This window comes from bacterium (assembly GCA_023228325.1).
Lineage (GTDB): Bacteria > Auribacterota > UBA6266 > UBA6266 > UBA6266 > UBA6266.
Genome location: JALOBK010000001.1, coordinates 1,487,822 through 1,545,492 on the forward strand (window position 1 = coordinate 1,487,822; position 57,671 = coordinate 1,545,492).

58 protein-coding genes, 2 tRNA genes and 1 other RNA gene (2 of these 61 running past the window's edge) are annotated in these 57,671 nt (G+C 42.2%); 52 read left to right on the forward strand and 9 right to left on the reverse strand.

Annotated elements, in window-relative coordinates:
- The 37 genes from thrS to M0R36_07275 all read left to right on the forward strand — a co-directional run.
- On the forward strand, nt 1–205 hold the final stretch of the coding sequence (thrS, locus tag M0R36_07095) for a threonine--tRNA ligase (GenBank protein MCK9555565.1). The gene continues 1,505 nt to the left of window position 1, outside the view; only the last 205 of its 1,710 coding nucleotides appear in the window; the start codon falls outside the window, past its left edge; it ends in the stop codon at nt 203–205.
- Nucleotides 206–398: 193 nt separating this feature from the next.
- Complete coding sequence (gene infC / locus M0R36_07100) at nt 399–917, forward strand: translation initiation factor IF-3 (GenBank protein MCK9555566.1); 519 nt, start codon at nt 399–401, stop codon at nt 915–917.
- A gap of 120 nt (nt 918–1,037) precedes the next feature.
- The gene (gene rpmI / locus M0R36_07105; protein MCK9555567.1) at nt 1,038–1,226 is read left to right on the forward strand and encodes a 50S ribosomal protein L35; all 189 of its coding nucleotides are present in this window, start codon (nt 1,038–1,040) and stop codon (nt 1,224–1,226) included.
- Nucleotides 1,227–1,242: 16 nt separating this feature from the next.
- Nucleotides 1,243–1,599, forward strand: a complete 357-nt coding sequence (rplT, locus tag M0R36_07110) for a 50S ribosomal protein L20 (protein ID MCK9555568.1) — start codon at nt 1,243–1,245, stop codon at nt 1,597–1,599.
- Between the two features lie 170 nt (nt 1,600–1,769).
- The gene (gene pheS / locus M0R36_07115) at nt 1,770–2,789 is read left to right on the forward strand and encodes a phenylalanine--tRNA ligase subunit alpha (GenBank protein ID MCK9555569.1); all 1,020 of its coding nucleotides are present in this window, start codon (nt 1,770–1,772) and stop codon (nt 2,787–2,789) included.
- Nucleotides 2,786–5,179 carry a phenylalanine--tRNA ligase subunit beta gene (gene pheT, locus M0R36_07120; GenBank protein ID MCK9555570.1) on the forward strand — a complete coding sequence of 798 codons (2,394 nt, stop codon included), beginning with the start codon at nt 2,786–2,788 and terminating at the stop codon, nt 5,177–5,179. The genes pheS and pheT overlap by 4 nt, the downstream gene beginning before the upstream one ends.
- 37 nt (nt 5,180–5,216) lie before the next feature.
- Nucleotides 5,217–5,495, forward strand: coding sequence for a cell division protein ZapA (locus M0R36_07125; protein ID MCK9555571.1), 279 nt, complete (start codon nt 5,217–5,219; stop codon nt 5,493–5,495).
- A 50-nt stretch (nt 5,496–5,545) separates the two neighbouring features.
- A non-coding RNA gene (ssrS, locus tag M0R36_07130) (6S RNA) lies at nt 5,546–5,724 on the forward strand.
- Between the two features lie 24 nt (nt 5,725–5,748).
- Nucleotides 5,749–7,068 (forward strand): replication-associated recombination protein A, encoded by a 1,320-nt coding sequence (locus M0R36_07135; GenBank protein ID MCK9555572.1) that lies wholly within the window; start codon nt 5,749–5,751, stop codon nt 7,066–7,068.
- On the forward strand, nt 7,044–7,616 hold the full coding sequence (locus M0R36_07140; protein ID MCK9555573.1) for a 5-formyltetrahydrofolate cyclo-ligase: 573 nt from the start codon (nt 7,044–7,046) through the stop codon (nt 7,614–7,616). The genes M0R36_07135 and M0R36_07140 overlap by 25 nt, the downstream gene beginning before the upstream one ends.
- A 39-nt stretch (nt 7,617–7,655) precedes the next feature.
- The gene (gene rny, locus M0R36_07145) at nt 7,656–9,224 is read left to right on the forward strand and encodes a ribonuclease Y (GenBank protein ID MCK9555574.1); all 1,569 of its coding nucleotides are present in this window, start codon (nt 7,656–7,658) and stop codon (nt 9,222–9,224) included.
- A 61-nt stretch (nt 9,225–9,285) separates the two neighbouring features.
- On the forward strand, nt 9,286–10,071 hold the full coding sequence (locus tag M0R36_07150) for a TIGR00282 family metallophosphoesterase (protein ID MCK9555575.1): 786 nt from the start codon (nt 9,286–9,288) through the stop codon (nt 10,069–10,071).
- Complete coding sequence (locus tag M0R36_07155; protein MCK9555576.1) at nt 10,072–12,537, forward strand: tetratricopeptide repeat protein; 2,466 nt, start codon at nt 10,072–10,074, stop codon at nt 12,535–12,537.
- Nucleotides 12,538–12,612: 75 nt separating this feature from the next.
- Complete coding sequence (locus tag M0R36_07160) at nt 12,613–13,245, forward strand: MotA/TolQ/ExbB proton channel family protein (GenBank protein ID MCK9555577.1); 633 nt, start codon at nt 12,613–12,615, stop codon at nt 13,243–13,245.
- Nucleotides 13,235–13,645 (forward strand): biopolymer transporter ExbD, encoded by a 411-nt coding sequence (locus M0R36_07165; GenBank protein MCK9555578.1) that lies wholly within the window; start codon nt 13,235–13,237, stop codon nt 13,643–13,645. Before M0R36_07160 ends, M0R36_07165 begins: the two co-directional genes overlap by 11 nt.
- A 42-nt stretch (nt 13,646–13,687) precedes the next feature.
- Nucleotides 13,688–14,437 (forward strand): hypothetical protein, encoded by a 750-nt coding sequence (locus M0R36_07170; GenBank protein ID MCK9555579.1) that lies wholly within the window; start codon nt 13,688–13,690, stop codon nt 14,435–14,437.
- An 8-nt stretch (nt 14,438–14,445) separates the two neighbouring features.
- Nucleotides 14,446–14,694 (forward strand): hypothetical protein, encoded by a 249-nt coding sequence (locus tag M0R36_07175; protein MCK9555580.1) that lies wholly within the window; start codon nt 14,446–14,448, stop codon nt 14,692–14,694.
- Nucleotides 14,687–18,121: a DNA polymerase III subunit alpha gene (locus tag M0R36_07180; protein ID MCK9555581.1), complete on the forward strand. Its 3,435-nt coding sequence runs from the start codon at nt 14,687–14,689 to the stop codon at nt 18,119–18,121. The genes M0R36_07175 and M0R36_07180 overlap by 8 nt, the downstream gene beginning before the upstream one ends.
- A 124-nt stretch (nt 18,122–18,245) precedes the next feature.
- On the forward strand, nt 18,246–18,488 hold the full coding sequence (locus M0R36_07185; protein ID MCK9555582.1) for a hypothetical protein: 243 nt from the start codon (nt 18,246–18,248) through the stop codon (nt 18,486–18,488).
- Nucleotides 18,489–18,583: 95 nt separating this feature from the next.
- Nucleotides 18,584–18,877: an integration host factor subunit beta gene (locus tag M0R36_07190; protein ID MCK9555583.1), complete on the forward strand. Its 294-nt coding sequence runs from the start codon at nt 18,584–18,586 to the stop codon at nt 18,875–18,877.
- 242 nt (nt 18,878–19,119) lie between these two features.
- Entirely contained in the window at nt 19,120–20,397 is a 1,278-nt protein-coding gene (hisS, locus tag M0R36_07195) for a histidine--tRNA ligase (GenBank protein ID MCK9555584.1), read from the forward strand.
- Nucleotides 20,387–22,168 (forward strand): aspartate--tRNA ligase, encoded by a 1,782-nt coding sequence (gene aspS / locus M0R36_07200; protein MCK9555585.1) that lies wholly within the window; start codon nt 20,387–20,389, stop codon nt 22,166–22,168. The genes hisS and aspS overlap by 11 nt, the downstream gene beginning before the upstream one ends.
- A 94-nt stretch (nt 22,169–22,262) precedes the next feature.
- Nucleotides 22,263–22,715 (forward strand): LysM peptidoglycan-binding domain-containing protein, encoded by a 453-nt coding sequence (locus tag M0R36_07205; protein ID MCK9555586.1) that lies wholly within the window; start codon nt 22,263–22,265, stop codon nt 22,713–22,715.
- An 83-nt stretch (nt 22,716–22,798) separates the two neighbouring features.
- A complete protein-coding gene (locus M0R36_07210; protein MCK9555587.1) occupies nt 22,799–23,764 on the forward strand; it encodes a PhoH family protein in 966 nt (321 codons plus the stop codon).
- 6 nt (nt 23,765–23,770) lie between these two features.
- The gene (locus tag M0R36_07215) at nt 23,771–25,978 is read left to right on the forward strand and encodes an HDIG domain-containing protein (GenBank protein ID MCK9555588.1); all 2,208 of its coding nucleotides are present in this window, start codon (nt 23,771–23,773) and stop codon (nt 25,976–25,978) included.
- Nucleotides 25,938–26,402 (forward strand): rRNA maturation RNase YbeY, encoded by a 465-nt coding sequence (gene ybeY / locus M0R36_07220; GenBank protein ID MCK9555589.1) that lies wholly within the window; start codon nt 25,938–25,940, stop codon nt 26,400–26,402. The genes M0R36_07215 and ybeY overlap by 41 nt, the downstream gene beginning before the upstream one ends.
- Entirely contained in the window at nt 26,378–27,079 is a 702-nt protein-coding gene (locus M0R36_07225; GenBank protein ID MCK9555590.1) for a diacylglycerol kinase, read from the forward strand. Before ybeY ends, M0R36_07225 begins: the two co-directional genes overlap by 25 nt.
- Before the next feature lie 23 nt (nt 27,080–27,102).
- Nucleotides 27,103–28,389: a hemolysin family protein gene (locus M0R36_07230; GenBank protein ID MCK9555591.1), complete on the forward strand. Its 1,287-nt coding sequence runs from the start codon at nt 27,103–27,105 to the stop codon at nt 28,387–28,389.
- Nucleotides 28,390–28,392: 3 nt separating this feature from the next.
- Nucleotides 28,393–29,007, forward strand: a complete 615-nt coding sequence (locus M0R36_07235) for a DUF502 domain-containing protein (GenBank protein ID MCK9555592.1) — start codon at nt 28,393–28,395, stop codon at nt 29,005–29,007.
- Between the two features lie 37 nt (nt 29,008–29,044).
- A complete protein-coding gene (gene recO / locus M0R36_07240; protein MCK9555593.1) occupies nt 29,045–29,806 on the forward strand; it encodes a DNA repair protein RecO in 762 nt (253 codons plus the stop codon).
- 19 nt (nt 29,807–29,825) lie between these two features.
- Nucleotides 29,826–31,127: a glycine--tRNA ligase gene (locus M0R36_07245; GenBank protein MCK9555594.1), complete on the forward strand. Its 1,302-nt coding sequence runs from the start codon at nt 29,826–29,828 to the stop codon at nt 31,125–31,127.
- Nucleotides 31,128–31,153: 26 nt separating this feature from the next.
- The gene (gene ppdK, locus M0R36_07250; GenBank protein MCK9555595.1) at nt 31,154–33,793 is read left to right on the forward strand and encodes a pyruvate, phosphate dikinase; all 2,640 of its coding nucleotides are present in this window, start codon (nt 31,154–31,156) and stop codon (nt 33,791–33,793) included.
- A 19-nt stretch (nt 33,794–33,812) separates the two neighbouring features.
- Nucleotides 33,813–34,646 (forward strand): sigma-70 family RNA polymerase sigma factor, encoded by an 834-nt coding sequence (locus M0R36_07255; GenBank protein MCK9555596.1) that lies wholly within the window; start codon nt 33,813–33,815, stop codon nt 34,644–34,646.
- 11 nt (nt 34,647–34,657) lie between these two features.
- Nucleotides 34,658–35,179, forward strand: coding sequence for an adenine phosphoribosyltransferase (locus M0R36_07260; GenBank protein MCK9555597.1), 522 nt, complete (start codon nt 34,658–34,660; stop codon nt 35,177–35,179).
- Nucleotides 35,180–35,381: 202 nt separating this feature from the next.
- Nucleotides 35,382–35,457: transfer RNA gene (locus tag M0R36_07265), tRNA-Arg, on the forward strand.
- Between the two features lie 84 nt (nt 35,458–35,541).
- Nucleotides 35,542–35,970 carry a pyrimidine dimer DNA glycosylase/endonuclease V gene (locus tag M0R36_07270; GenBank protein ID MCK9555598.1) on the forward strand — a complete coding sequence of 143 codons (429 nt, stop codon included), beginning with the start codon at nt 35,542–35,544 and terminating at the stop codon, nt 35,968–35,970.
- 62 nt (nt 35,971–36,032) lie between these two features.
- Nucleotides 36,033–36,653 (forward strand): DUF2238 domain-containing protein, encoded by a 621-nt coding sequence (locus M0R36_07275; GenBank protein MCK9555599.1) that lies wholly within the window; start codon nt 36,033–36,035, stop codon nt 36,651–36,653.
- 82 nt (nt 36,654–36,735) lie between these two features.
- Here the strand turns inward: M0R36_07275 and M0R36_07280 are convergent, their stop codons facing one another.
- Nucleotides 36,736–37,341, reverse strand: a complete 606-nt coding sequence (locus M0R36_07280; GenBank protein MCK9555600.1) for a hypothetical protein — start codon at nt 37,339–37,341, stop codon at nt 36,736–36,738.
- A 93-nt stretch (nt 37,342–37,434) separates the two neighbouring features.
- On the opposite strand from M0R36_07280, the gene M0R36_07285 reads away from it, so the two are divergent.
- On the forward strand, nt 37,435–37,932 hold the full coding sequence (locus M0R36_07285; GenBank protein MCK9555601.1) for a hypothetical protein: 498 nt from the start codon (nt 37,435–37,437) through the stop codon (nt 37,930–37,932).
- Nucleotides 37,933–37,934: 2 nt separating this feature from the next.
- Here M0R36_07285 and M0R36_07290 read toward each other — a convergent pair whose 3' ends face one another.
- Both M0R36_07290 and M0R36_07295 read right to left on the reverse strand, forming a co-directional pair.
- On the reverse strand, nt 37,935–38,573 hold the full coding sequence (locus M0R36_07290) for an RNA pseudouridine synthase (protein ID MCK9555602.1): 639 nt from the start codon (nt 38,571–38,573) through the stop codon (nt 37,935–37,937).
- 6 nt (nt 38,574–38,579) lie between these two features.
- Nucleotides 38,580–41,144, reverse strand: a complete 2,565-nt coding sequence (locus M0R36_07295; GenBank protein ID MCK9555603.1) for a RecQ family ATP-dependent DNA helicase — start codon at nt 41,142–41,144, stop codon at nt 38,580–38,582.
- 197 nt (nt 41,145–41,341) lie between these two features.
- Between M0R36_07295 and M0R36_07300 the strand changes: the two genes are divergently transcribed.
- Nucleotides 41,342–42,265 carry a response regulator gene (locus tag M0R36_07300; GenBank protein ID MCK9555604.1) on the forward strand — a complete coding sequence of 308 codons (924 nt, stop codon included), beginning with the start codon at nt 41,342–41,344 and terminating at the stop codon, nt 42,263–42,265.
- On the opposite strand, the gene M0R36_07305 is transcribed toward M0R36_07300, so the two are convergent.
- Together M0R36_07305 and M0R36_07310 are read right to left on the reverse strand one after the other, a co-directional pair.
- Nucleotides 42,246–42,929, reverse strand: a complete 684-nt coding sequence (locus tag M0R36_07305) for a glycosyltransferase family 2 protein (protein MCK9555605.1) — start codon at nt 42,927–42,929, stop codon at nt 42,246–42,248. The two genes, M0R36_07300 and M0R36_07305, sit on opposite strands and share 20 nt — an antisense overlap.
- Before the next feature lies 1 nt (nt 42,930).
- Nucleotides 42,931–43,818 (reverse strand): polyprenyl synthetase family protein, encoded by an 888-nt coding sequence (locus M0R36_07310; GenBank protein ID MCK9555606.1) that lies wholly within the window; start codon nt 43,816–43,818, stop codon nt 42,931–42,933.
- A gap of 119 nt (nt 43,819–43,937) precedes the next feature.
- Between M0R36_07310 and M0R36_07315 the strand changes: the two genes are divergently transcribed.
- From M0R36_07315 to M0R36_07325, 3 genes are read left to right on the forward strand one after another with little or no spacing between them, the layout of a single operon-like run.
- Nucleotides 43,938–44,375: a DUF2752 domain-containing protein gene (locus M0R36_07315; protein ID MCK9555607.1), complete on the forward strand. Its 438-nt coding sequence runs from the start codon at nt 43,938–43,940 to the stop codon at nt 44,373–44,375.
- Nucleotides 44,376–44,396: 21 nt separating this feature from the next.
- Nucleotides 44,397–44,717: a DUF4190 domain-containing protein gene (locus M0R36_07320; GenBank protein MCK9555608.1), complete on the forward strand. Its 321-nt coding sequence runs from the start codon at nt 44,397–44,399 to the stop codon at nt 44,715–44,717.
- Nucleotides 44,718–44,743: 26 nt separating this feature from the next.
- Nucleotides 44,744–45,367: a DUF4013 domain-containing protein gene (locus M0R36_07325; protein ID MCK9555609.1), complete on the forward strand. Its 624-nt coding sequence runs from the start codon at nt 44,744–44,746 to the stop codon at nt 45,365–45,367.
- 37 nt (nt 45,368–45,404) lie between these two features.
- Here the strand turns inward: M0R36_07325 and M0R36_07330 are convergent, their stop codons facing one another.
- Together M0R36_07330 and M0R36_07335 are read right to left on the reverse strand one after the other, a co-directional pair.
- Complete coding sequence (locus tag M0R36_07330; GenBank protein ID MCK9555610.1) at nt 45,405–45,599, reverse strand: DNA gyrase inhibitor YacG; 195 nt, start codon at nt 45,597–45,599, stop codon at nt 45,405–45,407.
- The gene (locus tag M0R36_07335) at nt 45,599–45,859 is read right to left on the reverse strand and encodes a zinc ribbon domain-containing protein (protein ID MCK9555611.1); all 261 of its coding nucleotides are present in this window, start codon (nt 45,857–45,859) and stop codon (nt 45,599–45,601) included. Before M0R36_07335 ends, M0R36_07330 begins: the two co-directional genes overlap by 1 nt.
- Before the next feature lie 134 nt (nt 45,860–45,993).
- Here M0R36_07335 and M0R36_07340 point away from each other — a divergent pair, with 134 nt between their 5' ends.
- The 9 genes from M0R36_07340 to M0R36_07380 all read left to right on the forward strand — a co-directional run bounded on the left by M0R36_07340 (nt 45,994) and on the right by M0R36_07380 (nt 55,215).
- On the forward strand, nt 45,994–47,061 hold the full coding sequence (locus M0R36_07340; GenBank protein MCK9555612.1) for a GntR family transcriptional regulator: 1,068 nt from the start codon (nt 45,994–45,996) through the stop codon (nt 47,059–47,061).
- A gap of 18 nt (nt 47,062–47,079) precedes the next feature.
- Nucleotides 47,080–49,434: a glycosyl transferase gene (locus M0R36_07345; GenBank protein ID MCK9555613.1), complete on the forward strand. Its 2,355-nt coding sequence runs from the start codon at nt 47,080–47,082 to the stop codon at nt 49,432–49,434.
- A gap of 87 nt (nt 49,435–49,521) precedes the next feature.
- On the forward strand, nt 49,522–50,442 hold the full coding sequence (locus M0R36_07350) for a hypothetical protein (GenBank protein MCK9555614.1): 921 nt from the start codon (nt 49,522–49,524) through the stop codon (nt 50,440–50,442).
- Nucleotides 50,443–50,452: 10 nt separating this feature from the next.
- Nucleotides 50,453–50,896: a D-aminoacyl-tRNA deacylase gene (gene dtd, locus M0R36_07355; GenBank protein ID MCK9555615.1), complete on the forward strand. Its 444-nt coding sequence runs from the start codon at nt 50,453–50,455 to the stop codon at nt 50,894–50,896.
- Nucleotides 50,893–52,044, forward strand: coding sequence for a hypothetical protein (locus M0R36_07360; GenBank protein MCK9555616.1), 1,152 nt, complete (start codon nt 50,893–50,895; stop codon nt 52,042–52,044). Before dtd ends, M0R36_07360 begins: the two co-directional genes overlap by 4 nt.
- 2 nt (nt 52,045–52,046) lie before the next feature.
- Complete coding sequence (locus tag M0R36_07365) at nt 52,047–52,844, forward strand: polysaccharide deacetylase family protein (GenBank protein MCK9555617.1); 798 nt, start codon at nt 52,047–52,049, stop codon at nt 52,842–52,844.
- A gap of 79 nt (nt 52,845–52,923) precedes the next feature.
- Entirely contained in the window at nt 52,924–53,694 is a 771-nt protein-coding gene (locus M0R36_07370; protein MCK9555618.1) for a glycosyltransferase family 2 protein, read from the forward strand.
- Nucleotides 53,695–53,712: 18 nt separating this feature from the next.
- Nucleotides 53,713–54,672, forward strand: a complete 960-nt coding sequence (locus M0R36_07375; protein ID MCK9555619.1) for a radical SAM protein — start codon at nt 53,713–53,715, stop codon at nt 54,670–54,672.
- Between the two features lie 57 nt (nt 54,673–54,729).
- A complete protein-coding gene (locus M0R36_07380; GenBank protein MCK9555620.1) occupies nt 54,730–55,215 on the forward strand; it encodes a hypothetical protein in 486 nt (161 codons plus the stop codon).
- Between the two features lie 122 nt (nt 55,216–55,337).
- Here M0R36_07380 and M0R36_07385 read toward each other — a convergent pair.
- A tRNA-Leu gene (locus tag M0R36_07385) sits at nt 55,338–55,423 on the reverse strand.
- Nucleotides 55,424–55,571: 148 nt separating this feature from the next.
- Between M0R36_07385 and glgP the strand changes: the two genes are divergently transcribed.
- Nucleotides 55,572–57,299: an alpha-glucan family phosphorylase gene (gene glgP / locus M0R36_07390; protein MCK9555621.1), complete on the forward strand. Its 1,728-nt coding sequence runs from the start codon at nt 55,572–55,574 to the stop codon at nt 57,297–57,299.
- Between the two features lie 21 nt (nt 57,300–57,320).
- Here the strand turns inward: glgP and metF are convergent, their stop codons facing one another.
- Nucleotides 57,321–57,671: the 3' portion of a methylenetetrahydrofolate reductase [NAD(P)H] gene (metF, locus tag M0R36_07395; GenBank protein ID MCK9555622.1), read on the reverse strand. It continues 516 nt past the right edge of the window; only the last 351 of its 867 coding nucleotides appear in the window; the start codon falls outside the window, past its right edge; its stop codon occupies nt 57,321–57,323.

The following is a 57,671-nucleotide window of genomic DNA, read 5'->3' on the forward strand; positions in this document are numbered from 1 at the left end:
TAATTTGAATCCGAAAAATGAAAAAATGGGCGCTAAAATCAGGGCAGCTCAACTGCAGAAAATACCTTATATGGTTATAGTGGGCGATAACGAAGTTGAAAAAAAACTTATTTCCTTCAGGGCGAGAAACGGGGAAAAGCAAAATGATATAGGTTTGGACGATTTTATCGGTAAGCTTAAGGAAGAAATAAACAGTAAAAAGTAAAAATAATTGAGAGGCTGAAAGATATTGGAACCACAGATTACTCAGATATTCACAGGTAAGAGAACATAAATATGGAGTTAATTTAAGATTTATCTGTGTTCATCTGTGCTATCTGCGGTTGGAAGTTTTAAATTTATAGGAAATTTTACTAAATAACTAAATAACTAAATAACTAAAAACAGGGAGGTGTCCTATAAACAGAGATTTTATCAGGGTAAATGAAAAAATTCGGGTTCCCGAAGTCCGTTTGATAGATTATGACGGCAAACAGGTTGGTATTGTGAAAACTGACGAAGCGAGGCAGATTGCCATGTCAAGAAAGTTGGATTTGGTTGAAGTTGCCTCGGAAGCAAAGCCTCCGGTATGCCGGATAATGGATTTTGGGAAATACCGCTACGAACAGACTAAAAGGGAAAAACAGGCAAAGAAAAAACAGCAATCCATAAAAATTAAGGAAATTAAGATAAGGCCGGGTATAGACAACCATGATTATATGGTTAAAATCAACCACCTGACGGAATTTCTTGAAAAAGGATGCAAGGTTAAGATAACGCTGATGTACAGGGGCAGAGAAATGTCCCATAAGGAAATGGGAAGAAGTTTGATTGACAGGCTGGTTGAGGATGTCAAGGGTCGCGGCGCCGTTGAAATGAAACCCAAAGAGATGGGAAGATTTGTAACAATGGTCATCGGACCCACTAAAACTTCGTAAAACTATTTTTAAAAAAATACTTGCCTTTTTTCAAAAAACATATTATTCTGTAGTGCTTTGACGTGGTTTATAAGTAGTTTTGTTATAAGATGTTGGATTTATTGTATCGGAGGGGACTAAATGCCAAAGGTAAAATCAAAGAAATCTGCTGTTAAACGTTTTAAAAAGACAGCTACGGGCAAAATTTTGTATGCCAGGGCTAATGCCGGGCATTTAATGAGGAAAAAAAACAGCGGTAAAAGAAGAAAGTTAAGAAGGTCGGATACCTTAGTTTCAAAAGAACAGAGAAAGATATCAAAGATGTTATAAACCGGAGGAGATAGAAATGCCAAGAACGACAAATGCGCCAGTTACGCGAAGACGGCATAAAAAAGTTTTAAAGCGCGCTAAAGGTTTTGTAGGAGGCAGAAGCAGGCTCTTCAGAACCGCAAATGAAACAGTGAAGAGAGCTCAGAGGTTTGCTTTTAGAGATAGAAAAGCCAAAAAGAGGGTTTTCCGTTCGCTTTGGATAACCAGGATTAATGCGGCGCTTGAGGGCGCCGGCCTCTCTTACAGTAAGTTTATATCAGGCCTCAAGAAAGCGAAAGTTGAGCTCGACCGGAAAATCATGGCCGAGATTGCGGCCAGTGACAGCAAAGCGTTTAAAGAGATAGTAAAATTGGCTAAAAGTGGTTTAAAATAAGTTATACAGGATGGTTTGAAAAACAATGGCTCAGGCAATTTGTTTAATAATATATACACTGTTAAATCATCAAAAGGAGATAGTTTTTCAGTTTTTACACCCTTGATTTAATATAACAGATTGCTGCTTAAACTGTTGTTTTTCTATCCTTTCCTGTTTTCGGTGTGGCGATGGATAAAAATCTTGAAGCGATAAAACAGGTATCATTAGAGGATATAAAAAAATCCGAAGATTTAAAGGATCTTGATTCGGTAAGAATTAAATATCTGGGCAAAAAAGGCCGGATTGCCGCCCTGATGGAACTGTTTAAAAGCCTTCCTCCGAGTGAAAAGCCTCTTTTCGGCAAAAAAATAAATTCCATTAAAAATGATATTCAGTCAGCGATGGAGCTGAAGAAAAAATCCCTTGAAGACAAAGAGCAAAAAAGTTCATCTTCGGGATTTCTGGATGTCACCATGCCCGGAATTGCCAGGAAAACAGGCGCCGCGCATCCGATAACCCAGACTATCAATGAAGTCATAACTATTTTCAGGAGAATGGGTTTTTCCATAGCTGACGGGCCTGATGTTGAAACAGAATTTAATAATTTCGATGCGCTGAATACGCCTGAAAACCATCCTTCGCGAGATATACAGGATACTTTTTATCTTGAGAACGGTAATCTGCTCAGGACCCAGACTTCTCCCGTGCAGATAAGGATAATGAAAAAGGTCAAGCCTCCCGTCAGAATCATCGCTCCGGGCAGAGTTTATAGAAATGACACACCGGATGCAACACACGGACATACTTTTCACCAGATAGAAGGGCTTTATGTGGATAAAAATGTATCATTTGCGGACCTTAAGGGAGTATTGCATAATTCCGCGAGACAGCTTCTTGGGAATGATGTGAAAATAAGGTTCAGGCCTCACTTCTTCCCGTTTACCGAGCCCAGCGTTGAATATGATTTTTCATGTGTTATATGTAAGGGAAAGGGCTGCAAAGTGTGTAAAAATTCCGGTTGGCTTGAAATTTCCGGAGCGGGTATGGTGGACCCGAGAGTGTATAAAAATGTAGGCTATAACCCGGATGAATATACCGGATATGCTTTCGGTATGGGCATAGAAAGAATTGCTATGATTAAGTTTGGGATAGACGATTTAAGGCTGTTATACGAGAATGATATAAGGTTTTTAAGGAATTTAAAATGAAATTTCCATATAGTTGGCTTAAAAGACATATAAATATCGATATGGAGGCATCAGAGCTTTCCGATATGCTTACTATGTCAGGCACAAAAGTAGAGCAGGTATCCGAGCCGCCGGTATTAAAAGGTCTGATTGTTGCCGAAATACTTGAAGTCAGCAGGCATCCGAATGCCGATAAGCTTTCTTTATGCCGGATAAATACAGGGAGCAGGGAAATTACTGTTGTATGCGGCGCAAAAAACATGAAAAAAGGGGATAAGGCTGTATTTGCTTCAGCCGGTACGGTTTTACCCGACGGGACAAAACTCAAGAAGGCGGTTATCAGAGGTGTCGAATCCGATGGTATGTTATGTTCCGAAAATGAGATTGGGTTGGGCAAAGACCATTCCGGCATTATTATTCTTGAAGATTCCGCCGAGACCGGGTCTGATGCGTCGAAGTATTTGAATGTTGACACGGTTTTTGAATTGGAAATCACACCTAACAGGCCCGATTGCCTCAGTGTTATGGGGGTTGCGAGAGAAATCGCCGCGGTTAAGAACATGGAACTTCTGAAGCAGGACTTTAAGCTTGCCGAATCCGATGAGAAAGCCCCGGATGCGTTTACAGTTATGATAGAAGACAAAAACAAGTGTCCTTTTTATTCGGCAAGGGTTATAAAGGGTGTTGGGATTGGAGAATCTCCCGCCTGGCTTAAAAACTATTTAAAAAATTCAGGCATAAGGCCTATCAACAATGTGGTCGATGTTACAAATTTTATCCTCCTGGATATGGGGCATCCCCTGCATGCCTTCGATATGGATCTGCTTGAAGGGAAAAATATAATTGTAAGGGCAGCGAAGAAAAACGAAAAAATCACAACGATAGACGGAGTTGAAAGAAATCTGGATGGGAAAGTGCTTGTAATAGCCGATAAAAAAAGACCGGTTGCTTTAGCGGGTGTTATGGGCGGACAGAATTCCGAGATAAGCGCGGATACAAAGGATATTTTGCTTGAAAGCGCGTATTTTGATCCCGCAGAGATAAGGAATACGTCTAAAAAGTTTATCCTGACATCCGAGTCTTCATACAGGTTTGAACGGGGCGCCGATATCGGTATTGTAGTGAAGGCTCTTGACAGGGCCGCTGCCATGATAGCGGAACTTGCGGGGGGGACGGTCCTAAAGGGGATTCTTAAAGACGGTACCCAGGAAAGAGAAAATCCGGTAATTCCCTGCAGGGTCGAGAAGGCCAACAAATTGCTCGGAATGCAGCTTTCGGCGAACGAAATATCTGATATTTTCAGAAGGCTGGAAATTGAGGTGCTGAGCGAGGACCGGAACAGCATTAAAATAAAAACTCCGACATTCAGGACTGATATTACTGAAGAGGCCGACCTTTTCGAAGAAATAGCCAGGATATACGGATATGACGCTATAGATGAAAATCTGCCGAAGTCCAGAATAGTTGTCGACGGGAATTATCTTGAAACGGATATTCTTGCGAAAATAGGGGAAAGCCTGAGAGCTTCAGGCTGCTCTGAAACGATGGCGTTTAGTTTTGTCGGCGCCAGGGATCTGGAAAATTGCGGTTTTTCGAAGGAGAAATCTTTAAAGATAAAGAATCCGCAGAATGAGGAACTTATGTATTTAAGGACATCCATTCTGCCGGGCATGATGAAAACGCTCAATTATAATCTTAACAGGGACGCGAAAAATCTGAAACTGTATGAGTTCGGGAAGATTTATTTCCCTTCCGCTGAAACTGATTCGGGTTCCAGGGAAATTTTGACATTGGGTATTGCTATAACAGGTTTCAGATATGACAGCCGCTGGATTGAAGGCAGCCAGAACGTCAATTTCTTCGATATTAAAGGTATTGTTGAAAATGTTCTGGATTCTCTGAGGATAAAAAACGCCGAATATGATTTGCATAATTCAGTTACTTTCAGAAAGGGCAATGCGGCTTTCATAAAGATCAGTGATGCGCCTGTCGCTTCTCTGGGAGAATTAGATAAGGATTTCTGCCATAAGTACGGAATCGAGCAAACAGTTTTTTATTGCGAGCTGGATGTTTCGGAAATAATAAAATATTACAGCCGGTTTAAAAAATATATTCCTTTTTCCAGGTTTCCGGCCGTTAAAAGGGATATAGCTCTTATTTTGGATGAAAACCTGACTTACAGTAACGTGCTGGAAGCGGTAGCTAAGGAAAAAACAGGGTTAATCGAGAATATTGAGGTTTTTGATTTATATAAGGGGAAGCAGATACCGGACAATAAAAAGAGTCTGGGTATTTCAGTAACTTACAGATCGGAAAATTCTACACTTACGGATAAGGAGGTAGATGAATTACACAATAAATTGGTGAACAGGTGGATAAAAGAGTTAAAATGCAGTATAAGGGATTTTTAATTCTTCCACGGGTTTCCATTGTCATGAGGAGAGTAATTTGAGCACAGGTAATATGGTAAAAGTTAAAATTTACGGGACAGAATATCCCATAGTAGGGGATGTTGACAGGGATCGCATTGTTAAGGTTGCAGCGGTTGTTGACAAGAAGATGAATGAACTTGCGAAAGATAGTCCTGGTATGCCGATTGCGAAACTTGCAATTCTTTCATGCCTGAACTTTGTTGATGAAATTATGAAGAATAGCATTAAAATTGAACAGGCTGAACAGAAAGTTAACAGGATTATCTCTATTCTTGATTCAAAATCAGTAAAGTAAACCGTTGCAAATAAGCTTAACTTGTGGTAAATTAATTACTGGAAGAGTAAAGAACCCTGCGTTGTTCGATCTGTAGCATATTACTCTTTGAGCCAACAAATTGTTAATGGGAACTCGGACTTCGAAACCGGATTGTATGTTTAAAAAGTGAACATGAAGGCTAGAGAGAGTACCCACCTGTTGAGGCAATGACCAAAGAGATGCTGCGAACGGCAAATGCGGGGTTTTTTTTGTGTAATTCCATTATTTTGTTATGGAATTATTTGAATCTCAGAAAAAAGAAAAATTAGAAAAAGCGCGTCCACTAGCGGATAGACTCAGGCCGAAAAGTCTCAGTGAGATAGTCGGCCAAAGCCATTTAGTATCTGAAGGAAAAATACTGTGGCGCGCTATCCAATCCGATAATTTTTCCTCTATAATATTTTTTGGGCCTCCCGGCTGCGGGAAAACGGCGCTCGGTTACCTGATTGCAAACCTTACACGGCGACACTATTACAGTCTTAACGCTGTAATGGCCAATGTGAATGATATCCGCAGGATTACATCCGAAGCAAAAAACAGGATAGAAAGAGAAGGAAAAAAGACCATACTTTTTGTTGATGAAATACACAGGTTCAATAAGGTGCAGCAGGATGCCCTGCTTCCTGATGTTGAGAAGGGAATAATATCTATTGTGGGCGCAACGGTCATGAACCCGTTTTTTTCCGTTATACCTCCGCTGCTGTCGAGATCGCTTGTGTTCGAACTTAAAAAACTGGATAAACCGGATATAAACAGGATTATTCGAAATGCGCTTTCCGATAAAGAAAAGGGATTCGGCAATATTGAGGTTGATTTGGATGAAGATGCTCTTGATTTTTTATCCGGCTCTACTGACGGGGACGCGAGAAAAGCCCTTAATGCCCTTGAGATTGCGGTTTTAACTACAGAACCCGAAAAAGGAAAGATAAAAATAACAAGGGGGATAATAGAGGATTCCCTGCAGAAAAAGCATGTTTTATACGACAGCACCGGGGACGGACACTACGATACTGTATCGGCGTTTATAAAAAGCATGAGGGGAAGCGACCCTGATGCCGCCGTGTACTGGCTGGCAAAATTGCTTTACTCGGGGGAAGACCCGATGTTCGTTGCCAGAAGAATAGTGATCTGCGCAAGCGAGGATATCGGCAATGCCGATCCTCTGGCCCTCGTGGTTGCCCAGTCGGCCGCGGATGCGGTTAACTTTATAGGTATGCCTGAAGCAAAAATTATCTTGGCCCAGGCCGTTATTTATGTCGCTTCGGCGCAGAAAAGCAACGCTTCCTGCATGGCTGTGTCGAATGCATGGAAAGACATTGAAGAAAACGGGGAAATATTCGAAGTGCCGGCGCATTTGAAAGATTCAAGCTATAAATCCTCATCAAAGCTGGGGCGCGGAAAAGGGTATAAATATCCGCATTCATTCCCGGGCCATTATGTAAAGCAGGAGTATTTACCCGGGAGAAAAAATTATTATCAGCCGTCTGAAAACGGATATGAGAAAAAAATATCGGAGCGGTTAAAAAAGTGGAAAACAGAATCAAAAGGCTGAGGGTTTGGATAACCTCTTTAAAAGGCAGAATATCTGTAGACAGGGAAAATGCATCGCGGGAAATTTGCGGCAAACTGGAACAGGACAGTCATTATAAGAACGCGTCTAATGTTCTGCTGTTCAGTTCGTTGAAAGATGAAGTGAATACGGAAATGCTTGTTAAGAACGCATTGTCTTCGGGAAAAAATGTTTTTTTGCCGTGTTGTGACAAAAAAAGCGGGAATATGATGATAGGAAAAATCGGCCCGGACGATAAGCTTTTGTTGGGCGCATATGGTATTTATGAGCCTAAAACAGAAAACTGTTCTCACGGCTCTTCCGCTGGTATCGAAGTCGTGGTTTTGCCGGGGACAGCGTTTGATTTGAAAGGGAACAGGATAGGGAGAGGGAAAGGTTATTACGACAGGTTTCTGAAAAAAATCGATAAACGCGCTTTCAGGATAGGAGTGGCGTTTGATTTTCAGTTATTAAATGATATAGGCGGAAGAGAGCATGATGAACCTGTGAATTTAATACTTACGGAGAAGAGAACCATAAAAATCGTTTAAAAAAGGATAAATAATAATGAAGTATATGGAGGTGTTGTGATGTTTGAAATGATAAAGGAACAGATAATAGCGGTATCACTGATATTTATTGTAGCTTTATTTTTCGGATATCTGCTGAGAATATTGATCTCAAAATTACAGAAGAACAGTTATGAACAGCAGGCCCGGAAGATAGTTGATAACGCTGAGAAAGAAGCCAATACCAAGAAAAAAGAAGCGAGAATAGAAGCCAAAGAAGAGATGCACAGGGCCATGTCTGAATTTGAAAAAGAGGCAAAGGAAAGAAAACAGGAGCTTCTGACACTTGAAAAAAGAGTCATACAGAAAGAAGAAAACCTGGACAGAAAGGTTGATTTCATTGACAAGAAGGACGCGGAGTTAAAAAGGAAGGAACAATCGATAAATGACAGGGATGTACACCTGAAAGAACAGGTAAAAAAGATGGAAACCCTGATGGAAGAACAAAAAACCAAATTGCAGCAGATCTCGGGTTTAAGCAAAGAAGAGGCGAAAAAAATATTGCTTTCAAGCCTGGAGGACGAAATCAGGCATGAAGCGGCGGCTCTGATAAGGAGAGTTGAAACCGAAACAAAGGATAAATCAGAGAAGGAAGCAAAAAAAATAATCAGCCTTGCGATACAGCGATGCGCGGCAGACCATGTTTCGGAAACGACGATATCTACAGTTTCTCTTCCCAACGATGAAATGAAAGGCAGGATTATAGGAAGGGAAGGAAGAAACATAAGGGCGCTTGAAGCCGCGACGGGTGTCGATGTTATTATTGATGACACTCCCGAAGCGGTAATTCTTTCGGGTTTTGATAATATAAGGAAGGAAATTGCCAGAATATCCCTTGAGAGGTTAATTGTTGACGGCAGGATCCATCCGGCAAGAATTGAAGAAATGGTTGAGAAGGTTAAAAAGGAAATAGACGAACAGATACGCGAAGCCGGAGAACAAATCGCGTTTGATATAGGAATACACGGTCTCCATCAGGAAGAGATACGTTTGTTGGGACGATTAAAGTACAGGACAAGCTACGGACAGAACGTTTACGACCACTCTAAAGAAGTAGCTTCAATTATGGGAGTTATGGCTTCCGAGCTCGGCATAGATGTGCAGCTTGCGAAAAGAGCGGGATTACTGCATGATCTCGGCAAAGCTGTTGACCATGAAGTAGAAGGTTCTCATGCCCAGATAGGCGCGGACCTTGCTAAGAAATTCAATGAAAAGGAAGTTGTAATAAATGCTATCGCGGCTCACCATGGCGATGAAGATCCTAAATCCGTGATTGCGATACTTGTACAGGCCGCAGACGCTATTTCAGCCGCAAGACCGGGCGCAAGATCGGAAACGCTTGAAGTGTATATCAAGAGGCTGGAAAAACTTGAAGAGATTGCGAATTCATTCAGAGGCGTTGAGAAATCGTATGCGATACAGGCCGGAAGGGAAATCAGGGTTATGGTAGAACCGGATAAAGTCGATGATTCCGAAGCCGTCCTGCTTGCCAGAAATATTACCAAAAAGATTCAGGATGAACTTGAATATCCCGGACAGGTTAAAGTAACGGTTATCAGGGAAACGAGAGCAGTTGAATACGCGAAATAGAAAGTATATATTGGTTGAATATACGGGATAGACGGTTTATCCTTTTTGTTTAGGAGCTGAGATGATAAATATTTTAGCGGTCGGAGATGTTGTCGGCAGGCCGGGACGGGAATCTTTTGCGCGCGTTTTTCCTGAGTTGAGGAAGGAATTTGCCGTTGATTTCTGTATAGTTAACGGCGAAAACGCGGCGGCGGGAAGCGGGCTTACGCCCAAGGTAACAGCTTTTCTACTTGATGCCGGCGCGGATGTTATTACGACGGGAGACCATATCTGGAAAAACAAGGCGGTTTATGAAATAATCGACAAGGAAGAAAGGTTGTTGAGACCCGCAAACTATCCTGATTCAGCACCCGGAAAAGGATTCGGGGTTTATGACATAGGACGGGGGATAAAGATAGGTGTTATAAATCTTATCGGCAGGGTTTTTATGAATACCGTCGAATGTCCTTTTAAAATAGCTTCGAATATAACCGAAGAAATCTCAAAACAGACGCCTGTTATAATGGTTGATATCCACGCGGAAGCCACTTCGGAAAAAATAGCGTTGGCATGGCATCTGGACGGAAAAGTAACCGGAATTTTCGGGACTCATACACATGTGCAGACCGCTGACGAGAATGTTTTCCCCAAAGGCACGGGATATATTACGGATGTGGGGATGACCGGACCTTTTGAATCCGTGCTGGGGCGCGATATACAGGCGGTATTGAAAAGATTTATCACGCAGACACCTTCGGTATTTGCCGTTGCCGAGAAAAATCTTAAGGTTTGCGGGGCGGTTTTCCGGATAGATGAAAAGACAGGTAAAACCGTGAACATAAAAAGGATTCAAAAGGAAGTGTTTTAAATGGTTTTCAGGAAAATTCTGTTGATATGCGCTATGGCTCTGGTCCTGCAGCCCGCATGTCCTGTTTTTTCTTCCGAGAATTCGAGGGCGAAAGAACTTTTTGAAGTGTCGAAAGCCGCATATGCGGATGGGTTATATTCGGCTGCCGCCATGCAGCTGCAAAGGTATATTGCCACTTATCCGACAGCGGAAAACAGGAGAGAGGCCGTAGCTCTTTTAGGGGAATGTTATTACTACAACGGGGAATATGATAATGCCATCAACCTGTTGCAGAGGTTTATTAAACATCACGACAGGGAATTCAGGGATTCCATGCTATACTGGCTTGGCGAGTCATACCTTAAACAGGAAGAATATGAAGCGGCTATTTCGTCATACAGGACATTCCTCAGCGAATATGCTGAAAGTTCCTATCTTGCTTATTCTTATTACTCTCTCGGTTGGTGCTATTATCAGTTAGGGGAATATGATAAGGGGATAAATTTTTTAAAAACCCTTATAGAAAAATTTCCTGATAGTGAACTGCTGTCCAAAAGCCTGCTTGACATAGGCGCGATGCAGTATAACCTGAAGAATTATTCCATAGCTGAGGAAAACTTTAAGAATGTCATCTCAAAATTTCCGGATTCGCCTGAAGCCGTCGAATCGCTGTTGTGGATGGGTAAGGTCAGCCTGGCTTCGGAGAAGTATTCCAAAGCTGTCGATTATCTCGAGAAGGCGTATGAAAAGGAAAAAAATGAAGAGTGGTCTGCGGATTGCCTGTATCTGATAGCTACTTCCTATTGGGAATTAAAAGAATACGATAAATCTATTGAAAGGTTTTCTCTTATCGCCAAGAATTATCCTAACTCAAAGTATTTGAAAGATGCGGTTTTAAGAATAGGGGAAGGCAGTTATGTCCTTTCGGATTATAAAGTAGCCATAGAGCAGCTGGAAACGTTTGTAAAGAATTTTAAGAATGATGAAGATCTTGAAAAAGCGAAATACTGGCTGGCTGAATCTTATCTGGAAACCGGCGAGTATGAAAAAGCAGAGGCTCTTTTTAAAGAACTGACTAATAAATATACCGGCAGCCCCAAAATCCCGGATTTTTATAATGGGCTTGGCTGGTCGTATTTCAGGCAAAGCAATTACCTGAGCGCTATAGATAATTTTAAGAGGTCGGGAGAAAGCAGTAATGACCCCGAATTCAAGGGAAGCTGCCAGCTCAAGATAGGGGATGCGTATTATTTCCTTGGTGATTATGAAGAGGCGATAAAAAGCTATAAAAAAGTTTTAAGTGATTATCCCAACAGCGGTAAATCCGACCAGGCCTTGTTTCAGATAGGCTGGTGTTATTATAAGCTCGAGGATTTTGATAAGGCCAAAGGCGCTTTCGAAGCTCTTATCACACAATACCCCCAAAGCCCATTTTCGGATAATGCCCAGTACAGGATAGGGATGTCGAATTTTAGCGGCGGCAAATTTGAAGAAGCGCTGAGTGCTTATTTTAAACTGCTTGAAGTGTTTTCCGATTCCGACCTGAAAGATATGGCTATGTTCCGGATAGCGGCTACTTATTATGCTATGGGTGATTACCAGAATTCGCTTAATTACTATTCAGAGATGGTCGCAAAATTTCCGGACAGCGCCCTTACCGCCCGGGCGGAATATGAGCGCGCATGGTGTTACAGCCAGATGGGCAATGTCGAACAGGCGAGCAAAATATTTGAAGAGTATGTGGTTAAATATCCGGATTCCCCCATTACCGCCGAGGTTATGTTCTGGCTGGGAGAAAAACGGTACAATATGGACGAATTCAAGTCATCGGGGGAAATATATACTAAGCTGTTTGAACAGTTTCCCGATTCCAGCCTTGCCGACGACGCTATGTTCTGGGCGGCGAAAAGCGCGTTTAGAAACGGGGAGTATATAGATGCGGAAAGAATTTTGAAGGCGCTTCTGGAAAAATATCCGGAAGGGGATTTTGTGGTAGAAGGAAAATTCCTGATGGGAGACAGTCTAGCGGCCCAGATTAAATTCAACGAGGCGCTGGATGTCTTTTACAGCCTTTTGGACGAAAAGGACAATTACCTGGTTAATGAAACGAAAGGAAGAATCGCGGATTGCCTTTTCAGCCTGAGCAAGTTTGAGGAGGCAGTGGAAGTGTATAGTTCGGTTCTTGACTGTAATAACGCCGAGTTAGTAGCCCAGTCGTATTATAAAATAGGGCGCTGCTATGAAAAACTCGGCCGCAACGAAGAAGCTGTTGACCGTTACATTATGGTGGTCTATGGTTATTCCCAGATCGCTCAGTGGTTTGTCAAAGCCGCTTATTCCGCTGCCGAAAAATATGAAGAAATGGGGAAATATAAGGAAGCCGTTAAAATTTACCAGAAAGTGATAGATGAAAATAATGCCATGAGCGGCGATGCGGCAAACAGGATCGCCGAGTTAAAAAGGAAAAGCGGGTTTTTCGGATTTTAATCAGGGGTTATTATGATGCTTTATGTGAAATGCAAAAATGATATAATCATATTTTGGAATCGGAAGGAGGAATAAATGTTAGAAATAGTGATGAAAGGCGGGCCATTGATGGTCCTGATAGGCCTTTGTTCGGTCCTGGCGCTGACAATTTTCATTGAAAGGCTTTTCCATTTTCACAGAGCCCAAATCGATACCGAAAAGTTTATGACGGGCATCAGAAATATAATTAAAAAAGGAAAAATTACCGAAGCGATTTCCATATGTGATGAAACACCCGGCCCGGTTGCCCATATAGTAAGAGCCGGACTGCTTAAGCATTCGGAAACGAAAGAAGAAATAAAGGAAGCGATTGAAGATGCGGGGCTTCATGAAGTGCCGCGTTTTGAAAAAAATCTTGTTGTGCTGGCTACAATCGCGCATGTTACCCCTCTCCTTGGGCTCCTCGGCACGGTTACCGGGATGATAAGGGCTTTTATGAAGATTCAGGAAATACATATGGCTTCAGGTATTGTAAATCCGGCCGACCTTGCCAAGGGTATCTGGGAAGCTCTGGTAACGACCGCGGGCGGGTTGACAGTGGCTATCCCCACATATGTCGCTTATAATTATCTGGTGAGCCGTGTTGACAGCCTTGTCCTGGACATGGAAAAGAGCGCAACCGAGTTAGTCAATATTCTGTCGGAACGGGGAGAAGAGTATGAAGTTTAAGAGGACTACAGATCTTGAAAAGGGGAAGCTGGACATAACCCCGCTTATAGATGTGGTTTTTCTGCTTATAATATTTTTTATGCTTTCTTCAACATTTATTCTCCAGCCGGGCATAAAAGTTAACCTTCCAGATTCCAAGGTCAGTGACGCTCAGCCTGAAGAGAATATAATTGTTACCATAACATCGGAAAAGACAATTCTTCTTAATGATGAGAAAGTGGATGAGGAGAGCCTTGCCATAAAACTCAGGCCGATAGCCAAAAGGACTCCCGAAAGAATTGTAATAATTAAAGCCGATGAGAGAGTCAATCACGGTTTGGTTGTCAAGATTATGGGCGAAATCAAAGATGCCGGTATAAAGCGGCTTGCCATCGCGACAAAGCCAAAGAAAGACAAATAATAATTACCGGGCAGAATCATTCTCTCCCTTATTTATATGAGTATGGGTTTTAAAGATAAAATTTTTATTCAGGCGCTTATACTTTCATTGATCTGGCATCTTGCCGGTTTTCTCGTGATTAGTATCAGAAAAGATCCTTTTTACCTGAAGCAGAGGATACCCATGGAAGTTTCTCTTACAGGCATACCTCTGACGATGGATAAACCGGAAATAACGGATATTCTGAGTGAAAGCGATTATAATCTTTTTTCAATGCCGACAAGATCCGGTTTTTCAAAAAAAGTGCTGGATTCCGAAATTCAATTCGGGCATCAAGTGGTCATTTGGGATAACGAACCTCAAAGCCTGAAAAACAGAGGGAAAAAACTTCCATCCGCTGTCACGGAGGTTTTACCCAAACCGGAGTTTAATATAAAACTCGGGATGGAGGCAAAAGATGTTTTTGCGCCTTCCATAGTAGATGAAAAATCCGTAAAGGACTTTATTACTGCGACTAAAAAAAGAAATTCACTGATATCAGGTCCCATCAAAGAGAGAGAAATTATCAGAATCAAATATCCGGAATTTCCCGCTGATTTTAAAGATTACTCTGATCTCAATATGATACGGCTGAAATTCTGGGTAACTCCTGCGGGAGAAGTAAAATATGTTATTGTGGAAAAGTCCTGCGGAAACAGGGATATTGACCAGTTATGGGTAAATTCAATTCAAGACTGGCTTTTTAAAGAAGACAGGACGACCGATTCACTTCAATGGGGAAGTATTGACACTCATCCCGCAACTGTTAAGTGAGTATCTGAATGATTAAGGTAGATATTTCAACGGCTTTTATAATTTATCTGTGCCTGACGCTCGGATTGGTGCTTTTTGCCTGGATTTTTTTTGAATACAGGTTTAAGGTAAAAAGAGTTAATCCTCAGATCAAGAGGACCTGCAGATGCCCGATCTGCGCATTTGTTTATATTTATGATGTTGAAGAGGATTATTCCAGATGCCCTCGTTGCGGCTCTATTAATGAAAACAGGAAAATAAAACGGGAAAATGAGTAAAAAATCAAATTTTGTCCATCTTCATGTGCATTCGGAATACAGCCTTCTTGACGGCGCATGCAGCATTGAAAAAATGGTGAAAAAAGCCGCGATTTTGAAGATGCCGGCCCTTGCTGTTACGGACCATGGGAATATGCATGGTGTAATAAAATTCTACAAGCAGGCATTATCCGAAAGCGTCAAGCCGATTATCGGAAGCGAAATGTATCTTGCTCCCGGGTCGATGCTTGAGAAGAAACTGGATAAACGTAAAAACAGTTCTTATCATTTAACAATACTTGTAAAAGATGAGACAGGTTACCGCAATCTCCTTATTTTAAGTTCTGAATCCTATCTGACAGGTTATTATTACAAGCCCAGGGTGGATAAAGAGCTTCTGAGGAAGCATAGCCAGGGGCTTATAGCGTTAAGCGGCTGTCTGAAAGGCGAGATAGCGGGCGAAATAATGGACGGGAATATGGACAGGGCCGCGGAAATTGCGAAAGAATATTCGGATATTTTCGGCGCTGAAAATTTTTACCTGGAGATGATGAATCATCATATTGAAGAACAGCAGAGAGTCAACAGGGCCCTGAAGGCAATTTCCGGACAGACGGGCATCCCTTTGGTAGCGACTAACGATGTCCATTATATCGACAGGGAAGATGCGAAGGCCCATGAAATATTATTAGGCATACAGACGGGAATGACGCTGGACGATGAAAAAAGGATGAGAATGTCCACGGAGGAGTTTTACCTGAAAAGTGCCGGGGAGATTGAAAAACTTTTTGAAGAATACCCCGATGCCGTCGAAAATACAATGGTTATCTCGGAACGTTGCAATCTCGAGCTTTCTCTTGAAAAAACATATCATTACCCGGCTTTTTCTCCGCCCCCGGGAAAAAATGAAAGCCGTTACCTCCGGGAGTTATGCGAAAGCGGCCTGAAAAAAAGGTACAAAGAAATAACTTCTGAAATACGGGCCAGGCTGGAACACGAGCTCAGTATTATTGAAAGATTAGGGTTTATCAGTTATTTTCTTATAGTATGGGACTTTATCCATTATGCTAAAACGCATGATATTCCGATAGGTCCGGGGAGAGGTTCTGCCGCCGGAAGCATAGTCGCGTACGTGCTCGGGATAACCAATGTGGACCCTATAAAGTTCAAACTTCTTTTCGAACGGTTTCTCAACCCTGACAGGATATCTCCTCCGGATATCGATATAGATATTGCGGATGAAGACAGGTCAAGATTAATAGATTATGTCTCTAATAAGTACGGCAAGGACAGCGTTGCGCAAATAATAACTTTCGGGACTATGAAAGCAAGGGCTGTTGTAAGAGATGTCGGAAGGGTTATGAATATGCCTTATGCAGATGTCGATAAACTGGCGAAACTTGTTCCCGAGGGACCCAATGTCAAACTTGAAAATGCCCTGAAGAGCGAACCGCGGCTTAAAGAAGTTGTAAACAATGATAAAAAGGTAAAAGATCTTATTGAAATGGCTTTGAGGCTTGAAGGATTAAACAGACATGCGTCAACCCATGCCGCGGGCGTTGTGATTTCTGACAGGCCCCTTGTAAACTACGTGCCGTTGTGCAAAGGGAAAGAAGACGAAGTCATGACGCAGTTTGACATGAATGATGTAGGCAGCAACGGGCTTTTGAAGATGGATTTCCTGGGGTTGAGGACATTGACGGTTATAAAGAACTGCATCAGGATTGTCGAAAGGACAAGGTCCGAAAAGGTTAATATAGATGAAATCCCGCTTGACGACAAAAAAACTTTCGAACTCTTGAACAATGCCGATACCATAGGCGTGTTCCAGCTTGAAAGCGCGGGGATGCAGGACCTTGCAAGAAGAATAGGCATATCGAATCTGGAAGATATTAATGCCCTGGTTGCTCTTTTCAGGCCGGGCGCTATGAATATGCTTGATGATTATGTCCAGAGAAAACACGGAAAAGTCCCGATAAAATATGACCATCCTCTGCTTGAACCGATCCTCATGGATACGTACGGGATAATGCTTTATCAGGAACAGGTTATGCAGGCGGCGAATGTTGTTGCGGGTTATACGCTTGCCGAAGCGGATATTCTCAGGCGTATTATGGGAAAGAAAAAAGTTGATGAGATGGAAGCCCAGAAAGAGAAATTTGTCAGCGGCGCCGTTAAGAATAACATCAAAAAACGATTAGCCGAAAAAATATTCGATAACATAGAAAAATTCGCTGGTTACGGTTTTAACAAGTCGCATAGCCAGGCATACGCAATGATAGCCTACCAGACCGCTTATCTGAAGGCAAATTATCCGGTGGAATATATGGCATCCGTGCTTACCAGTGAACTTAATGATATGGATAAAATAGTTAAATATATAGATGAGTGCTCGAATATGGGAATTGAAATACTGCCACCTGATATAAATGAGAGTTTCAAAGGTTTTACGGTTGTTGGCGGTAATGTCCGTTTTGGCCTTGCGGCTATTAAAAATGTCGGAGAAACTGCCGTCGAGTCGATAATAAAAGCCAGGAAGAAACAGGAAAGGTTTATATCCCTGACTCATTTCTTAAACAGTGTGGATTCCAAGGCCACAAACAGGAAAGTTGTTGAAAGCCTGATAAAATGCGGGGCTTTTGACAGCATGGGATACACGCGCTCACAGCTCCTGAAAGCGCTCGAGATGAAATTAAATGAGGCATCTGTAGCGCAAAGAGAAAAGATGAACGGACAAAGGGCCCTTTTCAGCGAAGAAACTGTCACCGTTGAAACTGAAATGCTTCCGCAAGTCAACGAATTCCATGAAAGCGAATTGCTGACATTTGAAAAGGAATTACTGGGTTTCTATATATCAGGCCATCCGATAGTGCAGTATAAGGATATAATAAAAATATATTCTACGGCAGACACGCAGACCTTGAGAGAAGCCGCATCCAACGGAAAAGTGATGATAGGCGGAATCATATCCAATATGAAGAAGATGATGACAAAGAAACAGGAGAGAATGGCTGTATTAAAGCTTGAAGACCTTAAGGGATATGCCGAAGTCATCGTCTTCCCTTCGGCTTATGACAGGAGTTTTGACCTTATACAGAAGAACCTGCCCGTTATGGTGATAGGGAAAGTCAGTTTTAAAGAAGATGTCCCGAAGATTATAGCCGATGAATTAATCCATCTTGATGATATAAGGGAAAGGTTTACAGAGGCTGTCGTTATAGAGGTGTTTTCCGGTAATCTTAAAGAAGGCGAAATAGGATTGTTAAGGGATATAATCAATAAACATAAAGGCAGGATCCCTTTGCAGATAACGCTGAACATGTCTTCCGGCGGCAAGGTGAACATGCTTTCCGGGAAGGGATTTTATGTCAAGCCTTCGGATCAATTCATAAAAGATATTACAAACCTGCTTGGGGAGAATACCGTATGGTTCAAAAGGAAAAATTAAATAAGGCTTTATGAACTCCGGGTCACTGTTATGGAGATATTAATTATGGTTGTCCATATGATTTCGCCTGCTGTTATTCTGCAGGAAAATAAGTCAGATTTTTTAACGATATGCGGGGTGTAAGATGAATGAGGAAATTTTAGCGAGCGGCATGGGATTGATGATTTACTCTATGATAATCCTTTTGCTGGGGATGGCTGCCCTTGTAGTTATAATATGGTGGCGCATAGTCTCCAAGACAGGTTACCCTGGGGTGTTAAGCCTTCTGATGTTTGTTCCCGTAGCCAATATAGTGCTTATTGTTATACTGGCCTTCACTGAATGGCCTATTGAGCGGGAAAACCGGTCATTAAAGACAAAAAGATGAGGGTAAATACTTAAAAAACCTTGACGGTTTCAGTTGCTGCGTGTTATATTTCTGTCTTATTCAGATAAACCCTGATATATCTTAGGAGGAGTTTTATGTCAAACACAACGAAAAGAGAATTGGTTGTAAGGATTTCAAAAGAAACCGGTGTGTCGCAGATAGCCGTAAAAGATGTGATACAGAAAACATTGGATTATGTTATAGAGAGCCTGCAGAAAGGTGAGAATGTAGAACTCCGCAATTTCGGTGTTTTTACGGTGAAACACAGGAAATCAAGGACAGGAAGAAATCCTAATAAGCCCCAGGAAGTTGTTACCATCCCGGCTAAAAAAGTTGCTTATTTTAAGCCCGGCAGGATAATGAAAAAACTGGTTGAAAAGCCTATGTGATATACCGGGTAATAAATTATTTTAAATGTTAAAAACCCTCCGGATGTCCGGGGGGTTTTTTATTACGCGCGGCGCAGGCGGGTTTTTGCGGAAAATTACTTTTCTTTTGACTTATTCGGCGCCGTAGTTTAACATTACCGTCTATAAGAGAGGATAGTTAAATAGTCCAACAGTTGAATAGTTGAGTGGTCTTGATTTTTAATTTTATACTTATTAAACTGCTAAGCTGTTAAATTAAAAAAATGAAAATTAATATACTGAAAGGTATGTACGATGTATTACCGGATGATGCTGCGGCCTGGCAGCTTGTGGAGAAAACTGTCAGGGATGTATGTAATTTATACGGATTCGGAGAGATACGCACACCCGTTCTCGAAAAGACCGAACTTTTTGAAAGAGGAGTGGGGAAGCAGACGGATATTGTAAAAAAGGAAATGTATACTTTTAACGATAAAGGCGACAGGTCGGTTACTTTAAGGCCGGAAGGCACGGCATCTGTTGTCAGAGCTTATCTGGAGAGCGGTTTAGGCGCTCAGGGTGAGCCTGTTAAATTTTTCTATATAGCGCCGATGTTCAGGTATGAACGTCCCCAGGCGGGCAGGTTTCGCCAGCATGTTCAGTTCGGCGCGGAGTATTTTGGCATAAAAGACCCTGCCGCCGATGTTGAGATGATTCTGCTTCTTTTGAGCATATATGACCGTCTTGACATTAAATATGAGTTGAATATAAATAATGTAGGCTGCGGCAAAGAGGGATGCAGGGACTCGATAAGGGACGGTGTTAAAAAATATTTTGAGCGCAACCTGCCGAAAATGTGTGATGATTGCCGTTTGAGATATGAATCGAATCCCTTGAGGATACTTGATTGCAAGAAGGAATCCTGTATGGAAATTACAAAAGGTTTTTCGGGGACGGGAGAAATTTCCTGCCCTGACTGCAAACAGTATTACGGGGAGATAAAGAAATTACTGGACGGCAATGCTGTCAAATATTCAGAAAACTCGAAATTAGTGAGAGGCCTTGATTATTATACAACTTTTGTCTTTGAGGTGTCGGCAAGCGGATTGGGCGCCCAAAGTTCCGTGGGCGGCGGGGGAAGATATGATTCCATGGTAAAAGACCTTGGAGGCCCCGATGTGCCTGCGGTTGGTTTCGGTTCGGGAATAGAAAGGGTCATTTTGGCCATGAAGAGCCGGAATCCCGGTAAACAGTACGGAACAAAGCCGAAAATATTTGTTGTTTTTCAGGGAGAAAAAGCCTATAAGGAAATGCTTCCCATGCTGTCTTATTTGAGGAACAGCCTTAATATAAGCGCGGGCGCCGTTTTCGGAAAGAGCCTTAAAGCCCAGATGAGAGCTGCCAACAAGTCGGGCGCGGCTTATGCTCTTATTATAGGCGACAGAGAAATAGAGGAAGGCAAGTACAGGCTGAAAGATATGGAAACAGGAGATGAAAAAGAAATTAAATCAGGAGATATTGAGAATTTGAAGAAAATATTTGTGTGTGAATATGAAAAATAAGTATAGAAGCGAATATTGCGGCGGACTTAACAAAAAACATTTCGGTGAAAAGGTCAGGCTGGCGGGCTGGATACACAGAAAACGTGACCACGGCGGGCTTATCTTTGTTGATCTGAGAGACCATACAGGTATCTGCCAGCTGGTTTTTAATCCGGAGAAATACAAAGACCCGTACGGTATCGTAAATGAATTGAGAGTTGAGAGCGTCATATCGGTTAACGGGAACGTTGTCGAAAGGTCTCCCGAAACGGTAAATCCCAAACTTGCCACAGGGGAGATTGAAGTCGCAGTGACCGGTATTGAGGTTGAATCTTCAGCCGAAATCCTGCCGTTCCAGATAGCCGATGAGGAAAATGTCGGTGAGGAACTGCGCTTAAAATACAGGTTCCTGGATTTGAGAAGAGAAGCTCTTCATAAGAACATAATCTACCGCTCGAAAATCATTAATTTTATCAGACAGCATCTTTCGGAACGCGAATTCATTGAAATAAGCACCCCTATTCTCACGTGCAGTTCTCCCGAAGGAGCCCGTGATTATCTTGTTCCGAGCAGAATACATAAAGGAAAATTTTATGCATTGCCGCAGGCCCCGCAGCAGTTCAAACAGCTTTTGATGATATCCTGTTTTCACAGGTATTTTCAGATAGCCCCGTGTTTTAGGGACGAAGATTCGAGGGCAGACAGGTCTCCCGGGGAATTTTACCAGCTTGATCTGGAAATGTCATTCTGTACTCAGGAAGATATTTTCGAGGTGGTTGAAACTCTCTTTGTCGAGATGACAAAAAAGCTTTCCGACAAAAAAATAATGTTTGACCCTTTTCCCGTGTTTTCCTACAAAGAGGCAATGGATAAGTTCGGGACGGACAAACCCGATATAAGATTCGAATTGGAAATGAAGGAAGTGACGCAGATTTTCAGAAATTCCGAATTCAAAGCGTTTCAAAGCAATACCTCAAATGGGAAAACGGTTAAGGCGCTTGTTGTTCCCGGACTGGCTGACAGCCCGAGGTCGTTTTTTGATAAGGCCGAAGCTTATGCGAAAGAATTAGGCGCGGGAGGATTGGCGTATATCACAATGAAAGACGGAAATTTAAAGAGCCCGATATTGAAATTCTTCGGGGAAGAGGAAAAAAAACAGCTTTTATCCGCTCTGGAGTTAAAAGACGGGGACGTTGCTTTTTTCGGCGCGGGAAAATGGGATAAAACCTGCAATATAATGGGACTTATGAGGACATATTTTGCGAAAGCTGTCAATTGCATACCGCAAAATGTCATGGCCTTCTGCTGGGTTGTGGATTTTCCGATGTATGAGTATAACGAAGACCTGAAAAAGATTGAATTTTCACATAATCCTTTTTCGATGCCTCAGGGCGGGATGGACGACCTGTTGAATAAGGACCCTCTTGATATCAAGGCTTTTCAATATGACATTGTCTGTAACGGGGTCGAACTTTCAAGCGGCGCCATAAGAAACCATAAGCCCGAAATAATGTATAAAGCTTTTGAAATAGCCGGATATAAGCGTGATGAAGTTAACACAAATTTCGGCCATATGATAAAAGCCTTTAAATACGGGGCTCCGCCCCACGGCGGTATAGCGCCCGGGATAGACCGTATCGTAATGTTGTTCACTGATTCCCCCAATATCAGGGAAGTTATAGCCTTCCCGATGAACCAGAAAGCGCAGGACCTGATGGTAGGGGCCCCTTCCGAGGTTAAAGAAGACCAGCTTAAAGAACTCGGTATCAGGATAGTCGAAAAAGAGGAATAGGAATAAATAAAATATTGTAGAATATTTGTTTTTTTGATGATACAATTCAGCAGGTGGAAAAACAGTTACATTAAAGTTTAAGGAGGTTGACAAGGTGAAAAGGGGTCTTATTAATTCTCTTCTGGTTCTTTTTGTGCTTGTTGTCGGGGGATGCGCTTCATATGAGTGGGGACAGCAGTCGTCTGCTGAAACCGATGTTACGTATGTCGGTGGCAGCAAAGGAGGGAAAAGAACGGTAGGGCATAAGAGAGATGAAAGTTATTATCAGACGACTACCGTTAAGGAAATTATACATGAAGAAGCCGCGGAAGATTTTGTTGATGTGTCCGAAAGCATATATATTGAAGAAGATATAGGCACAGTCCCTTCCTCTGCTCAGGATACCTATGTAGTGAAAAAAGGCGATACCCTTTGGAAAATATCGGGCAGGAGCGAGATTTACAGCGACCCGACAAAATGGCAGAGAATCTTCAATGCTAACAGAGATAAGCTTAACGATCCTAAAGATTTAAAACCAGGGATGGTTCTTGTTATCCCCAGAGATTAGTGAAGAGAAATACACGAAGCTCTTAGCAACTGTTTTTTTCGGCTAAGGGCTTTGTGTTTTTTTAATATTGGAATACCTCAGATATGACAGAGCAGAAAATTGATTTTGAGAGCCCCGCTTTACTCAGGGCAATATACGCTCACGACGAGAACAACCTGCTTCTTGTCGAGAAAGCTTTTAACGTGAAGATTGTCGCAAGGGATAATTTTCTTAAAATATCCGGCAATCCGGAAAATATAGAAAAAACAAAGAAACTGATTGAAAATCTCGAAAATGCGGTAAGTGACGGCGAATTAATCAAAAAAGAAGATATAAATTATCTTATAAATATTGTCGGGTCCGGGAATGACAGACTCAAGGAAGTTTACTCCGCGAAAATAGAAGTCCCGTCGAGAAGAAGATATATAAGGCCGAAAACGAGTGTCCAGAAGCAATATATTGATTCCATAGCCGGAAACGATATTGTTTTCGGTATCGGCCCCGCGGGAACGGGAAAAACATATCTTGCAATGGCCATGGCAGTTTCCGCCCTGACCAAAAACGAGGTGAGCAGGATTATTTTGACCAGGCCGGCTGTTGAAGCAGGGGAAAACCTGGGGTTCCTTCCGGGCGACCTTTACGAAAAGGTCTCCCCGTACCTCAGACCGCTTTACGATGCCTTGTATGATATGATGGAAATCGACAGGATACAGAAATGCCTTGAGAGGGGTATAATCGAAGTCGCTCCTCTTGCTTTTATGAGAGGCAGGACCCTTAACGATTCTTTTGTGATACTGGACGAAGCCCAGAACAGCACGAGGGAACAGATGAAAATGTTCCTGACGAGGTTGGGCTTTGATTCAAAAACAGTTATTACCGGTGATATAACCCAGATAGACCTGCCTACCGATAAAATGTCGGGACTTATACATGTCCAGGGGATATTGAAGGATATTGAAGGGATTTCGTTCGTATATTTCTCAGATACAGATGTTGTCCGCCATGAACTTGTGCAGAAGATAATCAAAGCTTATCTTAACGGCGGGCAGAGGGATAACGGCGCCACATAATATAAAATGAATGACAACAAAAATCACAGGACATCGGCTCCTCATTCCTTTAACAGAGGATTACTCCTCAAAGTTTTGATAGGTTTAAGCTCTCTGGTGTTGCTGTCTATGATTATACTCTGGGATGACTTCTTTGTAAGGATCCCCCTGAAAGAGGGGCAGGTAAGCAACAGGAGCATTGTCTCCAGATACGCTTTTGAATATGCCGATAAACAGAAAACTGCGGAAAAAATAAAAGAGACAATGAAATCGGTTCCGCCGGTGTGCGTCAGGGATGTTAATGTCGAGCAGTCAAATATCAGTAAAATAAATTCTTTTTTCGAGACACTCGCCGCAGTATCACTTGACGGCTCCATTTCCATCGAAGAAAAACTTGCCGCGATAAAATCAAAAGATATTTTCGACTTATCCGACGACGAGATAATCCTTCTCCTGAAAAAAGACAATCCTTCTTCGCTGAAAGACGGCATTAACTCCGCTGTTAAGGATATTTATCAGACAGGAGTTATAAGCATGGATGACAGGTTGAAAATAGAAAAGACAGGTGATTTTCAGAAAATACGCGTTAAATCGGGAAATACGTTCGAAGACAGGAATATCGCGGATGTATATGTGCGCGCGAAACTCATTTCGGATATAAAAAAGGTAGCGGATAAATATTTTCCCGATGACAGGAGAATTATAGATCCCGTGGTTAAAATATTTTCAGGATGCGTTGTTTCCAACCTTTCTTACAGTCCGGAGATTACAGAGAAAGAAAGAGAAAAAGCGGTCCTGTCCGTCCGGCAGGTTGTCCAAAAAGTGCCGGAAAACACCGTACTGGTGAAAAAAGGCACTACAGTTACGGAAACACAGATGGGAATGCTTAAAGCATATTACAAACTGGCTTTTACAAAAGAATTTTTAAAAGGGAAATATATTGTCCTTCTGGGGAAAATCGCCATTATCCTGATGCTGATATCCGTCGCCGGAATTTACCTCAGGGAATTTCAGCCAGACATATTCGGCAATAACAAAGTTCTTTTTATGATAGAGATTCTTTCCGTTCTTACGGGCGGTATATACAAGGCTGTCATTTATCTCGGTTTCTCGGATTTTATAATGCCGACCGCTGTGATATCCATAACACTTGCAATGCTTGTGAATCCCAGGATAGCTCTTTTTACGACTTTTCTCGCAAGTATTTTTTGTTCTCTGGTATCAAGTAACATAACCGTTGCGTTTGCGGGTATTATCGGCGGCATGGTGGCAATTACATCTGTGGCGGAAGTCAGATACCGTTCCCAACTTATAAGAGCCGGTTTTCTCACGGCTGTTTCTATGTTTGTCACGGTTCTCGCCATGGAAATAGTGAAAGGATCAAGCATCGAGGAGTCTTTGAGCATGGCGGGGATAGGTTTCTCTTCGGGAATCGCGGCGCCTTTTATCGTTATGGGAATACTCCCTTTCCTGGAAACGGGATTCGGCCTTATAACCAACATCCATCTTCTTGAAATGGTAGACCTTAATCATCCTATACTGAGAAAGATGATGATAGAGGCGCCTGGCACATATCATCATAGCCTGATAGTGGGAAATCTTTCGGAAGCCGCCGCGGGCGGAATAGGAGCCAATTCTCTTCTCGCTAAAGTCGGTTCTTATTTCCATGATATAGGGAAGACCATAAAACCCGAATATTTTTCGGAAAACGAGGGCGGGATAAAAAGCAAACACGATGAACTTATTCCGAGCATGAGCCATCTTATTATAACAGCGCATGTGAAAGACGGTATAGAATTGGCAAAGAAATATAAAATAAGCCGCGCGATATTCGATATAATACGCCAGCATCACGGAACAAGCCTTGTATATTTCTTTTATAAAAGGGCAAAGGAGCAGAGCGGCTCCGCCGGCGAAGTGGATGCAGAAGCATTCAGATATCCGGGACCTAGGCCTTCATCCAAGGAAGCGGCGATAGTCCTGCTGGCGGATGCTGTTGAGGCTGCGTCAAGAACGCTCGACAAGCCTACTCCCGCGAGAATCAAAAATTTTGTTAATGAGATAATCGATGAAAAGATTCTGGACGGCCAGCTGGATGAATGTCCGCTGACGATGAAAGACATTGAAGACATCAGAGACATATTCAATATGGTCCTGAACGGCATGTTCCATACGAGGGTTAAGTATCCTAAGAATGAAGATAGAAATAATAAATCTCCAAAAAAAGAAAATTAGCGCGCCGGTTGCTCGGAAAATAATAAAATATGTGCTGGATGCCGAGGGCTGCAGGACGGATGTGAAACTCTCGGTATCTTTCGTGGACAACAAAACGATACAAAGATACAATGAAAAATATATGTATAAGAACAGGCCTACGGATGTGCTGTCCTTCCCGATGGGGGAAGGAGAGAGGGTGGAAGGCGATGAAGCTTACCTGGGCGATGTGATGGTTTCGGTTGAGATGGCATATATTAGAGCCTGTGAATTTTTACATGAACCCGGCAAGGAACTTATGATATATCTTATACACGGTGTTTTGCATCTTTTGGGTTATAATGATACCCAGCCCTGTTCAAGAATCCTCATGGATGAGAAACAGGTAAAAATGAGCAGTTTATTATGGAACAGGAGAAAATGGAAACTACTAACAAAATCTTAAAGAGCTTCAATCATGCGATAGAAGGGCTTTACTATATATTGCGGACACAGCAGAATTTCCGTATTCATTTCCTGATAGCCGTTCTTATTGTTCTGATGGGCATGTATTTCGGCATCGACAAGAGCGAATTTATGATTCTTTCCGTCCTGATATTTTTTGTCCTTATAACAGAGGTTTTTAATACCTGCATCGAACTTCTTACGGATATGATAAGCGAAACTTACCATCCTATCGCAAAAATAGTTAAGGATGTTTCCGCGGGAGCGGTCCTGCTTGCTTCTTTAGTGGCCATGGTAATAGGGTATATTATTTTTTATAACCATCTGGATACGCGTATTGAAGTGGGGATTAACTATATTATGGGTATTCCGAGCCATATAACATTTATTGTTTTTCTTCTTGCGGTGACTCTGTCAATAATGATTAAACTGCTTTTGCACAGGGGCAGGCCTCTTCTGGGAGGCATGCCCAGTGTCCACAGCGCGGTGGCTTTTGCGATGTGGGGAGCAATAATATTTATCTCCAAATCCCGGCTGCTTGTTGCTATCGGTTTTCTTCTGGCGTTAATGGTTGCCCAGAGCAGGGTAGCGGCAAAAATTCATTCCATATATGAAGTGGTTTCGGGAGCTATACTGGGAATCCTGCTCTCGATTTTACTGTTTAAATTATATTTGTGAAAATTATTTTTAGGTGATATCGGATGACGACAAGCGTAATTATCGAAATAATTGTACTGGTTGTGCTGATTTTCCTTTCAGCTTTTTTTTCGGGTGTCGAGACAGCGTTGACTTCGATGACAAAACTCAGGATAAAGCAGCTGCTCGGCAAAGAGAATAAAAAAGCCGAAGTGATAAACATCTGGATAAAAAAATCCGATAAACTTCTGATTACCTTACTGGTAGGCAATAACATAGCGAATATCGGAGCCGCTTCAATGGGAGCTCTTGTGGTGAACAATTTATTCAGCCACTCTTCCATGGGCAGGGCAATCGCCATTTCATGGTTTACCGTAACCTTCCTTATACTGACTTTCGGAGAAATTATCCCGAAATCAGTTGCGAGAAAACATGCCGAAGGAATTTCGATATTCTGCCTGCCCTACCTTCATGCGATATCTATAATGCTGACGCCCGTGAATAAGATATTCATGTTTATAGTAAGGATATTCATGAGGATAATAGGTTCTGATTATCAGGTCGTTGCTTCAAAAATTACTGAAGAGGAGATAAAGACATTTGTTGATGTCGGGGAAAAGGAAGGTGTCATTCTCCGCGACGAAAAAGAGCTGATACATTCGATTTTCGAATTCGGGGATAAGATAGTCAGGGAAATTATGACGCCCCGTGTTGATATAATCGCCGTTTCCGAAGATGATTCCATAGAAACCGCAAAAAATATTGTTAAAAAGACGCTGTTTTCCAAAATTCCGGTTTACGGGAAAGATATGGACGATATGAAAGGAATTTTTTACGCTAAAGATCTGATAGCCGCGAAACCATCGGAAAATTTTCAGGGAGACCTGAGACTTACGGATATTATGCGGGACGTTTTATTTGTTCCCGAAACCAAGAGAATTTCGGCGTTAATGAAGGAAATGCAGAAAAAGAAAGTTCATATTGCCATAGTGCTGGACGAATATGGCGGAACGGCAGGGCTTATAACGCTTGAAGACGTTATCGAAGAGATAGTGGGAGAGATACAGGATGAATATGATACGGATGAGAATTATTATACAGAAATAAATGAGAATGAGTATATTTTCGATGCGAAAATGTCCATAGACGAAGTAAATGAATATTTGTCCAACGGCGTTAAGCTGCCTGAAAGTGAAAACTACGATACCATAGGCGGTTTTATAATAACCCATCTGGGAAAAATTCCCAGGAAAGGCGAAAAGATAACTATGGTAAACTTTTCCATGGAAATCGTCGATGCCGATGACAAATCTGTAAAGAAGGTTAAAGTTACGGGCAAGAAGGAAGAATAAACTATGTTAAAAAGAGTTAGAGGGTATTTTTTTACCGGGCTTCTGGTTCTTTTTCCTGTTTTGGGCACGGCCGGAGTTATTTACTGGCTGTTTATCTTTATAACCAATTTTCTTGTAAAGCCGCTGAGCCATTATATCCCTTCTGATAAACAGATATTTGTCAGGTCGGCCAGCCTTATTGTAGCTTTCATTCTTGTGGTTTTTATCGGTTTTCTGGCCAAGATGGTATTTGTGCGAAAAATTTCAAAGCCGTTTGAAAACCTGCTTATACGGATTCCGCTTATAAATAAAATATACAAAACATTTAAACAGATATCACTGGCCCTGTGGGAGAGCCAGGCCACTATCCTCAGGCAGGTGGTTTTGATTGAGTATCCGCGCAAAGGCATCTGGTCGGTAGGTTTTACCACATCTTGCGTCAAAAGCAGGGCAAGCGAAATACTTAAAGGTGATTATATCGGATTATTTGTGCCGACCACACCCAATCCGACTTCAGGTTTGTTTATCATTGTGGCAAGAAAAGATGTTATATTCACTTCAATCAGCATTGAAGACGGCTTAAAGCTTGTTGTGTCGGCGGGTACGATTGAGCCCTACGAAATGAAGAAAATTGGATAGTAAAAATGTTTTTCCCCTCATTCACTCCGGTTGTCTTATGAACCAGAAAACACAGGCTATTTTATTGAGGTCTTATAAATATGGGGAATCCAGCAGGGTCGCTGTGTTTATTACCCCCTGCCTGGGCAAGATAAAAGCCGTATTGAAAGGAGTTGAAAAATTAAAAAGCAGATATTCGAAACTCCAGGTTTTCGGTTTATATGATGTTGAGTTAAAAAGGGTGAAAGACCGGGAATTGGACACGGTATCTTCTCTTGAGGTGATAAATAATTTTTCCGGTATAATGAAAAGATCCGAGACCTATGCTGTGGCGACGACTGTTATTGAGATAACGGCCATGATAACAAGTTTTGAGAATGACGAAACATCTATATTCAGGGAACTGTGTTTTGTGCTGGACAGGTTGTCTCAGAATAAAGAGGGAGAGAGCCCTGTAAGGTATCTGGTCATATATGCATTAAGGTCAATGTATCTGGCAGGTTTTGTCGGGTTATTTTCGGAGTGCGGCGCCTGCGGGGATAAAACGGGGCCTTTTTTCATAACGCCTTCGGGTGATATAAGATGTAATAAGTGCGCGCCAACCGGCAAAAAAGTGTTTATCAGCCGCAGCCTTGCCATGGCGATGGATGAAATAGTGCGCGGGGGCATAGGTGAAAATGCGTACTTATCCGCGAAAAATGCCGAACTTCGCAAAATTTCTCCCGTTGTACGGTTATTGCTTGACTTTGTTCTGCCCAAACCGTTAAAATCTCTTGATTTTTTAGCCTCCATTTTAAAAAAAAGAAAAAAATTCGGATAAAGGTTGAGTTTTTATCATTATGAAAAAAAATACCAATGACAAAATGTCTAAACTTGTCTCCTTATGCAAAAGGAGAGGATATGTATTCCAGTCATCGGAAATTTACGGCGGTTTGAACAGCTGCTGGGATTACGGTCCTCTGGGAAGCGAATTGAAAAGGAATATAAAAGATTTCTGGTGGAAGTCGATGGTATATGAGCGCGATGATATCGAGGGGATAGATTCAAGCATACTTATGCATCCCAGGATATGGGAGGCTTCCGGACATGTAGAACATTTCACAGATCCTCTTGTAGACTGTAAAAAATGTAAGATGCGTTTCAGGGCTGATGAGATGAATTCTGAAAAATGCCCTTCCTGCGGCGGAGAACTTACCCGGCCGAGAAGTTTTAATCTTATGTTTAAAACGTTTATGGGGCCCGTGGAAGACAGCGCAAATGTTATTTATATGCGGCCTGAAACTGCGCAGGGTATTTATGTAAATTTTCTTAACGTTTTAAACTCTTCGCGAAAAAAAATACCTTTCGGCATTGCGCAGATAGGAAAGGCTTTCAGGAACGAGATAACACCCGGCAATTTTATTTTCAGGACCAGAGAATTCGAACAGATGGAAATGCAGTATTTTGTTGAACCCGGGGGTTCGATGCAGATTATGGAACAATGGAAGGAAATCAGGTATCAGTGGTATCTGCGCCTCGGCATTAACCCCGAAAAACTCAGGTTCCACGAGCATGATGAAAAAGAACTGGCTCATTATGCGAAAAAGGCGTTTGATATCCAGTATGAATTTCCGTTCGGATGGTCGGAACTTGAAGGGATACATCACCGCGCAGATTACGACCTCAAAAAGCATACGGAATTTTCCGGAAAAGATCTTACATATTATGACGATGAAAAGAAAATAAGGTATATACCGAACATTATTGAGACTTCGGCGGGCTGTGACAGGACACTCTTGACATGCCTTATAGACGCTTTCCATGAAGAGGAAGAGAGAATAGTTCTGAAATTATCGCCGAGGATAGCTCCTATCAAGGCCGCTATACTGCCTCTTGTTAACAGGGACGGAATGGATGAATTTGCCGGTAAGATATACGACAGGCTTAAGAGCAAGTTGAAAGTTTTTTATGATGACGGAGGTTCAATAGGGAGACGTTACAGGAGAATGGATGAAGCCGGCACCCCTTTCTGTTTTACCGTGGATTCCCAGACCCTTAAAGATAATACCGTTACGCTCCGCGAGAGAGATTCTATGCAGCAGACAAGGATACCGGAAAGCGATATCGAAGTTGAATTGAGAAAAAGAATAGAAAATATCTAAAAGATAATTGGAAGGAGAATCAGAAAATGTCGAAGAAATTTGTATACAGTTTTGGAAGCGGAAAGGCGGAAGGACAAGCAAAAATGAAATCCCTACTCGGGGGTAAAGGGGCTAATCTCGCCGAAATGACCAATCTTGGCCTTCCTGTCCCTCCGGGTTTTACTATTACTGCCGAAGCCTGTGATATGTTCTATAAGAGCGGGAAAAAATGGCCTTCAGGGCTTAAAGAACAGGTTCTTGCGGGGGTTAAAAAGCTTGAGAAAGATATGGGCGCTTCATTCGGCGACCCGAAAAATCCTCTTCTTGTATCGGTAAGGTCAGGCGCGGCCGTATCAATGCCGGGAATGATGGATACGGTTCTTAACCTCGGTATCAACCCGGTTGTTGTCGAAGGCCTGATAAAAAAATCAGGCAACGAAAGGTTCGCATGGGATTCTTTCAGGAGGTTTATTCAGATGTTCGGTGATGTGGTTATGGAAGTCGAACACGAAGCTTTCGAACATGAACTTCAGGCGGTAAAAGATAAGTACGGGGCAAAACAGGATACTGATCTTGACGCCGCGATGCTTAAAGAGGTTGTCGAAAAGTATGAATCCGTATTCAAAAAATATACCAGCAAAAGATTTCCTGAAGACCCGATAGAACAGCTTGAATACTCCATAAATGCGGTGTTTAATTCATGGAATAATGACAGAGCTATCAAATACCGCCGGATAAACGATATTAAAGGACTGTTGGGCACGGCGGTGAACGTCCAGGCTATGGTGTTCGGGAATATGGGTAATACTTCCGGGACGGGTGTCGCGTTTACAAGAGATCCCAGCACGGGTGAAAACAAGTTTTACGGTGAGTACCTTATGAATGCCCAGGGAGAGGATGTTGTTGCCGGAATAAGGACGCCCAACCCTATAGAAACATTACAGAAAGTGAACAAAAGCGCTTATAAACAGCTCCTTGATATAAGGAAGAAACTTGAACACCATTACAAAGATATGCAGGATATTGAATTTACCATACAGGAAGGCAAGCTTTATATGCTTCAGACAAGAAGCGGGAAGAGGACAGCCGCTTCCGCGGTTAGAGTTGCCGCCGATATGGTAAAAGAAAAACTTATAACCGAGAAAGAAGCGATTTTAAGAATTGACCCGGCCCAGCTTGACCAGCTTTTACATCCGATGTTCGATCCTAAAGCCGAAAAAGAAACAAAAGTCATTTCAAAAGGTCTTCCTGCTTCCCCGGGAGCCGCTTCCGGCCAGGTTGTGTTTACCGCGGATGATGCCGAAGAGTGGGCTAAAAAAGGATTAAGTGTCATTCTCTGCAGGACAGAAACTTCTCCCGAAGATATCGGAGGTATGAATGTCGCGAAAGGAATACTTACATCAAGAGGTGGAATGACCAGCCATGCCGCGGTAGTCGCGAGAGGCATGGGAAAATGCTGTGTCGCCGGTGCGGGAGAAATAAGGATTGATTATAAGAAAAAAGAGATGACTGCCGGAGTAGTTAAGGTTAAGGAAGGCGACTGGATATCATTGAACGGTTCAAGCGGGAATGTTTATCTGGATAAAATCGCTACTGTCGAGCCGTCGCTTGCCGGTAATTTTGCGAAAATTATGCAGTGGTCGGATAAATACAGGACCATTGGCGTGAGGACAAATGCCGATACTCCGCACGATGCGGAAGTAGCGGTGAAATTCGGCGCGGAAGGCATTGGGCTCTGCAGAACCGAACATATGTTTTTCGAAGGCGACAGGATTATCACTTTCAGGGAAATGATTCTTGCTGATGGCATTGAAGGCAGGAAAAAAGCCCTTGAAAAACTACTGCCCATGCAGAGAAAAGATTTCGAAGGCATATTCAAGGCGCTTAAAGGTTATCCATGCACGATAAGACTCCTTGACCCGCCGCTTCACGAATTTCTTCCTCATGATGAAGCGGGCCAGAAGGAAATGTCGGAAGTCATGAAAGTTTCTGTCGAGAAGATTAAAGATAAAGTCGATTCCCTTCATGAATTCAATCCTATGCTCGGTCACAGAGGCTGCAGGCTCGGGCTTATTTACCCTGAAATTTCCGATATGCAGGTCAGAGCTATAATAGAAGCCGCTTTGAACGTCAAAGCAAAAGGCATAAAAGTAAAACCCGAGATAATGATTCCTTTGGTAGGAAACTATAAAGAGCTTAAGATAGCCAGGGAATCCGCCGAAAAGGAGATTCAGGCTATCTTTAAAGAGAGAAAGACAAAAGTGGAATATAAGATAGGAACAATGATAGAAGTTCCGAGAGCGGCGATTACAGCGGATGAAATTGCCGGATATGCGGATTTTTTCTCGTTCGGAACGAATGACCTGACGCAGATGGGCTGCGGATTTTCCAGGGATGACGCCGGGAAATTTCTTCCCGACTATGTGGCCATGGGGATATATGAATATGACCCGTTCCAGGTGCTTGACACAGATGGTGTTGGAAAATTGGTTGAGATAGCGGTAAAATTAGGGAGAAAAGTAAATAAAGACATCAAACTCGGAATCTGCGGTGAACATGGCGGAGAACCGAAAAGCATCGAGTTCTGTTATAAAACAGGCCTTAGCTATGTAAGTTGTTCTCCTTACAGGGTTCCGATTGCAAGGCTGGCGGCGGCACAGGCTGCATTGAGAAACAACAGGAAATAAAAAATGTTAACGGAGTAAAATGAGCTCGATTAGCGACCCTATTCGCTTATATTTGAGAGATATCGGTTCGATACCTCTTCTTTCTCCTGAAGAAGAGAAAGATTTGGCCAGAAAAGCGAAAAAGGGCGACACGGAAGCCCATAAATGTTTGATAAGGTCCAATCTGAGGCTCGTTGTTTCAATCGCAAAGCGTTATGAAAATATAGGGTTGCCTTTTCTTGACCTTGTTGAGGAAGGCAACCTTGGTCTTATTAAAGCAGTGGAAAAGTATGATATAAGAAAAGGCTGTAAACTCAGTACCTATGCTTCATGGTGGATAAAGCAATCTATTATGCGCGCGCTTGCAAACCAGGGCAAAACTATCCGCGTGCCGGTGTATATGATAGAGAAACTTTCCACTGTAAGAAAAGTTATCCGTGAGCTTACCCAGAAAAATCACAAGGACCCTTCGGCACAGGATATTGCGCAGGAACTTGATATATCTGTATCCAAAGTCCTTGAAATCCAGAATGCTTCAACATCTCCCAGTTCCCTTTACAGTATTATGGGCGGTGAAAACGGTACGGATGAACTTATTGAGATTATAGAGAATAAACAGGCGCCCGACCCCACAAAAGAAGTCGGCGCTATACTGCTTAAGGAAGAAATCGAGATTCTTCTTGAAGAACTTGCTCCCCGCGAAGCGGAAATATTACGCCTGAGGTTCGGCATAGAGGGCGGGGAAAACCTTACGCTTGAGGAAATCGGCAAAAAATATAAGATTACGAGAGAAAGAGTGCGTCAGATAGAACAGACAGCCATGAAAAAGCTCAGGAAACTGATTAGTAAGACAAAAGAGAACTGGGCGATATAAGCGGGGGGTGGATAATGTCGGAGATTTTAAAAAAAGCTATCAGAGATATTCCTGATTTTCCCAAAGCTGGAATAATTTTTAAGGATATAACACCCCTTTTGGCAGACGGGCAACTTTTCAGCCGAACAATAGATATTATGTATAAAAAATTCAGGAATAAAGAAATAGATAAGATTGCCGCCATTGAATCCCGCGGTTTTATTTTCGGTGCGGCTCTTGCGTATAAGCTGGGCGCCGGTTTTGTGCCTATCAGAAAAAAAGGAAAACTCCCTCACACGACCCTTAACGCGGATTATACCCTTGAATATGGCATAAGCAGTGTTGAAATACACAGTGACGCAATCAATAAAGGGGAAAGGGTCCTTCTGGTGGATGACCTGCTTGCTACAGGAGGCACAATGAAGGCTTCGACCGAACTTGTCGAGAAACTCGAAGGGGAAATTGTCGCTATATGCTTTTTGATCAACCTTACGTTCCTGAAAGGGCTTGATAAGCTTAAAAAGTATAATACGTATTCCTTGATGGAATTTTAAACCCTGCCAAAGTATTTTCACTTGCAATTTTTATCCATATCGTATATTTTTCTAATCTGATTATTACGCCCCCGTAGCCCGCCACACAGCATTGGCGGGCAAGCTCAGGGGATATTCGGCGGGGGTGTTGGAGAGATGTTTAATAAATGTATTGGGATTTATTTTTAGTGGGAAGACATAGAAAGTAGATTTGGATAACAGCGCCCCCGTAGCTCAGGGGATAGAGCACCGGTTTCCTAAACCGGGTGTCGGACGTTCGATTCGTCTCGGGGGTGCCAGTTCCGCCATCGGCGGGGTAATCTCTCTCTCTCTCTCCGGAATTGACACAGCTCTTCGCGCAAAGTATACTTTAAGGCTAATATATGAGATTATGGTCAATTCACCCGAAATATCTGGATACCAGGGGGCTTGTTGCCTTATGGAGAGAAGCGCTTCTGGCGAAATCCGTCCTGCAGAATAAAACCAGGGGTTATAAATATCATCCCCAACTGCTGAGATTTAAAAGGCAGTCCTCACCCATGAATGCCGTCAATAATTATTTAAAAGGCGTATGGGAAGAATCAAATAAGAGAAATTTTAAATTCAATGCGCAAAAAATAGGGTCGGTAAGATCGTCAGGCAAAATAAGTGTTTCTACAGGCCAGGTGCAATTTGAGGTTATTCATTTATTGAAAAAATTAAAAGAAAGAGATAAGGTTAAATATAATATATTGAGAAACCGGGCAAAAATAGAAACCCATCCTTTATTCAGAAAAACTGCCGGTAGGATAGAGGATTGGGAGAAGATATAGGATAAAAATAAAATAGGCTCATATACCTGTCTTCTGAAATAGCAAGAAGCGGAAGAACTGACATGAAAAAACTGATACCCGTTATTTTATTATGCATATATATCGCGGTATTTATTATCTGTGCGGTTTCCCCGTACGACCGTTCTGTATGGTGGGCTGAAAATATTCCGATTATGATGCTTGTTACCGCTATTGTAATTGCCTACAAGTTCTTCAAATTTTCGACGTTAAGCTGTGTGCTTATGTCATTTCTGGTAATACTCCACACAATAGGGGGTTATTATACTTTCAGCAGGGTGCCGTTTGATTTTATTAATAATATTTTCGGATGCGCGCGCAATAATTACGACCGTGTCTCTCATTTTACGGTAGGTTTTTTCGCTTATCCCGTCGCGGAAGTCATTTTTTTCAGGAAACTTACCCATAATAAGTTTATCCTGATTCTATTCCCGATATTCGCCATTTTTGCTGTGGCGTCCATTTACGAAATATTCGAATGGCTGTATGCTGTCTGCGCAGATGAATCTGCGGGCCTTGCCGTGCTGGGTTCACAGGGTGACGTATGGGACGCTCAAAAAGATATGCTTTCCGACGCCCTGGGCGCCGTTTTTGCCATGAGTATTTTCTGTTTTGTCCATTGGAAGAATCTATCTTGCCGCGGGATGACGGAAATGAAAAGCTAAAATGTTTGAACTATGCCTGCCCATGGCTCTCAGAAATAAAGAAAAATCCTGCAAATAAATGTTTGATGTAGGCAATCATTAATTAATCGGTTTCTTGTATGACAGATGTAATCTTATCATGCATATTTTCGATTTTCCATTTGTTAAACATCGCGCCCATCTCAGTTTTATCTGTCGGCGAATCGATAAACTTGCCCTCCTCGGAATATATGAACGTCAGCCATGGATTATTGTCCTCGAATAATTTCTGCGGGTTTTTTATATCATACAGGAAGTGATGGATTCCGCCCCTGTCGAAAACAAGGTATTTACCCCCGACAACTTTGATGGTGGGATTGTAAACATCGAAATTTGCGGAAGATACATTCCATGTGAGCAGATTGTCCTTGAAATGCATATGTTTCCGGTCTTTTGCTTCAAGAAATCCGGCAGGTATTTCAATCGGCGTGTTTTCTGACTGTCCTTCAAAACGGAATACATACCATATGAGCCGTTTTGTGTCGGAATAGTCTCCGAAAAGAGCGAATGAACAATTATTTTCGGGGGAATCAACGTTATGTATGAATGTCAGCAGGTTGTCCGGATTTGAGAACCGTTCTTTTATCACAAACCTGAGGTAAAGCGTGTAAAACGCAACTGCTGTTGCAAGCAGGGCGAAAAATATGAATAAGATTTTTTTGTAATTCATAAATTAATTCCCATAAGAATAGTATTATTGCTTATTTAAAAAAAGATGTAAATATGATAATAATATAAAAAATCAATATATACGGCGGTAACTATGGATATAGGGAAGGTGCTGGACGCCAGCGAAGACAGGGTGATTATATCTGCCGCTTCGCTGAATTATATAATTTATTCTTTTATAGTTTTGATGGCGGTCAACGTCGCTTATATATACTTTGCCAGTTTCTCGAGTTTTATAAATTATATATTTATAATACTGCTTATAAACATGCTTCTGATATTTATACCCGCTCTTTTCAGGAAGAAAGTTTATTTTGATAACCGCGCGGAAAAACTGTTTTTGAAAAGGTATTTTGGATTTTTGTGCATTCAGGATAGGGCTATCCCTTATAAGGACATAGGTTATCTCGCCACCGATTTCATAGATATGGACCTGTCGGATAAAAGTACGACCGGGGATGTAAATGTCCTTTATCTTGCCCTTAAAAACGGGAAAATGATATCTCTGGTGTCATGCGGAGACCCCGTCTATTTCAGTCAGGCGGTGTCATCGGTTAAAAAATACACAAAGTTCGAACTGAAAAGAAACTGATTTTACCTCAGGCGAAGAAGAGCGTTATTTTTTTCCAGGAAAGCCTTCATGTCATCCGGCAAGGCGTTTCTCAGACATATAAGTTTTCCGGTATAAGGATGGATGAATTCTATTTTGTAGGCATGAAGGGCGCAGCGCCTGAATTTAAGTTCATAATCCTTTCCGAATGAAAATTTCCGCTCTCCTACTATGGGATGCCCGATTGATTTCATATGTATGCGTATCTGGTTCCTGCGGCCGGTAACAGGTTCAGCTTCTATAACCGAGAAATGCCTGTACGTGTTTAAAACGGTGTATTTTGTGACAGCTTTTCTGCCGTCTATAAAAGAACTGACGGCGCCTGTTATTTTGCCCGGTCTGCCCTGGATAAACGCGAGGTATCTTTTCTTGACTGTGCGCTGTTTGAAAAGGGCGAACATTTTATCTCTTGCTTCAGTGCCTTTTGCAAAGATAATTAATCCGGATGTTTCTTTATCAAGCCTGTGACAGGGGAAGAGATGTTTCTCATTCAGCTGTCCCGGAAGAATAACAGATAAAGAGGCGGCTTCTTTTTTTCCGGGGGCGGGAACCGAAAGTATCCCGGCGGGTTTTGAAACGACAATGAAGTAAGAGTCTAAAAATATTATAGGTATGGTTTTCATTAAAACCTAATATTTTACCGTGCCCCTGCAATAGGGATATTCCGAACATCCCCAGAATCTTCCGAATTCACCTTCTCTCAGCACCATTTTTGACCCGCATCTCGGACAGCTCGGGATATTATTTACAATAGGGCTGAAATCAATTTCTTTATGAGACAGGTTTTCGTATCCCTGCCGGAATACCATAGAGGCTTTTTTTGAGGCTCCAGAAGCGGGAAATTCCTCAATGACTCTCTGCAGGAACATGCTGCCTTTTTCGGAGTATTGTATAGCTTTCCTGGATTCCCCGTTTTTTATGAGTTTTTTTGCCTGTCCCAGGTAGAAATTTCCGGCTTCATAAAGGATTTCGGGATTATCCGGGTTTTCTTCGATTTTTCTGACAATACTTTCCTCGATAGAATCCACCTGCCGCTCGGCGGTCTTGACAACTAGGAGTTCGGCAATCTTCAAGTCTTTTCTTCCGAGGATGATGTCTTTGCCTTTTTTATTAAGCAGTATAACAGGGTGTTCGGCCCCGCTTACCCTGAGAAACCCGTCCATGACAAGTTTATTTATAATTTCCATAACGGATTCAAGCTGTTCCTGGACCGAGTTGTAGCTGTTCAGTTTGTCGTATCCGTTTTGTTTGATTACAATCGCCTTGGAACCGGTCAATATCTGCGCCACGCGTATTTTTATGAGAGGTTCTTCGATTTCATCAACGCACTTTAATATATTTTTTGCCGCCGCGGCTTCTTTTGAAGTATATGCCGTTTCCTCGATTTTCGGTTCTTCCTTGAGGATTTCACGGCCTATGCATACATCGCATCCCGGGCATGTGTCATGAGCGTATTTTTCCCCGAAATATTCTAAAAGCATTTTTCTGCGACACTCGTTTAATGTGGCATATTGAACTATCTGGTAGAGCTTTTTGATTTCCCTGTCTCTCATTTCATTGAGTTTTTCCCAGTCTATATTCAGTTTTTCAAAAGGAGTGACGCGGTCTTTTATCAGTATGGTCTTCCCTCTGAACGGAGGAATATATTCTATTATGTTCTGTTTGCCCATGTTGTTGAGCCCGCGGATGATCTGGTCCGGAGTAAGGTCAAGGGATTGGATTAATTTTGACATCGGGAAAGAGAATCTCAGTTCATCTTCAGGGTCTTTTTGCGAGTTTTTTATGATTGCGGAAGTGATGAATTTCTGGATTTTACTTTTCCGTTCCTCCGTGATTATTTCGGGTTTCATGCTGAATTTGACGGATGCGATGTTATCCGAACGCGACAATATGTCAACGGCTCCGGCTTTTTTTAATATGCGCAAAGCGCTTGAAATTCCCTGTTCGCTCATTTCCACATGGAGTTGTTTTCTGATTTCTTCCCTTGTTTTTGATATAAGGTTTTCTTCCTGGTCAATAAGGAAATTGTGCACCGCGAATATCTGTTCTTTTGAGGGATAACTCTGGTCAATGAAGTATTCCTGCAGTTTTATGTCCGAAGGCGAGTAGAGAAGTATGCACCATGATTTTTTGCCGTCCCGCCCGGCTCTTCCTGCTTCCTGATAATAACTTTCTATGTTTCCGGGTATATCATAATGTATGAGGTATCTTATATCGTCTTTGTCTATTCCCATTCCGAACGCGTTTGTGGCCACAAGCACGGGAGTCTTTCCGTTCATAAAATTGTTCTGGACCTCTTCACGCTCTTTGTCATCCATCCCCGCATGGTAAGCCATGGCTTTTACGCTTATTGATTTCAGAAATTCAGAAGTTGATTCAGCTTTTTTTCTCGTTCCCACATATACTATCGCAGAACCGTGGTTGCGTTTTAAGGCGTCTTTAAGGACCGCATGTTTGTCTTTTTTTGTAGGGGTGTGTATAACGCTGAAGATCAGGTTTTCCCTGTCAAAACCTGTGACTATTACCTCGGTTTTGCCGATATCAAGCTGTTTTATTATGTCCTGCTGGACTTCCGGTGTTGCTGTCGCCGTCAGCGCTATGACGGCGGGATTATCCATAAGTTTTATGAAATGCCGGAGCCTTAAATAGTCAGGCCTGAAATCATGGCCCCAAGTGGATATACAATGGGCCTCATCTATGGCGAGCAATTCCACCTTTATTGTTTTAAGAAGGTCTACGAATTTTTTACTTCTGAACCTTTCGGGCGCTATGTAAAGAAGCTTATACATGCCTTTTCGGGCTTTATTTATGCGGTTTTCCTGTTCTTTTGCGGATATCGAACTGTTGATAAAAGTCGCTTCTATAAAAAGTTCATTCAGGTCATCTATCTGGTCCTTCATAAGTGATATGAGCGGAGAAATGACTATTGTGATTCCCTTGAAAATGAGCGCCGGCAGCTGGTAACACAGGGATTTCCCGCCCCCCGTAGGCATTACCGCAAGTATGTTTTTCTTTTCAATGACCTTTTCGATGACGGCTTTTTGACCGGCTTTAAATGTTTCAAAGCCGAAATACCTGCTGAGGTAAGACAGGGAATCGGGTGTGATGCCCTTATCAATCAATACTTGCTGTAATTGGTCTTTGTTTTCCATAATATTTTCATATATATATATAATAAAAACCAAGTTTATCATTATATTGGAATAGCAGCCGGTAAGTCAAATAAAAATGAAGACAGATTATTTAATTGTTATTCTTTCCGGCAGAATATGTTAAAAATTATGGACAATAAAATCTTCTGAGGTTATAATTAATTTTTACCCGCCTTTACAGGATAGGAGACTGCCAGCTTAAAGTTATGAATTTGTTTTGTTAAAAGAGGTGAAGAGAGATGTTTTGCAACCGTATTCTAATTGTAGATGATGAACCCGGCATAAGAGATGTCCTGAAAGAGCTGCTTGAAAGAAGAGGTTATCAGGTCTCAACCTCTGCGAACGGCGAGGATGCTATTGAGGTGATAAGGAATATCCTGCCTCAGGTTGTTATTCTTGATTATCTTATGCCCGGTATGGATGGGCTTGAAGTGCTTTCGAAGATAAAAAAAGAGTATCCTGAAGTCCTTGTCGCCATACTTACGGGCGCCGGTTCGGAATATATCGCGGTCAAAGCCATGAAACTCGGGGCGGATGATTATATATGCAAACCCATAGAGAAGGAGCGCCTCTACACGATTATAGATGAACTTATCGAAAAGTTTAAACAGAGCCTTGTCTGGAGAAATTATGAGTATAAGTATCCTATTGAAGATGACATAATACGGAAATATGAGTTTTTACGGATAGTCTACTCTGCCAGTAAACCCAATATACATAAGATCTGCAAATTTTTTAACTTTTTCAGGCAGGACTTTTACATATTGAATAAGAAATTCAGACAAAATGGGATTATCGGGATTATCGACAAGAGTATAAGCCAGCTTGAGGAAGAACTCGGGACAGGCGAAGAGCTTGGCGTTAACCCATCCAGGTTAAATAAGATTTCGGATGAGGGAAACGGCGAAAATGAGGAATCGAACAAAAGAAGAATGTATAAACTCTCAGATTTCATAAATAAAAGCGATCCTATCCAGATGAGGCTTGAGATGATACGTGAGGCGGCTACGATACCTAATCCCAATATAACTATGATATGCAAAAAATACCATGTAACGAGAGAAGCTTTTTACCAGAATTACAGGAGATTTGAAAAATTCGGCGTCCTGGGGTTGATAGACAGAAAAAGAGGAAGGCCTTCCCTTAACGGTCAAAAAGATTGAATCTCAATATGTGCCCGATTGCGGCTATCCCGTCTTTCCATGTTATTTTTTTGCCTTCCTTATAATCTCTTCCGCTGTAAGATATGGATGTTTCATATATCCTGTAGCCTTTTCTTGCCATTTTAGCGGTGAATTCCGGCTCAAAGCCAAAGCGCTGTGATTTGAATTTTACTTCGCTCAGGATGGAAGACTTAAAGGCCTTATAACAGGTTTCCATATCCGTGAGGTTTATGTTTGTAAGCGCGTTGGAAAGAAGAGTGAGAAATCTGTTCCCTATATAATGCCAGAAGAAAAGGACCCTGTGGGGAACGCCGATAAATCTTGAGCCGAAAACAACATCAGCTTTGCCGTCTATGATGGGAGCGACCAGTTTTTCATATTCCGCCGGGTTATATTCAAGATCGGCATCCTGGATAATGACCACATCGCCGGTGACTTTTTCAAAACCTTTTCTCAGGGAATGGCCTTTACCGTAGTTTTTATCCGAGAAAAGTTTGATAACCTTAGGATTGTTTATTCTTTCAAGGGTTTCCGTTGTCCCGTCATTGGAACCGTCGTCCACTACGATCAGCTCATGGATATTTTTCACGGAAAGCACACTCTCCATTATTTTCTTTATAGTTTCTTTTTCATTATAGGCGGCCATTACAACTGATATTTTCATGTTACGCGCTCCTTTTTGTAAGAAATGTCGTAATATCCTTTAAGATCCTGCCTTTTGCCTTGAGAGATTCCGCGATTTTGGCTGCCGCGGCAGAGTATTCAAGAAAATGCCGCCGGGCGGTCCCTATTCCAAAGATGGAAGGATAAGTGTTTTTGCCTGCGGATGAATCTTTTCTCAGTTTTTTTCCCACTTCTTTTTCGTTCCCTGTGATATCCAGCAGGTCATCCGATATTTGAAAGGACATACCTATATTATATCCGAGTTCTTTCATCTTTTTTGTGTTGCGCAGTCCGGCTGAGGCTGCTATTGCCCCGAGTTCACAGGCGCAGGAGAACAACGCCGCGGTTTTATTCCTGTGTATGAAAAGGAGTTCCCTGCGTGATACTTTTTTGTTTTCCGAAATGATATCAGCGCACTGCCCGGCTACCATACCATGGAGCCCCGCATTCAGAGACAGCGATTTCATCGCAGCTTCCTTTTTAGGTGATTTGGAAAATATGACGGTCTCAAACGCCAGGTTCAGGAGCGCATCTCCGGCAAGAATGGCAATAGCTTCCCCGAATATCCTGTGGCATGTAGGTTTCCCTCTCCTGAAATCGTCATTGTCCATCGAAGGAAGGTCATCATGTATCAGGGAATAACAGTGTACCATTTCGATTGCGGACGCGAAGTCGATAACATCTTTTTCTTTTCCCCCGAGGGCTTCACAAACGGCAATGGCTGTTATGGGCCTGATTCTTTTGCCTCCGGACATGACACTGTAGCGCATAGCTTTAAAGAGAGGAGACGGATGACTGCCGGCATCAGGCAGCAGCCTGTCAAGACGCCTGTTTATCAGGGATGCTTTCTCTTTGAAATATTTTTCAATACCCTTTTTCACGATAAACATAATATTGGAAATCACTTTTAAATGCAAAAATTATAATGTTTAATTGATACGGTATAAATATTTCTTGAAGCCTGAAGTCATAACATATTATAATCTCTAAGTTTATGATAACAAATAGTTTGAACGCAGTAAAAAAATATTTTTTTGATAAGAGAGCCGCTTTTAATTTGTCGTTGCTGATTTTTCTTTTGTTCGTCTATGCGGTTTCTTTTTCTTTAACGCCTTCTACAGACGGAGTGGGGACTCACAAAAATCTGTTTCTTCCGCCGTGCCTGTTCTATGAAACCACCGGGATTCCGTGCCCGTTCTGCGGATCGACCACTGCCTTTGCTTACCTGGCGAAAGGCGGGTTTACTGAAGGTTTTAAAGCAAACCCGTTTGCGGGCCTGTTATTTTTTTCGGGTTTTTATTTTTTGCTTTATTCGGGATATTGTTTTATCCTAAGTAAACCGCTTGATTACATGTATTTTTTTCTTATGGCGGTTCGTGTTAGATGGTTTATTGCGGCTTTTATCATTCTTTCATGGATTATAAAGATATATTTACATTTTAATTGAAAAAATCCAAAGGAGGTTTATATGGACGAACCTGTAAAAGCGCCCGAAGTCGTTCCGTTAGCCGATAAGGCAAGCGGAAGAGCGGTTACATCGCTGGTATTGGGAATTGTGGGTATCTTATGCTGCGGCCCTCTTGCAATAGTAGCATGGATATTAGGTGCAATTGAGCTCTCTGATATAAAAAAGGGCCTTTCTCCCAAGGCGGGGGAAGGAATGGCAAAGGCCGGTATGATAATAGGTATTATAGGCACTGTCCTTATGATTCTCGGTATTCTGATATGGATAGCTCTTATGACAATGGGAATTATGGCTGGGGTTGCGGAACAGGGCGGAAGTTATTGAAAATTCATTAAAAGGAGGTTGTAACTATGCGTTTTCAAATTGAACAGGCTTTAAAATATCCTTCGAAGGACAGTAAATGGGCGGTTAAGCTCCTTATTCTCGGGGCGACACTTATAATACCCATTGTGAATGTGGTAACAAGCATATTCGCGGCAGGATATATAATAAGGTTTTTAAAATCAAGTATTGCCGAGTTTAAAGGCGGCGCTGAAGCTAAACTTCCCGAGTGGGATGATATGGGGAAAATCTTTATGGAAGGGCTTATGCCGTGGGTAGTATGCATTATGTACGGCATAGTGTTCTCTTTTGTGCTTTTTGTGGTAAGGCTGGTGTTTTCCATGCTGGCTTTTCCTCTGATAGCTTTTGTTCTTCTTCTTGTCATGGCGCCGGTTGTTTTTGTGGCGCTGGCCGGGTATTGTCAGAATTCAAAGTTCGAAGATGCTTTCAAGGTGAAAGAGATTTTCAATGAAGTAAAGTCGAAATGGCTTGATTATATTATTGCAGGCCTGATTTCATGTGTTGTCAGTTCGATAGGTTTCCTGGCGTGTTATATAGGCGGAATTATTACACTGCCTTACGGAAAAATTATCGGGGTGAGAATGATGTCTCAGGTTTATTGCGCGGCGCGGAAAGAAGGAAAAGAGAAATAATTTATTTTTTCAGCAGAGTGCGGGCCGGAGGGAAATTTTATTTTTCTTCCGGCTCTTTTTCTTCGGGATGGCTGTCATCGTTTAAGGGCGTTGAGATCCTGTATGTGTTTTCGAGCCATCCGTAAAGATCGCTGTATTTGCAGTGATGGGAGCAGAACGGGAAAAACTTTGAGCCTTTTTCCACCGCATTTCTGCATCTGGGACAGGGGAATTGTTTTCTTTCTTCTGTCATTATTTCTTGTCTTTCGGGCATGAATTGTCTTTAGCCGGGCAGTTCCGGCAGCTCTCATTATTGTTTCTTTTGGGGTTTTTATAGTCGGTTTCGTAAAAGCCGGATCCTTTGAAAATTATACCCGAACCGCTTCCTATTATTTTTACCACACTGTTACCCGTTTTGCATTTGGGACAATCTTTTACGGCCGGATCGCTCATTTTTTGAAAAAGCTCGAATTCGTGGCCGCACTTTTTGCATTTATATTCATAGGTCGGCATTTTCCCCTCCATTGTTGTTAAGCAGTATGAAGATTAATAAATCAGAATATGTAAAGTCAAGCGATAAATGAAGATTGCATGTTGACAGAATAAAGGGACGATGTTAAGATAACTCCTATATAGGAGTATAGAAGATGGGAATGCCGAAATATGTCCTGATAAAAAATTATATAAGTAAATTGGTAAAAGAGCGGAAATTGAAACCCGGAGACAGGGTTTTTTCGGAAGCTGAACTTTCCAGAAAATTTTCTGTTACCGAAATGACTGCAAGGCATGCGCTTGAGAGCCTGAGCGGGGAAGGAACAGTATCCAGAATCCACGGGAAAGGCACATTTGTTACGGGAAAATACTCTTTCGGTTCGGGTAAGGGCAACCTGTGGTTCATTTTACCGGAGAAACTTGCCGGAACTGAACCCAACCCTTATTACTCTCCGATTTTGTGGGGAGCGGAAAGGGCCGCAAGAAAAGCCGGTTACAGGTTTGTGGTTATGTCGATTGACGGTCAGGAAGAGACGCTTTCGGGAAAAATAGACATGGAACGGGTTAAAGGGATTATGTTTGCGGGTTTTGGCGTATCCGGCAGAATCAGCGGTTTTTTATCTCGCAAGATTCCGGTTGTGATGGTTGACTGCCTGGACCGCTCAGGTGTATCCGATTCGGTTTGTCCGGATAATTTTTCAGGGGTAAAAGAGGCGTTGAAATATCTTTTTTCAAAAGGGCACAGGAAAATTGCCCATATAGCCGGCGATATAAAGCATACCAATGGTGATGAGAGAAAGAAGGCGTATATGGAGTTTTCATATGATAACGGATTTAAGGAAGCGAAAAACTTTATCCTTAAGGGCGATTTCCTTTTTATGACCGCAAAGAAATCGGTTGAGGCCGGTTTTGAAAAAATCAAGAAATGTTCGGCAATATTTGCCGCGAATGATATGAGCGCGTTCGGCGCTATTACCGCGCTGAAAAATAAAGGGATTAGAGTTCCCGAAGATGTAAGTGTTATCGGTTTTGATGACATTGATTTCTCTAAATATTCCAGCCCCGAGCTTACTACCGTAAGGGTTGATAAATGTTCTATGGGAGAAGCCGCGGTGGATTGCCTTATGGAAAGGGCGGGCGGCATGTTCAGCAAGAAAAAGGTAAAAAGGATTAAGACGGATTTGGTCGTAAGAAATTCGGTTTCACAGTTAAGGAAAGAATAACAGCGACGGAGAAAAGTTATGCAATTTGGATTTTTTGATGATGAGAAGAGAGAATATGTAATTACAAGGCCCGATACGCCCGCGCCCTGGATCAATTATCTCGGTACATCCGATTATTGCGCGATAATTTCCAACAATGCCGGCGGTTATAGTTTTTCTCAATCCCCCAAAAGCGGAAGAATATTGAGATTTAGGTTTAATAATATACCGGAAGACAGGCCGGGAAGGTATATATACATAAGGGACAGAGAAGACGGTGATTACTGGTCGGCGTCATGGCAGCCTGTCGCCAAGCCTCTGAAAAAATTCAAGACCGAATGCAGGCACGGCCTGGGTTATACAAAAATATCATCCCTGTATAAGGGTATTGGCTCTCATGTGACTTATTTTGTCCCCGAGAACAGGAGATGCGAGGTGTGGGCTCTGGAGATTAAAAATAAGTCGGATAAAAAGAGAAAAATCGATATTTTTTCGTATGCCGAATTCTGTTTCTGGGATTCCGAACTCGATATGAAAGATTACCAGTATATCCTGTATACTTCGAAAACCTGTTTCCGCAGAGGCCTGATAGACTACAGGCTTCAGTTCGGTAACGGCAGATCAAAAGAGGCTTTTTTCGGATCAACGGGAAAAATAGAAAGTTTTGATTCTGTCAGGGAATCATTTATCGGGCGGTACAGGAGCGAAAGAAATCCTTTTGCCGTAGAAAGAGGATATTGCTCGTCTTCCGTTCAGGAAGGGGGAAATCCCTGCGGGAGCCTTCAGATAAGAATGGTATTGAAACCCGGAGAGTCAAAGAAGATAAATTTTGTGATGGGCGAAGCGGATTCACCCGGCGAAGGCAGCAGGATTATACGGTATTTCGGGAAGAAAGATTCTGTGGAAAAGGAACTTGGAAAGATCAATAAACTCTGGAGCGAAAAATTGAACGCTATGCAATGTTCCACAGGGGTAAAAACATTCGATAGTATTTTTAATATATGGAATCAATACCAGTGCCACACGACATTTAACTGGTCGAGATCGGCATCTTATATCGAGGCCGGAGGAAGAGACGGTTTAGGGTACCGCGACAGTCTTCAGGATATACTGGGTGTGGTGCATGCTATCCCCGGAAAAGTCAGGACAAGGCTGACCGAACTTCTGAAGGCCCAAACTTCAACAGGATGCGCTTTTCACCACATACAGCCCCTTACGATGAAAACAGGGCAAGGGCATTTTCCCGCCGGGGGTACGGTTTATTCGGACGATCACTTATGGCTTGGAATTGCTGTCGGGGCATATATAAAAGAGACGGGTGACAAGAAATTTCTTTTTGAAAATATATCTTATATTGATAAGGGTTCAGCCTCTGTTTATGGCCATCTTCTGAAATCCGTGGATTTTTCGCTCAATAATCTGGGGCCTCACGGCCTGTGCCTGGGGCTTGCCGCGGACTGGAACGATTGCATTAATCTTTACGGGAAAGGCCAGTCTGTTTGGTCAACCATACTTCTGGTTAAATCGATGGATGAGATTATACAGCTTGCGGATTATGCGGGTAAAAAAACAGATGCACTGAAACTGACGAAATTAAAGCGAAAAATTTCGGACAGGATAAACCGTGTCGCATGGGACGGAAAATGGTATTTGAGGGCGTATGTGGACAGCGGGCGTAAGGTCGGGTCTTCTTCATGCAGGGAAGGGAAAATATTTGTAAACCCGCAGTCATGGGCGGTAATGAGCGGGATTGCCGATACAGGAAAAGCCAAATCATGCATGAACAGTGTTTACAGGTATTTAAACACAAAGTTCGGAATCCGGCTTTTGTCTCCGGCTTATGCGAAATATGACAGGGAAATAGGCTCAATTACGAGTTTTCCCATGGGACTTAAAGAGAATGCGGGGATATTCTGCCACGCAAATCCGTGGGTTATTATTGCGGAATGCATTATGAAAAATCCCGAACGCGCTTTCGAGTACTGTTCCAATATTCTGCCAAGCGCTTATAATGCCGAATCGGATAAACGCGGGGCGGAGCCGTATGTCTATTCCCAGTTTACAACGGGCAAAGAAAACAGTAATTTCGGCCAGACGAAAAACCCGTGGTTAACCGGTACGGCGGCATGGTGTTTCATCGCATCCGCCAATTATATATTAGGCATAAGGCCTGATTTTGACGGGCTGGTTATAGAACCCTGCATCCCGTCAAAAATAAGAGGCTTTAACGTCAAAAGATATTTCAGGGGCGCCCTGTATGATATTCATGTGGAGCGCCGGAAAGGATTAACATCTTCCCGGACAACGCTTAATGGAAGAGATCTTAAAGGGATTAAAATCCCTTTGCAGAAAAAAGGTTCGGAAAATAAGGTATGCGTGGTCCTTCCTTCTTAGAAGAAGCGGCGGAATTTTTTATAATATCCCTCTTGAATTATGTCTGACATAGTCATATTATAATATAATTTTACTTAGGGGGTAAATATGGTTCGGTGCGGCAAGTGCGGTTATGATAATCCGATAGGCAAATTTCATTGTATGAGGTGCGGCGAGCGCCTTAAGTATGATCCGCAAAAAGAAATCAGGAGAAACAATTTTTCGGTTTGGAAAATTATTAAGACCCTGTTGAAAATAATTATTCCCGTTTTTGCTGTGGCTTCAATTGTTTTGATTTTTATCGAACCTTCGGTTACAAAAATAGATGAAAGTTATTCTCACAAGGAAAGTTTTGACAACAAACTGCTTCAGCTTCAGGTAGCCGCTTCAAAGGGAAGAGGATATGTCATTGCCGTAACCGGCAGGGAACTTACTTCAAAAGCCCATTATTCGCTGATAGACAGGGAAACGGAAGATAAAAAAAATATACTTTCTAATATGGGTTTCAGGATAGACGGTGTTTACTGCTCGGTTGAATCCGGATTCCTTTATTCAACCGTTGTCTATGATATGAAAGGAAAGAAAATTATCCTGAAAATCAAGTCCACACTGGGCGCAAGCGAAAACGGGAAACTGGTTTTTAAAGCAGAGGAGGTTTCAATGGGTAAGCTGCCGATATCTCCGGTTACTGTAAATCTCCTGCTTGAAAGTTTTTCGAAATCCGGGAAGTATTCGGATTCTTTTCAATTGCCTTATTATATTAAAGACATAAAGATAGTTAATGACCAGATATTATTTTCTTCCGCAAAACTTAAGGATTCAGCCGGCACAGAGAAAGCTGCGGAAGATGATGAGGGACAGCCGGACAGGGAAGAGCTTATCATCGACGCGAACAACTGCTTTAAATCAGGTGACTATAAAAAAGCATCCGAATTATATGAACAGTATTTAAACACATTCCCTGATGATATTGTTAATGATAAAGTTGAACAGCTGCTGGAAAAATCCAGGAGCATGTCGGGAAATTAATTTTAATGATATGAAAGCTGTTATTCAGAGAGTCAGCGGGGCTTCGGTTGAAGTAAAAGGAGAGCCTGTTGCGTCTATTTCGGATGGTATGCTGGTTCTTGCGGGTGTTGAAGAAGAAGATTCGGAAAAGGATGTGTCTTATATAGCTGATAAAATTGCCGGATTAAGAATTTTTAACGATAAAAACGGTAAAATGAACTTATCTATTGCCGATACCGGCGGCAGCGTTATTATAGTTTCCCAGTTTACTCTCTGTTCAGATTGCAGGAAAGGCAGAAGGCCGGCTTTTGACAACGCGATGGAACCTGCGCTCGCGGCAAAGCTGTTTAATGAACTGGTCGACGGCATAAATGCCAGGGGTATAAAAACAAAGACAGGGGTATTCGGCGCTGAGATGACCGTTAATATATCCAATGCCGGTCCTGTTACATTTATTTTGGATTCGAAGAAATGAAAAAAAGACTGTTGCTTTCGGTTATAATATGTTTTGTTTTATTTTTCTGCAGTTCTTACGCCGGAGCTGTTTATATACTCAGCGCTTCAAAATACTTCGGATTTTTTGCCGGGAACACAACGGAAGCGAATGAGCTTGTTTTCCAGGCTGAAAAAATGTTTATTGAACTGGACAGGTTATTCAAGAAAAATTCCGAGGTTAAGAACCCGGTGATCGTGAAGTATTCGGAATCTGAGGAAGGTTCCGAATTCAATATGGCATTTAAAGGTTACAGGATAACTTTTTTTTCCGATAAAACCCCTGAGAATAATTACCAGGCCCTGTCAGAGTTATGCGCTACGGCTTATTTTATGGTGGAATCAGGGCTTGAAGATACGGAATTCAGGATTGGGCCCAATCCTGTCCCGTACTGGGTTTATGCGGGCGCGGCAAGTTATATGATATATAAACAACGGTACGGAGTCTGGAAATTTGTCCAGGAGGAATATAACAGGGGAATGCTGGACTTCACTGTTTTATTCAGCGATGCCGGCAGAGAAGCGAAAATAGAACCTGTCGCGGCCGGATTACTGTTCGGTTATATAAATTCGGATAAGAAAAAGCGCGATTTATTCCTGGAGTTTGTATCTCTGACAGTGAATGGTATGAAAGTTGACACAGCTTATAAAAATACTCTCTTTAAGGTATTTGGCCCGGCAAGCAACCTTGTTTCGGATTTTCTTATCGTTGTTGATGAGAAAATCAGCAGCTCACTTTTTGAACTTATGTATGATGAGGAAGAAACGCGCGAAAAACTTATCGGCATAATATATACGGACCCGGACAGCCTCGGTCTGGAATCGGAAGGGAAGTTAACGCTCAAACAGCTTTATCCTTTTTTGGAGCGTAATGATGTGAAAAAACTTGTTGCGGAAAAATCTGTCGCGATAAAGGAATTGGCGATAAGAAGCCATATGCGGTACAAGGATCTGGTTATTATGTTCGACAGCGTAATCGACTCTATGCTGAGAGGGGACAGGGAAAGTTTCAACCGCTGTTTCCATTCCGCCGACAATAAGGCAGGGAAACTCATAGGCAGCGAATATAAGGTCAAAAAAGCAAAAATAAGATTTTCGGATGTCCGGGCCGCAAGACAGGACAATGATTGATTATGCATATAATTATTATTTTGTTTGCCTGCATCTCTTTTATATGGTTCTCCCTCAGGTTTAACTGGTGGAGGATACCCCGGAAGGGCATCAGGGTTTTGATGTATCACAAAATAAGCCTCGGCCTCGGGGACGGAAAAAAAGAAAAACTGCGTGTTTCCCCTGAAGATTTCAGCCGCCAGATGAGATACCTGAAAGAAAAAGGTTATAAAAGTATATCCTTAAAAGAGCTTAAAGAATATTTTGAGGGAAAAAAGAAATTTGATTTTCATCCTGTCGTTTTATCTTTTGATGACGGGTATAAAGATAATTACCTTAATGCCGTTCCGATACTCAGGGAATACGGTTTTTCAGCCGTTTTTTTTATTTCCACCGCTTATGTGGGAAAAGACAATCTCTGGGATATTAATGGTAAAGATGGCGGGGAACCCATGATGGACTGGAATGAGATAAAAGCATTATGCGGACAAGGTTTCGAAATAGGATCCCATACAGTTACACATGCCGACCTGACGGGGATTCCCCGCGAGGAAATAGTGAAAGAGTTAAAAGACTCAAAAAGCGCGCTTGAGTCGAAACTTGGCGTTAAGATTACAGCCGTCTCATATCCTTTCGGGCACTACAACGGGGAAGTGATGAGAATCGCTTCGGATACGGGATATCCGATTGGGATAGCGACCCGCCACGGGATTAATGCCGAATCGGATAACCCTCTGGCTGTTAAGCGCATATTGATAAGAGGTTATGACAGGCGGCTTGATTTTATCCTGAATGTGACAAGAGGCAGAAGCCATATCTGAAAATACAAAGCGCGAAAGTCACAATACGGAACAAAAATTAAAACTAACAGACAAAATGAATAAAACCCGGAATACCAAAATGGAAAATAATAAATTACCGGTATCCGTTACAGTATTGACTTTCAACGAGGAAGAGAATATTGCCGAATGCCTTGATTCTGTTTCGTGGGCTTCGGAAATAATTGTCGTTGATTCAGGCAGTGAAGATAAAACGGTTGAAATATGCGGGAAATATACGGATAAAATTTTTTATAAAGACTGGGCGGGTTTTGTAGAACAGAAAAATTTTGCGACATCGAAATGTTCCTTCGACTGGGTTTTTAACATAGATGCGGATGAAAGAATAAGCGCTGAACTGGAAAAAAGCATTTTTAATGTATTCGGTTCGGTCGAAAAGGATGTTTATGCGGCTTTTATGATTAATTTCAGATCCAGATATCTGGGCAGGTGGATATATCATTGCGGGTGGTATCCTGATTATAAACCGAGGTTGTTCAACAGGAATAAAGCGCGGTGGGAAGGAGAAGACCCGCATGCAATGGTTGTCCCCAGGGGGAGGACAAGAAGAATAAATGGAGATATCCTCCATTATGTTTATAAAAATATTTCAGCCCAGGTAAATACTATTCAGAGATATTCGGATACCTCTCTCCATAACTTTCTTAAAAAGGGGAGAAAACCCAGGCTCCTTACGATGATATTCCATCCTTTTGTCAAATTTATCGAAACTTATATTATCAAGAGAGGATTTCTCGACGGTTTTGCCGGGTTTGTTATTTCCGTAAACAGTTCCTTTTATGTTTTCTGCAAACATGCGAAACTGTGGGAATATTACACAAAGCATAAATGAAAACTCCTGTCTGTCCCGATGATTGATAATCTTAAAAAATCTGAACTCGCGGAAAAAGCCTGCTGTAACCTGTATTCAAGGCTTGAGAAATGTGATTTGTGCCCGAGAAAATGCGGTGTTAACAGGCTGAAAGGCCAAAAAGGTTTTTGCAGGCTGGCTTCCGGTATAAAAGTGTCTTCCATATCTATCCATCACGGGGAGGAACCTCCCATTTCGGGCACAGGAGGTTCGGGAACAATATTTTTTTCTTCATGCAATATGCGCTGTGTCTTTTGTCAGAATTATATGATAAGCCAGTCGGATTCGGGGAAAGTTGTTGCTGAGGAAGAACTGGCGGAAGCTATGTTGAAACTCCAGCAAAAAGGGGTCCACAATATTAACCTGGTGACACCCAGCCATGTAACGGCGCAGATAGTAAAAGCATTGGCTGTCGCTTATAAAAAAGGCCTGAAACTGCCTGTGGTTTACAATTCGGGAGGATATGATTCGGAAGATGTTCTGAGAGAAATGGAAGGTATTGTCGATATATATATGCCGGATATGAAATATTTTTCTTCCGATGAGGCTTCTTTATATTCCGGGGCTCCCGGTTATCCGGCGGTCAATAAAGCGGCGGTTATTGAAATGTACAGGCAGGCGGGAGATCTTATTCTCGACAAAAATAATATCGCGGTTAAAGGCATCCTGATCCGGCACCTTGTGCTGCCGGATGCCGTGTCGGGCACAAAGGAAATCCTCGATTTTATTGCGAAAAATATTTCAGACAGCGCATATGTCAGTCTTATGAGCCAGTATTTTCCCGAATACAAGGCAGAAGAATTCAGGCGTATAAACAGGAGGTTATCCGATAAAGAGTATGAGCTGGCAGTCCGGTATTTTTTCGATTCCGGTCTGCGTAACGGATGGCTGCAGGGTTTGGATATAGACCCGGATAAATTTTCCATAAAAAAATATCTGGAAGCAGATAATTGCTTGTAATGGGGGATTTTTAATTGTAAAATCGAAAATGCAAATGATAAGGATTACCTGAATAATATGAAAACACTGGTTTTTTTATTGCTTTTGTCATTATCCTCTCAGGCTTTCTGCCAGGCGGCAGATTATTCAACTCCGGAAAAGACATTTGAACTGTATAAAAAAGCGGCCGAAGACGGGAATATTGATCAGTATCTGAAATGTCTTGACCGCAGTACGGCGATGATCTGGAGTGATATTGCCCCTACGTCCGAGCTTATCAAAAAGGAAGTTGCTCCTATCCTCGGGAAAGAATATAAGATAACCTATATCGACAGTTACAGCCGGCGATATGCGATAATTAATTTCAGCGATAAGACTGTTGATGCTCCGCCTTATATATTATGTCAGTCGGACAGCGAGTGGAAAATTGACTTTAAGGCTATGACATGGAGAATAATATGGGACGGACATGAATATAAATACATCAGGCCGTTTGAAGAAAATGAAGAAGAAAAGAGCGCTCCGGCTGAAACCACTTCCGCCGGAAGAAGATCAAGAAGATAACTGCCCCGAATCAGTAAATTTCCGTCAAACCCGTTCAATATGAGAGTTTTATCGTAACCCTGAGATTCTGCTGTTATATGAGTTATGCATTAGAGTTTACGGAGTGGTAAGCTGTATTGTATTGGTGCGAGAGGGGGGATTTGAACCCCCATAGGATTTCTCCCGCTAGCCCCTCAAGCTAGTGTGTCTGCCGTTCCACCACTCTCGCAAATAATGATTACCGAAGTGAAAATGGATTTTAACAGATAGATTCTAATTTGCAAGCAAAAAAAGACCGGGTTGCCGTGTCTGTTAATCAGAAATTTGTAGATAAAATTTTAACACTCTGATAATATCCCTCACATTGGAGGACAACTATGAAAACAGTACCGATAAAAAAGAAGAACAGGCTTGTTGCTTATTTCTGTATGGAAATGGGTTTTGTGAACGAAATTCCGACTTATAGCGGCGGGCTGGGAATACTTGCGGGGGATACCATTAAGGCTGCGGCCGACCTGGCCGTTCCCATGGTTGGAGTGACCATGCTTAATCTTAAAGGCTATTTCAGGCAGAAGCTTGATGAATGGGGAAACCAGACAGAGGAAGACCTGTTCTGGCACCCGGAAGAGTTTATGAAGCTTCAGAAACCTGTTGTTTCCGTAAAACTTGAAGGAAAAGATATTTTTATAAGGTCATGGGAATATATCATTAAGGGTGTCAGGGGATATCAAATACCGGTATATTTTCTTGATACGGATTTTGATAAGAATGATGAGTATTACAGGACATTGACTCATCATCTTTACGGGGGGGATGACAGGTACCGGCTCCTTCAGGAAGCGGTTATGGGTATCGGCGGTATTAAAATACTTGAAGAGCTGGGGTATAAAAACATCAGGAAGTACCATATGAATGAAGGGCATGCTGCTCCCCTTGCCCTGGAGTTGCTCTACAGGACAAGAAAAGATGATATGCCGCCTGAAAAGATTGAAAGTTATGACCTCGAAAAGGTTCAGAGGAAATGTGTGTTTACGACACATACTCCTGTCCCTGCCGGCCATGATAAATTCAACATGGACCTTGTAAAAAGTATTTTTAAGGAAACCAATCATGAGAACATTCCGGGAGAGCTTTTATATGACGGCATGCTCAATATGACCTATCTTGCGCTGAAGTGCAGCGAATTTTATAATGCTGTTTCTAAAAAACACCGCGATATATCCCTTGAAATGTTTCCCGGCTTTGACATACATGCGATAACCAATGGAGTACATTCTCTTACATGGACGTCGGAGCCTTTTAAGAAGCTTTACGATAAGTATTTGCCGGATTGGAAGTTAGATCCTTTTACATACTTAAGGGAGGCGTTTGAATTTCCTTCCGAAGAACTCTGGAGCGCGCATATGGAGGCAAAAAAAGAGTTCCTGGATTATGTTAACAAAAAAAATAATTCAAAAATGAAACCCGAAGTTTTTACTATCGGGTTTGCGCGCCGGGCAACGGGTTATAAGCGGGCGGATTTAATATTGTCGGATTCGCGGCGGCTTGTTGAAATAGCTGAAAAAGCGGGACCTATTCAGATCGTTTTTTCCGGAAAGGCGCATCCTAAAGACCAGACAGGTAAGGATAATATCAAAAGGATCTTTGAAGTAAAAAAACAGATGAAAGACCGGGTTTCCATTGAATATCTTGAAAACTATGATATAAAAATCGGAGGTTTGATCACTTCGGGTGTTGACCTCTGGCTGAATAATCCCGTTCGGCCTCTCGAAGCTTCAGGGACAAGCGGTATGAAGGCGTCTCACAATGGGATACCTAACCTGAGTGTGCTGGACGGGTGGTGGATAGAAGGGCATATCGAAAACCTGACCGGTTGGTCTATCGGGCCCAGGGATCACAGAATATTGAAAGAACAGTATCATCCCGAAAAAGATGTTTTTGACCTTTATAATAAGCTTGAATATGTGATAATCCCGCTGTTTTATGACAACCGCGGCCAGTGGATACGCATGATGAAGGCGTCTATAGCGATTAACGCGTCTTTCTTCAACACTTACAGGATGCTGCAGCAGTATGTAAGCAAAGCGTATTTCCATCACCTGTAAAACAGCGGCGGGATAAAATCTTTATTTTTGTGAAAGGTTGTTCCAGATTTTCCGTGTAGCTTCCGATTTATTGAATGTGTAGAAGTGTATGCCCGGAGCGCCTTGCGCAAGCAGTTCGCTGCATTGTTTTGTGGCGTAGTCGACCCCGAAATTTTTTATTGAGGCCGGATCATCCTTGAATTTTTCCAGTTTGGCTTTTACATCTTCGTGTATGCTGCACCCGCACATCTTTTGTATTTTTGATATCTGGTTGTATCCTGTTATGGGCATAATGCCCGGTATAACAGCGTTTTTAATGCCTTTCCTTCTGATTTTTTCAACGAAAGAATAATAATATTCGTTATGGAAAAAAAGCTGGGTAATTATAAATTC

Coding starts and splice junctions, on each gene's coding strand:
- M0R36_07370 (MCK9555618.1), top strand. CDS start 52,924: ATGGAAAATAATAAATTACCGGTATCCGTTACAGTATTGACTTTCAAC.
- M0R36_07305 (MCK9555605.1), bottom strand. CDS start 42,929: ATGAAAATATCAGTTGTAATGGCCGCCTATAATGAAAAAGAAACTATA.
- M0R36_07255 (MCK9555596.1), top strand. CDS start 33,813: ATGAGCTCGATTAGCGACCCTATTCGCTTATATTTGAGAGATATCGGT.
- M0R36_07345 (MCK9555613.1), top strand. CDS start 47,080: ATGCAATTTGGATTTTTTGATGATGAGAAGAGAGAATATGTAATTACA.
- M0R36_07290 (MCK9555602.1), bottom strand. CDS start 38,573: ATGAAAACCATACCTATAATATTTTTAGACTCTTACTTCATTGTCGTT.
- M0R36_07375 (MCK9555619.1), top strand. CDS start 53,713: ATGATTGATAATCTTAAAAAATCTGAACTCGCGGAAAAAGCCTGCTGT.
- M0R36_07300 (MCK9555604.1), top strand. CDS start 41,342: ATGTTTTGCAACCGTATTCTAATTGTAGATGATGAACCCGGCATAAGA.
- M0R36_07135 (MCK9555572.1), top strand. CDS start 5,749: ATGGAATTATTTGAATCTCAGAAAAAAGAAAAATTAGAAAAAGCGCGT.
- M0R36_07245 (MCK9555594.1), top strand. CDS start 29,826: ATGAAAAAAAATACCAATGACAAAATGTCTAAACTTGTCTCCTTATGC.
- M0R36_07285 (MCK9555601.1), top strand. CDS start 37,435: ATGGATATAGGGAAGGTGCTGGACGCCAGCGAAGACAGGGTGATTATA.
- M0R36_07320 (MCK9555608.1), top strand. CDS start 44,397: ATGGACGAACCTGTAAAAGCGCCCGAAGTCGTTCCGTTAGCCGATAAG.
- M0R36_07150 (MCK9555575.1), top strand. CDS start 9,286: ATGATAAATATTTTAGCGGTCGGAGATGTTGTCGGCAGGCCGGGACGG.
- M0R36_07185 (MCK9555582.1), top strand. CDS start 18,246: ATGAATGAGGAAATTTTAGCGAGCGGCATGGGATTGATGATTTACTCT.
- glgP (MCK9555621.1), top strand. CDS start 55,572: ATGAAAACAGTACCGATAAAAAAGAAGAACAGGCTTGTTGCTTATTTC.
- M0R36_07360 (MCK9555616.1), top strand. CDS start 50,893: ATGAAAAAAAGACTGTTGCTTTCGGTTATAATATGTTTTGTTTTATTT.
- M0R36_07330 (MCK9555610.1), bottom strand. CDS start 45,599: ATGACAGAAGAAAGAAAACAATTCCCCTGTCCCAGATGCAGAAATGCG.
- M0R36_07160 (MCK9555577.1), top strand. CDS start 12,613: ATGTTAGAAATAGTGATGAAAGGCGGGCCATTGATGGTCCTGATAGGC.
- ppdK (MCK9555595.1), top strand. CDS start 31,154: ATGTCGAAGAAATTTGTATACAGTTTTGGAAGCGGAAAGGCGGAAGGA.
- M0R36_07175 (MCK9555580.1), top strand. CDS start 14,446: ATGATTAAGGTAGATATTTCAACGGCTTTTATAATTTATCTGTGCCTG.
- M0R36_07310 (MCK9555606.1), bottom strand. CDS start 43,818: ATGTTTATCGTGAAAAAGGGTATTGAAAAATATTTCAAAGAGAAAGCA.
- M0R36_07180 (MCK9555581.1), top strand. CDS start 14,687: ATGAGTAAAAAATCAAATTTTGTCCATCTTCATGTGCATTCGGAATAC.
- rny (MCK9555574.1), top strand. CDS start 7,656: ATGTTTGAAATGATAAAGGAACAGATAATAGCGGTATCACTGATATTT.
- M0R36_07335 (MCK9555611.1), bottom strand. CDS start 45,859: ATGCCGACCTATGAATATAAATGCAAAAAGTGCGGCCACGAATTCGAG.
- rplT (MCK9555568.1), top strand. CDS start 1,243: ATGCCAAGAACGACAAATGCGCCAGTTACGCGAAGACGGCATAAAAAA.
- M0R36_07350 (MCK9555614.1), top strand. CDS start 49,522: ATGGTTCGGTGCGGCAAGTGCGGTTATGATAATCCGATAGGCAAATTT.
- M0R36_07295 (MCK9555603.1), bottom strand. CDS start 41,144: ATGATAAACTTGGTTTTTATTATATATATATATGAAAATATTATGGAA.
- aspS (MCK9555585.1), top strand. CDS start 20,387: ATGAAAAATAAGTATAGAAGCGAATATTGCGGCGGACTTAACAAAAAA.
- M0R36_07380 (MCK9555620.1), top strand. CDS start 54,730: ATGAAAACACTGGTTTTTTTATTGCTTTTGTCATTATCCTCTCAGGCT.
- M0R36_07210 (MCK9555587.1), top strand. CDS start 22,799: ATGACAGAGCAGAAAATTGATTTTGAGAGCCCCGCTTTACTCAGGGCA.
- dtd (MCK9555615.1), top strand. CDS start 50,453: ATGAAAGCTGTTATTCAGAGAGTCAGCGGGGCTTCGGTTGAAGTAAAA.
- M0R36_07365 (MCK9555617.1), top strand. CDS start 52,047: ATGCATATAATTATTATTTTGTTTGCCTGCATCTCTTTTATATGGTTC.
- M0R36_07325 (MCK9555609.1), top strand. CDS start 44,744: ATGCGTTTTCAAATTGAACAGGCTTTAAAATATCCTTCGAAGGACAGT.
- rpmI (MCK9555567.1), top strand. CDS start 1,038: ATGCCAAAGGTAAAATCAAAGAAATCTGCTGTTAAACGTTTTAAAAAG.
- M0R36_07340 (MCK9555612.1), top strand. CDS start 45,994: ATGGGAATGCCGAAATATGTCCTGATAAAAAATTATATAAGTAAATTG.
- pheS (MCK9555569.1), top strand. CDS start 1,770: ATGGATAAAAATCTTGAAGCGATAAAACAGGTATCATTAGAGGATATA.
- M0R36_07190 (MCK9555583.1), top strand. CDS start 18,584: ATGTCAAACACAACGAAAAGAGAATTGGTTGTAAGGATTTCAAAAGAA.
- M0R36_07155 (MCK9555576.1), top strand. CDS start 10,072: ATGGTTTTCAGGAAAATTCTGTTGATATGCGCTATGGCTCTGGTCCTG.
- M0R36_07225 (MCK9555590.1), top strand. CDS start 26,378: ATGGAAACTACTAACAAAATCTTAAAGAGCTTCAATCATGCGATAGAA.
- M0R36_07280 (MCK9555600.1), bottom strand. CDS start 37,341: ATGAATTACAAAAAAATCTTATTCATATTTTTCGCCCTGCTTGCAACA.
- M0R36_07230 (MCK9555591.1), top strand. CDS start 27,103: ATGACGACAAGCGTAATTATCGAAATAATTGTACTGGTTGTGCTGATT.
- M0R36_07215 (MCK9555588.1), top strand. CDS start 23,771: ATGAATGACAACAAAAATCACAGGACATCGGCTCCTCATTCCTTTAAC.
- pheT (MCK9555570.1), top strand. CDS start 2,786: ATGAAATTTCCATATAGTTGGCTTAAAAGACATATAAATATCGATATG.
- M0R36_07275 (MCK9555599.1), top strand. CDS start 36,033: ATGAAAAAACTGATACCCGTTATTTTATTATGCATATATATCGCGGTA.
- ybeY (MCK9555589.1), top strand. CDS start 25,938: ATGAAGATAGAAATAATAAATCTCCAAAAAAAGAAAATTAGCGCGCCG.
- M0R36_07165 (MCK9555578.1), top strand. CDS start 13,235: ATGAAGTTTAAGAGGACTACAGATCTTGAAAAGGGGAAGCTGGACATA.
- M0R36_07235 (MCK9555592.1), top strand. CDS start 28,393: ATGTTAAAAAGAGTTAGAGGGTATTTTTTTACCGGGCTTCTGGTTCTT.
- M0R36_07270 (MCK9555598.1), top strand. CDS start 35,542: ATGAGATTATGGTCAATTCACCCGAAATATCTGGATACCAGGGGGCTT.
- hisS (MCK9555584.1), top strand. CDS start 19,120: ATGAAAATTAATATACTGAAAGGTATGTACGATGTATTACCGGATGAT.
- M0R36_07170 (MCK9555579.1), top strand. CDS start 13,688: ATGGGTTTTAAAGATAAAATTTTTATTCAGGCGCTTATACTTTCATTG.
- recO (MCK9555593.1), top strand. CDS start 29,045: ATGAACCAGAAAACACAGGCTATTTTATTGAGGTCTTATAAATATGGG.